The following is a 54,922-nucleotide window of genomic DNA, read 5'->3' as shown; positions in this document are numbered from 1 at the left end:
TCGGCCTGGCCGTGCCGGGCGTCCCCGGCATCGCCCACTTCGGGCACGCCGGTGGCGTCGCCTGGGCGATCACCAACGCGATGGCCGACTACCAGGACCTGTACGCCGAGCGGCTGCGCCGCACCGGCGCGGGCGTCGAGGCGTACGGGCCGGAGGGGTGGCGGCCCGCGCGGACGCACGTCGAGACGATCACCGTGGCCGGTGGCGAGCCGGTCGAGGTGGAGGTGGTGGAGACGGACCGGGGGCCGGTCGTGGCCGGCGGCCCGGACGGGCCCGAGGCGATAAGCCTCCGCTACCCGCCCCGGGTCACCGGTGAGCTGGGGTTCGCCGCCCTGCCGGCACTGCTGCGGGCACGAACCGTCGCCGACGTCGACGCGGCCGTCGACCACTGGGTCGAGCCGGTCAACGTCGTGCTCGCCGCCGACACCACCGGTGGGCTGCTGCACCGCGTCGCCGGGACGGTACCGGTCCGCCATCCGGACAACGGCCTACGGGTGGTGCCGGCGTGGGAGGCCGGGTACGCCTGGCAGGGCTGGCACCCGATGCCCCGGGCCGCCGTCGGGGAGGTCGCCGTCATGGCCAACGAGCGCGGTCTGTCCGCGCCGCTCGGGGTCGAGTTCGCGCCCCCGCACCGGGCGCGCCGCATCCGGCAGCTGCTCGACGCCGACTCGGCCGGCGGCTGGACGGCCGGGCGGATGGGCGAGGTGCACACCGACACGTACTCGGCCGCCGCCGAGCCGCTGCTCGATCTCCTGTCCGGGCTGGACGGGCTGCCCGCGGAGGGCGCCGCGCTTCGGGACCGGCTGCTGCGCTGGGACCGGCGGATGACCGCCGCAAGCGGAGACGCGGGTGCCTTCGCCGCCGTCCGGGCCGCCCTGGTCCGGCGGGTCGCCGCGCACCCGGCCCTGGCCGCGCTCGCCGAGCCGCCGGCGTACCCGGAGGTGTTCGCGCCCTGGCTGGCGCTGACGCCCCGGGTGGGTACGGCACTCGCCGCGTTGCTGGCCCCCGGCGTGCTGCCCGGCCTGGACGCGGCGGCGCTGGCCCGGGAGGCGCTGCTGGAGGTGGCCGGCGGCACGTCGGACCCGGCGGTGGGCGGCGTGCACGCCCGCTGGGGCGCCCGGCACCGGCTCGCGCCCTGGCGCGCCGCGCCGGTCGGCCGTGCCGCCGATCCGACGACGGAGGCCCAGCCGGAGGCGGGTACCCGACCGGGCACGACAGCCCGGCCCGGCATTGAAGCGGAGCCGAGCGGGGAGGTCGGCCCGGAGCCGCCGGTCGGGCCGGCCTACGCGGCGAGTGGCGGGCCGGAACTCGACGGGGACCACGACTGCGTGCTCGCCACGTCCAGCGTCCCCGGCGTCACCGACCTGTGCCTGCGCGGGCCGGCGGCGCGCTACGCGTGGGACCTGGCCCGGCGCGAGGACAGCCGCTGGGTGGTGCCGCTCGGCGCCGACGGCGTGCCCGGCACCGGACACCACGACGACCAGCTCGCGTCCTGGCGGCGCGGCGAACTGCTGCCGGTGGTCACCGACTGGGCCGAGCTGACCGAGGAACAGGACTGAGGTGCGCGGCATGGGCGCGGGAGGCGGCACGGCAGGACAGGACACGGGTGCGGGAAGCGACAGGGCAGGCCACGGCACGGGTGTCGAGCGCGGGCCGGAGGACCGGCGCACCGTCTTCGCGCGGGACCTCCCGGGGTTCGGCCGGATCGAGTTGCGGCCGCTGGACCCGGACCGGGACGTCGACCTCGTCCACGGGTGGGTGAGCCAGGAACGGGCGCGGTTCTGGGGCATGCGCGAGGCCGGGCGGGAACGGGTCGCCGAGATCTACCGGTACCTCGACTCGCTGCCCACCCACCACGCCTGGCTGGCGCTGCGCGACGGAGCACCGGCGGCGCTGTTCCAGACGTACGAGCCGGCGGCCGATCCGGTCGGCGAGGTGTACGAGGTGCGGCCCGGCGACCACGGCGTGCACCTGCTCATCGGCCCGCCGGCCCGGCCCGTTCCCGGGTACACCGGGCGCCTGCTCGGGGCGCTCGTCGCGTTCGTGTTCGCCGAACCGGCGCGCCGGCGGATCGTCGCCGAGCCGGACGCGCGCAACGAGAAGGCGCTGGCCCGGCTACGGCGGACCGGTTTCGTCGACGGCCCACTTGTCGACCTGCCGGGCAAGCGGGCCCGGCTGATGTTCCTCGACCGCCCCACCCACTGAGCCGCCCCCGCAGCGGGGCCGGCCGGTGGCGGGGCCGGCCATGATCGGATGATGGGCTGCCGGGCCAAATCGACGCCTCGGGCCCAGCAGACCATCATCCGTTGCGCGTCGCCACCAACCCACGCCGATCGCCGGCCGCGCCCACCGCTGCCGAGGGTTCAGTCGGGGCAGCGGTCCGACAGCGCGTAGCGGACCAGTGCCACGTCACCGATCTGGCGGACCTCGCACACCCGCGCTCGGCGGCCGGAGTGCCACGGGAAGCGACCGTCACCCACGAAGCGCGGCGCCCGGCTGTCCCCCACGAAGAACGGCGCGACCACCAGGTGCAGCTCGTCGGCGAGCCCGGCGGCGAGGAACTGGGCGTGCACGCTCGCGCCGCCCTCCACCATCAGCCGGCCGATCCCCCGGGCGGCCAGGTCGGTGAGCGCCCACCCCGGGTCGACCGGGTCCCCGGCGTCGACCACGGTGGCCCGGTCGCCGAGCAACTCCCGGGTCTTCTCCACCGCCGCCGTGGCGCAGTAGACGTAGCGGTCGGTGTCGCCGACGGTGAAGAACCGGGCCTGCGGGTCGAGATCGCCGGAGCCGGTGAGGGTGACCCGGGCCGGCGAGGCGGGCAGGCCGCGGGCGGCCCGTTCGGCGCGCCGCGCCGCCGAGCGGACCAGCAGCCGGGGATCGTCCCGGCGGACCGTGCCGGCGCCGACCAGGATCGCGTCGCAGCCGGCCCGCACCTCGTCGATCCGGTCCAGGTCGGCGTCGTTGGAGAGCACCAACCGCTGGCCGGTGGCGTCGTCGATGTAGCCGTCGATCGACGCCGCACAGCTCAGCAGGACGTACGGCCGGTCAGTCATGGACGAAGGACAGGTCGAGGGCGTGGTCGCCGCGGGTCACCTTGGTCGCCAGGTAGCCGGCGTTGGCCGGGGACAGGAACACCCCAGTGGTCACCCGCTCGGTGACCGTGATCCCGAGCCGGTGCAGTTGCGCCGCCTTGTCCGGGTTGTTGCTCAGCAGCGCGACCCGGTCCACGCCGAGCGCGGTGAGCATCTGCGCGGCGACCGTGTAGTCCCGCTCATCCTCGCGGTGCCCCAGCGCCAGGTTCGCCTCGTAGGTGTCCAGCCCGGCGTCCTGCAGCGCGTACGCCTCCAGCTTCGCGTACAGGCCGATGCCCCGGCCCTCCTGGCGCAGGTAGAGCAGGTAGCCGCCGCTGTCGGCGATCCGTTCCACCGACTCGCGCAGCTGCGGGCCGCAGTCGCAGCGCTGGCTGCCGAACACGTCCCCGGTGAGGCACTCGCTGTGCGGGCGGACCAGCGGAACCGGCCGGCGCGCGGCCGGCTCGGTGGGTCGTGCCCGGTCACCGAGCCCGAACGCCAGGTGCTCCCGCCCGTCGGCCAGGCCCTCGAAGGAGTAGACCCGGGCCTCGGTGGCGTACCCGTCCGGGAAGTGCAGCGGGACGGTGACCTGGGTGCGGATGGTGGCGGGATGCATCGGACTCCTCGTCAGACTGTGCCGGCCGGCACGCGGACACGACGGGCCACCAGGACGGCGGCGCCGGGAAGGCTCGCGACGAGCACCAGGGCTCCGTACACCATGGCCGTGGAGACCCCCTCGGCGGCGGACAGGCCGGCGGCGCCGAACGCCCACGCGGCCACGCCCTCGCGCGGGCCGAAGCCGGCGACGTTCGCCGGGACGACCATGGCGAGCAGGGCCAGCAGGGTGAGCGGGACCAGCAGCGACAGCGGCGCGGTCGAGCCCGCGGTGCGGGCGGCGAGCACGAAGGTCGCCAGGTGCCCGGCCACCGCCAGGGCGGACGCGAGCAGCACGCCGAGCCAGGTGCGGCGGGCCAGCAGGCCGGCGCGGACGTCGGCGACGGCGGCGCGGACCGCGCGGGCGAGGCGGGACGGGCCGGCCACGGGCAGCACCCGGGCCACCAGGACGGCGCCGAGGCCGACCGCGGTCAGGGTCACCGCGACCGCCGGCAGGTACGGCCGGACCGGCGACGGGAACGCGGCCAACACGACCACCGCCACCGCGGCGAGGACCACCTGGCCCGCTGTACGTTCCCACACGACCGCACGGATACCCCGCCCCACGTCGCCGGAATCCCGCCCGTGCCGGACCGCCCGGTGCACGTCGCCGAGGATCCCGCCGGGCAGGGTCGCGTTGAGGAACACCGCCCGGTAGCAGTGCGCCACGGCGGTGCGCAGCGGCAGCCGCACCCCGAGGCCGCCGGCGACCAGGCTCCACCGCCACGCGCAGCACACGGTGGTGAGCACCCCGATGGCGAGGGCACCCGCCAGGGCCGGAGCGTCGATCAGGCGCAGCCCGTCGAGGAACGGGCCGGTGCCCACCAGGGCCAGGAGCAGGACGAGCACACCGAGACCGCCCAGCGTCCGGGCCCACGCCCAGGCCCTTCCGCGGGCCGCCGGTGCGGGTGTCGCCGTCGACTCCATCCGGACCTCCCTCACGATCATCCCGTGGGTAGGCACGTAGCGCAGCGGTCACCGGTTCACCGTAGGCACGGCGAGCAGGTCCAGGTGACCGATCGACACGGACATCCGGCCGGCGGCGAGGTCACCGCGACGGCGGCGGGCGTACGCGGTGACCGGGCCGGTCAGCTCGGGCCGCTGCTCGCCGGCGGCGTCGAGCCAACCGGTGAGCCACTCGCCGGCCAGCGCGGCGTCGGCCGGCCCGAGCCGCCACGGGCTGGGTCGCAGCGTGACGTCGGCGCCGTGCCGGGCGAACGCGGCGGCGGCAACCCCGGCGGCGTCCGGCCCGAGCAGGGTGCGCCCGCCGACCGTGCGCCGCTGGTGGTCGTTGAACGCCCCGGCGAGCTCCGCGTCGAGGGGGTCGGCGGGGTCGAACCGGACCTGGCCGTCCACGGACAGGGCGAACAGGGTGGGCCGGGCGGCGCAGGCCGCGGCCACCCGGTCGACCTCCTCGGCGGTGAGCATGTCCAGCAGCGCCGAGGCGGTGACCAGGGACGCGCCGGCAAGGTCGGCGGTGGTGAGGCGGGTCAGGTCGCCCCGGCGGGTCTCGACGGTGACCGGGCTGCCGTCGGCGGCGGCCGGAGGCAGGTCGGCGGCGGCGCGGGCGAGCAGGCCGGCGTTCCCGTCGTGCAGCACCCAGTGCTGCGGGCCGGGCAGGCGGGGGGCGAGCCAGCGGCCCATCGAGCCGGTGCCGCTGCCGAGGTCGTGCACGACCAGCGGGCGGGCGCCGGTGAGCTGGGCGCGGGCCCGGTCGGCGAGGTCGGCGTCGCGGGCCGCGGCGTCGGCCGGCTCGCGCAGGGTGAGCCAGTCCGCGAAGTCCGCGGGCAGGTCCGGGGCCCGGTCGTCGACGGTCATGCCGCTCCTTCCAGCGCCGTCGCCAGCGCGGTGGTGGTGGTCGTCCAGTCGTGGAGGGTGTCCCGGCGCTCGCGCGCGGCCCGGCGCAACCGGGTCCGCAGCTCGGGGTCGGTGAGCCAGCGACGCAGCGCGCCGGCGAGGGCGGCCGGGTCGTCCGGGGACACGAGCAGCCCCGGCGGGGTGCCGTTCGGGGCGCGACCGAGGGTGTCGGGCAGCCCGCCGGTGGCGGTGGCCAGCACCGGTACGCCCCGGGCGAGGGCCTCGGTGACCACCATCCCGTACGTCTCGACGCGGGAGGCGAGCACCAGCAGGTCGGCGGCGGCGTACGCGACGTCCAGGGCGGGACCGGTGCACGGCCCGGTAAGCCGTACCCGCCCGGCGAGGCCAGTGTCGGTGATCCGCCGCCGCAGCCGCTCGACGAATTCCGGGTCCCGGGTGAGCGACCCGACGCAGTCGCAGCGCCACGGCCGGTCGGCGACCGCCGCGAGCGCGTCGACAAGCACGTCGTGGCCCTTGAGCGGGGTGACCGCCGCGACGCTGAGCAGCCGCCCGCCGCTCGCCGAGCCGACCGCCGGGGGTGCCGGGTCGACGCCGGGTGCGGCGACGTGCACCCGGCCGGCGGGCAACGCGTACCGGTCGAGCAGCCACCGGCGGGTCCAGGCGCTGGTGGTGACCACTGCCGCCGCCGCGTGCAGGGCGGCGCGCTCGGCGTCGTGGTCGAGCGGCAGGTGGACGAGCACCGCCAGGCGCAACCGGTCGGCGTGCGGGGCGAGGACCTCCGGCACGACGCAGCCGACGAGGCCGTCGAGCAGGACGACCGCTCGGTCGGGCACCGCGCCCAGCACCCGGGCGAGGGTCGCGCGGTCGGCGGGCGCGGGTAGCGGCCAGCCGCCGGGCACCGGGTGCTCGTGGACCGACCAGCCGGCGGCGGCCAGACCGGCGAGGACCCGCCGGTCGTAGTGGTTGCCGCCGCTCGGCGTGGCCGGGTCGTCGACGTCGCCGGGGAGCACCGCGTGGAGGGTGCGGCTCACAGCGCCCGGTCGTAGCTGGCCCACGCGATGTGCGACTCGTGCAGCGTGACGGTGATGCCGGTCAGGCCCCGGGCACCCACGCCCAGGTCGCCGGCCTCGATCCGCTGCACGAGGCGGTCGGCCACGGTGCGGGCCAGCACCTCGGTGGTGGTGTTCAACCCGGCGAACGCCGGCTCGTCGTCGAGGTTGCGGTAGGTCAGCTCGCCGAGGACCGCCCGCAGCTGCTCGGTGGCCCGGCCGATGTCGACGACGATCCCGTCGTCGTCCAGGTCCGGCCGGCGGAAGGTGGCGTCGACGACGAAGGTGGCCCCGTGCAGGCGCTGCGCCGGGCCGAACACCTCCCCCTGGAAGCTGTGGGCGATCATCATGTGGTCACGGACGGTCACGCTGAACACGGTGTCACTCCCCGTCGTAGGTGATGAGGTGGCAGAGGGCGGGCAGCCTCCCGTCGGCGAGCCGGGGCAGCACGTCGGGCAGGTCCGCGAAGCGGGATTCCCCGGTCAGCAGGGCGTCGAACACCGGGTCGGCGAGCAGGTCGAGCGCCAGGGCGAGCCGGTCGGCGTAGCCGCGGCGGTCCCGCCGGGCCGGGGCGACCCGCCCGACCTGGCTGCTGCGCAGGGTGAGCCGGCCGGAGTGGAACTCCGCGCCCAGCGGCAGCGTCACCTCGCGGTCGCCGTACCAGCTCAGCTCCAGGATCGTGCCCTCCGGCGCGACCAGTTCCAGGCAGCGGCGCAGGCCGGCGGAGGTGGCGCTGGCGTGCACCACGAGGTCCCGCCCGGCGGTCGCGTCGCCCGGCGCGGCGAACTCGGCCCCCAGGGCCGCGGCCAGCGCCGCCCGTGCCGGGTCGACGTCGACGAGCTGCACCCGGACCCCGGGGAAGCGGGCCAGCAGGGCCGCGACGGCGGCGCCGACCATTCCCGCGCCGACCACGGTGACCCGGTCGCCGACCAGGGGCGGCGCGTCCCAGAGCGCGTTCACCGCGGTCTCCACGGTGCCGGCGAGCACCGCGCGGGCCGCCGGGACCTCCTCGGGAACGACCACCACGGCGTCGGCCGGGACGACGTACGCGGTCTGGTGCGGGTGCAGGCAGAACACGGTCCGGCCGCGCAGATGCTGCGGACCCTCCTCGACCACGCCGACGCTGAGGTAGCCGTACTTGACCGGGGCCGGGAAGTCGCCCTCCTGGAACGGGGCGCGCATCGCCGCGTACTGGCCGGTGGGGACGCCGCCGGTGAACACCAGCGTCTCGGTGCCCCGGCTCACCCCGGAGAAGCGGGCGCGGACGAGCACCTCGTCGCGGCCGGGGACGGGCAGCGGCGCCGGACGGATCTCGCCGTGGCCGGGCGTACGCAGCCAGAAGGCGCGTGCGGTGCGCGTCACCGGCTACTCCTTTCCGCGTCCCGGCGAACCGGACCGGCGTTTTTTCCGTAGTCCCTGTCAGGAGTTGTCGATCATAGACACGGAGGCACGGTGGCCACGGTTCGAAACGGTCCCCTGATCGGGCTCGTCGTCCAGATTGTCCTGCTGGCCGGGCTCACCGGGACGGTCGGTCTCGGCCCTGCCGGCTGGCTCGCCGGCCTCGCGTACGGGCTGGTGGTGTGCCTGGCGCTCAGCCGGGGCCTGGACCGGGCGGGGGCCCGCGCGCTCGGGCCGGCCGACCGGGTGACCCTCGCCCGGGCGGTGCTTGTGGGCGCGGTCGCCGCGCTGGTGGCCGACGGGTTCGCCGGCGGTTCGGTGCCGGTCGGGGCGCTGACCGTCCTCGCCGCCGTGGCCCTGTCGCTGGACGCGGTGGACGGTTACGTGGCCCGGCGCACCGGCACGGCCAGCGCGCTCGGCGCCCGGTTCGACATGGAGATCGACAGCGTCCTCGTCGCCGTGCTCAGCCTGCACGTGGCACCGGCGGTCGGGATCTGGGTGCTGGCCCTCGGCGCCATGCGGTACGCGTTCCTCGTCGCCGGCTGGGCGCTGCCGTGGATGGGCCGGTCGCTGCCGCCGCGCTACTGGCGTAAGGTCGTCGCGGCCGCCCTCGGCGTCGTGCTGCTGGTGGTGGCGACGCGGCTGCTGCCGCCGGCGGTCGCGGTGGCGCTGCCGCTGCTGGCGCTGGTGCTGCTTGTCGAGTCGTTCGGCCGCGACGTGGCCTGGCTGTGGCGGCGCCGGTCCGCACCGGCGACCGGTGTGCCGGCGAACGGTGTGCCGGCGACCGGTGCCGCGGCGATCGACGTGCCGGTCGCCGGCGCGCCGGTGACCGGGGTGGGCGTCGTGGCCCGGCCGGCGCTGGCCGGCCTGCCGGGGCATCCCCGCCCGGCCGTCCGCGAACTCGTCGCCGTCCACGACTGACCGAGGAGCACCGCGTGCAGCAGAGCGAGACCGTCGGGCAGCCGGCCAGGACCACCGGTCCGCCGGAGGAGCCGGGATCGGGGCGTACCCCGCCGGGCAGGGACCGGCCGCGGTGGCGCCGAGTCGGGTGGTGGGTGACCACCGCGGTGGCCGTGCTGCTGGTGCTGGTCGCCCTGGGCGCACCGGCGGGCGTCGGCAACCTCACGCCCGCCGCGCTGCTCCGGATCCCGCTGGAGGGACTGGTACTCGCGGCGGTCCTGCTCGCGCTGCCCGCGCGGGCACGGCGGCCGGTCGCCGCCGCAACGGGCGCGCTGCTCGGGCTGCTGGTGATCCTCAAGGCGGCCGACCTGGGCTTCGGCACGACGCTGGGCCGCCCGTTCGACCTCGTCCTGGACTGGGCGCTGCTCGACGAGACGTTCAACTTCGTCAGCGGCTCGGTCGGGCGGGCCGGGGCGGTCGCCGTGGCCGTCGGCGCGGCGCTCCTGGTCGTCGGCCTGCCCGCGGCGCTGACCTGGGCGGTCCTGCGGTTGGGCCGGCTGCTGGCCGGCCACCCCGACCGGTCCCGGCGGACGCTCGCCGCGCTCGTGGTGCTGTGGCTGGTCGCCGCCGCGACCGGCGTGCGGATCGCTCCCGGCGTGCCGGTGGCCGCCACCGCCGCCACCACCCTGGTGTCGGCGCACGCCGCGCAGGTGCAGGCCCGCCTGCGGGACCGGACGGTGTTCGCCGGCGAGGTCGACACCGACCCGTACCGGTCGGCACCCACGGACCGGTTGCTGACCGCGTTGCAGGGCAAGGACGTCCTGGTCGCGTTCGTGGAGAGCTACGGGCGCGACGTCGTGCAGGAGCCGGAGTTCGCAAACGTCGGGTTGGTGCTCGACGAGGGGAACCGGCGGCTGACCGCCGCCGGGTTCGGCAGCCGGAGCGCCTTCCTCACCTCGCCCACCATCGGCGGGGGGAGCTGGCTGGCCCACGCCACGCTGCTCTCCGGCCTGTGGATCGACAACGACCAGCGGCACCGCGCGCTGCTCGCCAGCGACCGGACGACGCTCGGTGACGCCTTCCGGCAGGCCGGCTGGCGGACCGTCGGCGTGATGCCGGCGGCCAACCAGCCGTGGCCGGAGGGGTCGTTCTACGGCTACGAGACGTTCTACGACGAGCACAGCCTCGGCTACCGGGGCCCCCGGTTCAGCTTCGCGCCGATGCCCGACCAGTACACGCTCTCCGTCTTCCACCAGAAGGAGCTGGCCGGCGCCGACCGCCGGCCGGTGATGGCCGAGCTGGCGCTTATCTCCAGCCACTCCCCCTGGACGCACATCCCCAGGCTTGTCGACTGGGACGACCTGGGTGACGGCCGGATGTTCCACGAAGCGGTCGAGCGGTACCCGTCGAAGCAGCCCCGGACCGGGTACCGGCGGTCCATCGAGTACACGCTCGGCGCGCTCATCTCGTACGTCCAGCGCCACGGCGACGACGACCTGGTGCTGGTCGTGGTCGGCGACCACCAGCCGGCGCCGGTCGTGACCGGCCCGGACGCCAGCCGCGACGTGCCGATCAGCATCGTGGCGCGGGACCCGGCCGTGCTCGACCGGGTCGCCGGGTGGGGCTGGGCCACCGGGCTGCGGCCGGCGCCGGACGCCCCGGTGTGGCGGATGGACACCTTCCGGGACCGGTTCCTGGCCACCTTCTCCCCCACCCTCGACCCGCCGCCCCCGGTCGCCGGCCCGCCGCGCTGACCCGCGGTCACCGGCCGCGACCGGGCGCGCGGCGGTCAGGCACGCGCCAGGACGCCGAACCGACGGCCGTCCCCGGCGAGCAGGTCGTGCACCGCGAGGCCGGCCGCGATCGCGGCGGCCGGCAGCGCGCGCTCGTCGAGGCGGGCCCACCGGAACGACGGTCCCCGCCGGAGCACGCCGTCGGTGCTCCGGTACGCGAGATGGCCACCGCCGCGCCACAGGCCGGGGCCGGTCGCCTCCACCTCGACGAGCACGGTCCCCCCGGGACCGAGAAGCTCCCGGCAACGGCGCAGCAGGCCGACCGGGTCGCCACCGATGCCGATGTTGCCGTCGATCAGCAGCACGTGCGACCACCGGCCCTCGGCGGGCAGCGGGGCGAACACGTCACCGCGCAGGGCGACCGCGCCCCGGGCCCGGGTGAGCCGGACCGCCTCGGCGCTGACGTCCACGCCGACGGCCGTGACACCGGCCTCCACCAGAGCCCGGGTGACCCGGCCCGGCCCGCAGCCGACGTCCAGCGTCGGCCCGCCGCACCGGCGCAGGACCGCCGCCAGGGCCGGCTCGGCCCCGCCGTGCCACCGGTCGACCGGGAGACGGGTGCGCCGGCCGTCGGCCTCGACCAGCCAGTGGACGCCGGCCCCCGCGGCGAGGGCCGCCGCGAACCCACCGGTGGCGACGATCGTCACCGGAGGCCGCCGGGCAGCAGTGCCGGCCGGGCCCCGGCCATCCGGACGGCGAACCGGCTGCCGGGCACCGCCTCGGCCACCGCCAGCGCGTCGGCCCAGCCGTCGACGTCGCGCAGCAGCGGCAGCCGTCCCACCGGCAGGCCCAGCGCGGCAAGCGCCGCGGCGGTGCGCCGCCCGGTCTCCGGGGTGGACATCGGCACCTCGCGCAGGGCGGCGGCGTGCCGGGGATCCCGCAGTCCCAGCGCCCACCAGCCGCCGTCCACCGCGGGACCGAGCACCGCGTCCGCGCCGGCCAGCCGGCGCGCCGCCGCAGCGAGCAGGGCCGGCGTCACCTGCGGCGTGTCCATGCCGATCTGGAGCACCGGGCGTCCCGGACACGCCTGCGCGACGTCGGCGTACGCGGCGGCGAGCCGGTCGCCCAGGCCGGTGCCGCGCTGCGGCAGCACGGTCCACCCGGCGACGGCCGCCCGCAGCTCGTCGGCGTCCACGCCGTCCGCGAGCCGCCCGTGCAGGGCGAGCACCGGGAGCGCGCCCGGCGTGGCCGCGACCGCGTCGAGGGTGTCCCGCAGCGCCGCGGCGGCGAGCCGGGCCGCCTGCACCGGAGTGGCGGGCGGGCACAGGCGGGTCTTCACCGCACCGGGTACCGGTGACTTCGCCACCACGAGCAGGACGGTCACCGGGGGCCGCCCAGGCTGCGCAGCACGCCGGCGAAGTCCCGGGTCGCCCGCAGGGTGCCGCGTACCGAGCCGGACACCTTCGAGCGGGTGCCGGCGGCGCGCGGCGCGTAGGTGACGTCCAGCTCGCGGATGCGCCAGCCGGCGCCGGCGGCCCGGATCAGCAGTTCCAGCGGGTAGCCGAAGGCCCGGTCGGTGACGCCGAGGGCGAGCAGCGGCTCACGCCGGGCCACCCGGATCGGGCTCAGGTCGCGCAGCGGCACGCCGCGCTGCCGCAACAGCGCCGCCACCAGCGCGGTCCCGGCCCGGGCGTGCCACGGCCAGGCGCCCGCCGAGACGGGCCGGCGACGCCCGACCGCGAGGTCGGCCGAGCCGTCCGCCACCGGGGCGACAAGCGCCGGCAGCTCCGCCGGGTCGAAGGAGCCGTCCGCGTCCAGGACGCAGACCAGCTCGGTCTCGGCGGCGACCAGCCCCGTGTGGACGGCCGCCCCGTAGCCGCGGCGGGGCTCGTGCACCACCCGGGCGCCGTGCCGCGCGGCCACCTCCGGCGACCCGTCCCGCGAGCCGTTGTCCACCACGAGCGCCCGGTACCCGGGCGGCAGCGCGGCGAGGACCGCGGGCAGCGCCGCGGCCTCGTCCAGGCACGGCAGTACCACGTCGATGCGTGTGGGCATGCCTTGGACGCTAGGGCGGGGCCGGCCCCGTCGCGGCCCGAATGTGCTTACGGATCGCTTAACGGGCGAGGGACTTCTTACCGTCCGGTGACGGAACGCGGCTTCGCCTGCGCGACGGCGTCCGGGGCCGTACCGTCCGGTCGTCATGACGTCCACCCCGACGCGGGCCGCGGCCCGCCACGAGACGCCCGCGCGCGGTCGGGCCGACCTGGTGGTGCTCGCCGTCGAGGGTGCCCTGGTGGCGGCCGCCGCGGTGGTCGGCGTGCTGCTCAACGCCCGGGACGCCGGCCTGTACGCCGACGCCGCCCCGCTCTACGCGACGTGGCGGCCGCACGTCGGCTGGGGCACACCCGCGGCGGTGCTGGTCGCGGCGGTGGTGCTGGGCTGGGGTGTGACCTGGGCGCGGACCGCCCCCTGGGGCCGGCTGCTCGCGGCGGCCTGGCTGGCGGCGGTCGCGTGGACGCTGTCGCTCGCTCTCGTCGACGGCTGGTCGGCGGGGCTGGCGCAGCGGTTGACCCCACAGGCGGAGTACCTGCACGAGGTGCCCCGGGTCGACGACGTCCCGGCCATGCTCGCCGGCTTCACCGGGCGGATCCTCGACTTCCAGCCCGATTCGTGGTCGACGCACACGGCGGGTCATCCGCCCGGCGCGCTGCTGGTCTTCGTCTGGCTGGACCGGGTCGGGCTGGGCGGGGGCGCGGCGGCCGGGCTGGCCTGCGTCCTGGCCGGCGCCACGGTGGCGGTGTCGGTGCCGCTGACACTGCGCGCGCTGGGCGCCACCGGGGCCGCTCGCGCCGTACTGCCGTTCCTGGTGCTGCTGCCGGGCGCGGTGTGGGTGGGCGCCTCGGCGGACGGCCTGTTCGCCGGTGTGGTCGCCGCCGGGCTCGCGCTGCTCGCCGTCGGTGGCCGCTGGGCCGCGGCCGCCGGCGGGCTCGTGCTGGGCTTCGCCCTGCACCTGTCGTACGGGTTCGTGCTTGTCGGGCTTCTCGCGGTGGCGGTGCTGGCGCTGCGGGCACGGGACCGGTGGGGAGCCTTCTTCGCCGCCGCCGGCACCGCCACCGCCGTGGCGGCCTTCGTCGCGGCCGGTTTCTGGTGGTGGGACGGGTACCGCCTGGTGGTGGAGCGTTACTACCAGGGCTGGGCGGCGGATCGTCCGTACGCCTACTGGGTGTGGGCGAACCTGGCCGCGCTGCTCCTGTGCGCGGGACCGGCGGTCGGGCCGGCGCTGCGGCGGGCGCTGGCGGACGCCGCGCGGCGGGTCGGTGCCCCCGGCGCTTCCGTTCCCGCCGGGCGGGCCGCCGGCACCGCGCGCGCCGGGTCCGCGCGGTGGCGCTCTGCGGTGGCTCGGCTACGCGGCACCGGACCGACGGTGGTGCTGCCGCTGGCCGGGGCGCTGGTGATCGTCGCCGCCGACCTGTCCGGGCTGAGCAAGGCCGAGGTGGAGCGGATCTGGCTGCCGTTCGCGGTGTGGCTGCTGGTGGCCGTCGCGCACCTGCCGGCCGGTGCCCGCCGCTGGTGGCTGGCCGGGCAGGCGCTCACCGCCCTCGCGGTGAACCACCTGCTGTGGACGGTCAGCTGAGCATCGTCGGCGCGGCGCGGACGTACCGCCCGGCCGGCGCGCGCCCCCGTGCCGCGCGCCGGCCGGAACCGCCGAGCGTCAGGCCGGCAGCGCGGAGGGCTCGGCCGACACGACGGGTTCGGCCGGCGCCGCCGGCGGCGGACCCGCGCCACGCAGGGCGGCCGGTTCGCGCAGCGGGTCGTGGGCGAACGCGGCCACGCCCCCGGCGAACCCGATCCGCGCGGTGTAGCCGAGCCGTTCGGCGGCCTTCCGGGGATCGGCGACGACGTGCCGGACGTCGGCCGCACGGCCGCCGCCGACCACGACCGGCGCCGGTCCGCCCACCGCCTCGGCCAGCGCGGTGGCCAGTTCGCCAACGGTGTGCGGCTCACCCGAGCACACGTTCAGCGGCTCCAGGCCGTCCGGGGCGGGGGCCGCCAGCGCCAGCAGGTTCGCCCGGGCCACGTCGGTGACGTGCACGAAGTCCCGGCGCTGCCGGCCGTCCTCGAGCACCCGGGGCGGCCGGCCGGCGGCCAGCTCGGATCGGAAGACCGACGCGACCCCCGCGTACGGGGTGTCGCGGGGCATCCGGGGCCCGTAGACGTTGTGGTACCGCAGGGCCCAGACACCGCCGCCGGTCTGCCGGGCCCAGGCGGCGGCCAGGTGCTCCTGGGCCAGCTTGCTGGCGGCGTACGTGCTGCGGGGCTCCAGCGGCGCGTCCTCGGGCACCAGGCCCGGGGTGAGCGGCCGGTGGCAGGTGGGGCAGGTCGGCTCGTACCGGCCGGCGGCCAGGTCGGCGGGACGGCGCGGGCCCGGCCGGACGGTGCCGTGCGCGCCGCACCGGTACGTCCCCTCCCCGTAGACGACCATCGAGCTGGCCAGCACCAACCGGGTCACCCCGGCCCGGTGCATGGCGGCCAGCAGCACCGCCGTGCCGTAGTCGTTGTGGCTGGCGTACGCCGGGGCGTCGGACGGGTCGAGGCCGTGACCGACCATGGCGGCCTGGTGGCACACCGCGTCCACGCCGGACAGCAGCTCATCCAGCAGGGCGGCGTCCCGGACGTCGCCGAGCACCGGCGGATGCGCCCGCGACCACGCGGGCAGCTCGCCCGCGTGCGCCTGCGGGAGAAGCGCGTCCAGGCCGACCACCTCGTGCCCCTCGGCGACGGCCAGGTCCACGACGTGCGACCCGACGAAACCGGCAGCGCCGGTGACGAGTATCCGCATTCCGGTCACGCTAGGCCCGTCCGGCGGCTGCCCGCGCCGGTTCGGGCGGACCGTCACGAGTCCGTAAGAGTCGCCGCCGGACCGTCACGCGACGGCGGTACGCGGGTCGGACGTAAGCGGCCCGTAATGGCGCAACCGGGACCGGGCCGTCCGCACCCCGTCTAGCGTCGCGGATGGGGCACCAGCCAACGGCGACAGGGGGAGCGCCCATGCCCGGAAAGGACGACGGCGGTCCGGCCGGCGAACGGGAGTACGGCTTCCCGGCGCCGCTCTGGCGTGCCCTCGCCCGGCACCGGCCGCCCGGAGCCGGGCGGGTCACCCGGAGCTGGCGCAGCCCGCTGCGTGGGCCGTGGCTGACCTCCGTCTACGGTGCGGTCCTGCTCGCCACGCTGCCCCTGGTGATCCTCACCGGGCTGCTGGACTACCTGGCGTACGGACCGCAGTTCGACCAGGCCTTCCCCCGGGGGGTGGGCTGGCTGCGGCTGCCGCAGGTCGACTGGCCGACCCGGCCGTCCTGGCTGTTCCGGGTCACCCAGGGGCTGCACGTGACCCTCGGGATCATGCTGATCCCGGTGGTGCTGGCGAAGCTGTGGTCGGTGATCCCGAAGCTGTTCGACTGGCCGCCGGCCCGCTCGCCGGCGCAGGTGCTCGAACGGCTCTCCCTGCTCCTGCTGGTCGGCGGCGTTCTCTTCGAGATCGCCACCGGCCTGCTGAACATCCAGTACGCGTACGTGTTCAACTTCGACTTCTACACCGCGCACTATTTCGGCGCCTGGGTCTTCACGGCGGCGCTTGTGGCCCACGTGTCGCTGAAGCTGCCTCGGATGCTCAGCGCGCTGCGGACCCGGCCGGCGGCCGGGGCGCGGGCCGACACGGCGACCACCCGGCCGGAGCCGCCCGACCCGGACGGCCTGGTGGCCCCGCAGCCCGGACCGGCCACGGTGAGCCGGCGCGGCGCGGTCGCCCTGGTCGGCGGAGGTGCCCTGCTGCTCGGGGCGCTGACCGTCGGCCAGAGCCTGGACGGCCCGCTGCGGCGCACCGCGCTGCTGCTGCCCCGGGGACAGGATCCGGGAGACGGCCCGAACGGGTTCCCGGTGAACCGCAGCGCCGCCGCGGCCGGCGTCACCGCGGCCGACACCGGTCCCGGCTGGCGGCTGGCCCTGCGCGGCGGCGGACGCGAGGTCACCGTCGACCGGCCCGACCTGCTCGCCATGGCTCAGCACACCGCACGCCTGCCGATCGCCTGCGTGGAGGGCTGGTCGACCCTGCAGACCTGGACCGGTGTCCGCCTGCGCGACCTCGCCGCACTGCTCGGGGTGACCGACCCGACCTCCGCGCAGGTGCGCTCACTGGAGCGGGGTGGGCTGTTCAACCAGGCCGTCCTCCAGGCGAACCAGGTCCTCGACGGCGACTCGCTGCTGGCGCTGCGGGTCAACGGCGCCGACCTGTCCGCCGACCACGGGTACCCGGCCCGGATCATCGTGCCGGCCCTGCCCGGCGTGCACTGCACCAAGTGGGTCGCCGCGATCGACTTCCGGACCGATGGCTGACCGGGTCGGCCGGCTGCGGGCGGCGTACGGCGCCGGGGCTCGTCACCTGCTGGTGCTGCTCGCCTGCTTCGCCGTCGCCAGCTGGGTGGCGCTGCGGCTGGCCGGCGAGGCGGACCGGCTGCGGATGCTGGCGTGGTTCGTCGGCGCGGTGGTCGTGCACGACCTGGTTCTCTTCCCTGTGTACGCGACTGCCGACCGGGTGCTGCGCCGGCTCACCGTCCGGCGTGCACCGCTCAACCACGTCCGGGTTCCCGCGCTCGCCTCGGCGCTGCTGTTCGTGGTCTACCTGCCCGGGATCCTCGGCCTCGGCGGTTCGGCCTACGAGTCGGCGACCGGCCGGCAGCCGGCGCCGCTGCTGGGCCGCTGGCTGGCCCTGAGCGCATCGTTCTTCCTGGTCAGCACCGTCGTGTACATCTTCAGGCGGTGGCGGCGTGACCGGTCCTAGGACCGGCGTGGAATCATCCACGACGTGCGCATTGCCAGCGGGGACCGCGGTCGCACGGGCCGGGCTGAACCACGACGGGACGGGGCGCGGTGCGGGTGCTGAGGCGGCGACCGGCCTGGCAGCGGCGTACCTCCGACCAGTTCCGCCACCCCGCCCAGGTGATCGCCACCGGCTTCGGTCTCGCGGTGGCGGTCGGCACCGCCCTGCTGTCGCTGCCGGTGGCGACGCGTTCCGGCGAGCCGGCCGGACCGGTCGACGCCCTGTTCACGGCGACCTCGGCGGTGTGCGTGACCGGCCTGGTGACGGTCGACACCGGCAGCTACTGGTCCGGCTTCGGGCAGGCGGTGATCCTGCTGCTCATCCAGGCCGGCGGGCTGGGCATCATGACGCTCGCCACGCTGTTCACCGTGCTGCTGTCCCGGCGGCTGGGGCTGCGGGCGCGGTTCCTCGCGCAGGCCGAGACGAAGAGCCTGGACCTCACCGACGTGCGGGGCGTGGTGCGCCGGATCGTGCTGTTCAGCCTCGCCAGCGAGGCGGTGGTCGCGGTCGTGCTCACCACCCGCTTCGCGACCGCCTACGAGGAGCCGTTCGGGCGGGCGCTCTACGACGGGGTGTTCCACGCCGTGTCCGCGTTCAACAACGCCGGGTTCTCCACCCGCGCCGACAGCCTGATGGGCTACGTCACCGACCCGTGGATCTGTCTGACGGTGACCGCCGCCGTCGTGCTGGGCGGGCTGGGGTTCCCGGTCGTGTTCGAGCTGGCCCGGACCTGGCGACGACCGGCCGTGTGGTCGGTGATGACCCGGCTGACCGTGGTGCTGACCGCGGGTCTGCTGGTGATCGGCACGCTCGTGCTGCTGCTGACCGAGTACTCCAACCCGCGGACGCTCGGCCCGCTGGACGCCCCGGAGAAGTGGCAGGCGGCGCTGTTCGCCTCGGCGATGACCCGTACGGCCGGCTTCAACAGCCTGGACATCGGCGCGCTGCGGCCGGAGAGCCTCCTCGCCAGCGACGTGCTCATGTTCATCGGCGGGGGCAGCGCCGGCACGGCGGGTGGCATCAAGGTGACCACCTTCGGGCTGCTGGCCTATGTGCTGTGGTCGGAGATGCGCGGCGAGCGCCACGTCCACGTCGGCAACCGGCAGATCCCGGCCAGCAACCAGCGGCAGGCACTCGCCATCGCGCTGCTCGGCGTCGGCGCCGTGGTGACCGCCACGTTCCTGTTGCTGGCGATCACGCCGTACCGGCTGGACGTGGTGCTCTTCGAGGTGGTGTCCGCGTTCGGCACCGTCGGCCTCTCGACCGGGATCACCGGTAGCCTGCCACCGGAGGCGGACCTGCTGCTCGTCGTCCTGATGTTCGCCGGGCGTATCGGCCCGTTGACGCTGGCGTCGGCCCTGGCGCTGCGGGACCGCACCCGGCGCTACGAACTGCCCGAGGAGAGGACGATCGTTGGCTGAGCGAGACACCGAACCGGTCGTGGTCATCGGGCTCGGTCGCTTCGGCAGCGCGCTGGCGCTGGAGCTGCTGCGGCGGGGCACCGAGGTGCTCGGCGTCGACAACCGGCCCAAGGTGGTCCAGTCGCTGGTCGGGCAGCTCCCGCACGTCATCACCGCGGACTCCACTGACATCGAGGCCCTGCGGCAGCTCGGCGTCACCGAGTTCCACCGGGCCGTGGTGGCGATCGGCACGGACATCCAGGCCAGCATCCTCACCACCTCCCTGCTGTCCGAGCTGGGGATCCCGGACATCTGGGCAAAGGCGATCAGCGCCCAGCACGGCAACATCCTGAACCGGGTGGGTGCCCACCACGTCGTCGCACCCGAGCACGACATGGGCGAGCGGGTCGCTCACCTGCTCTCCGGGCGGATCCTCGACTACGTCGAGGTGGACGCCGACTTCGCGGTGATCAAGACAAAACCGCCCCGGGACGTGGTCGGCGTTCCGCTGCGTGAGTCTCAGCTGCGCAGCAAGTGGGGAGTCACGGTGGTCGCGGTCAAACCGCAGGTCGCGCTCGGCGGCCGCCAGCCCGCCTTCACGTACGCCACCCCGGACACGGTGCTCAGCTACGGGGACCTGATCCTCGTCGTCGGTGCGATCGACAACGTGGAGCGGTTCGCCTCCGCCGGGTGAGCCACGGCGCCCGCCGGCCGAAGGCGACCCGGCAGCGGTCACCGGCCGGCGGCGGCGCGCCGGACGAGCTGGCGTGCCTCGTCCCGCCGCACACCCGTGGCCCGCAACAGGTCGTTGGCGACGGTTCGCAGCTGGGACACCACGATCGTGCCGGAGAAGCCGATCTCCTGCCGGCACGCCTCGCCGGCGTGGCGTACCGCCAGCAGCACCCGATCCCGCGCCTGGACCGGCTCCTGCCCGGCCAGGAACTCCCGGTGCAGCAGCCGCACCGCCGCCCCGTACTCCTCGATGGCGGCGGGCAGGTCCGGCGGCACCGGTTCGGTGTCCCGCAGGGCGGTGCTCGCGCGGCGGACCAGGGTCCGGCTGTTCCGGTACGCCCGCTCCATGTGCTTGACCCCGTCGCAGTAGGCGCGCACGACCCGGCGGCGGCGCCACCGCAGCGGAGAGAAGCGGACCACCTCGCCGGCGGCGTTCGCCGCCTCCTTGAGCTGGGTCAGCCTCGACTCCGAGTTGCGCATCTCGTCGAGCAGGGCCTCCGCCCGGCGGGCGTCGCCGCCGGCGAGGGCCTCGGCGCAGACGGTCATCTGGCGGGCGAACAGGTCCAGGGCGGAGCCGGCGACCCGACGGATGGTGCGCAGCGGGTTCAGTGGCGCCAGGATCAGCATCACGAACAGCCCCACCAGGCCGCCGATCAGGGCGTTGATCGCCCGGGGAAGCTCCAGGTCGGGATTGGCCGGGGTGAGCGTCGCCACCAGCACCGCCGTGGCGCCGGCCTGGGTCATCAGCAGGCCGGTACCCCGGGCGGCGGCCGCGCCCGTGACCGCCAGGAAGACGATCAACCCGGTCTGCCACGCCCCGGTGCCGATCAGGGCGATCAGCGCGTCGCCGGCCGCGATCCCGACGCCGATGCCCAGCAGCAGCTCGACCGTCCGCACGGCCCGCCGGGCCAGCGACGCGCCGATCACCGCCACCGCGGCGCCGGGGGCGAACGTCGGCTCCTCGATGCGCAGCAGCTGGTGGGCGATCACCCAGGCGAGCGCCGCGGCGAGCCCGGCCTGCACGCCGATGATCAGGTAGGTCCGGAAGCGCCGCAGGCTGGCCCGGCCGGTGCGCCGGAGCCGGGCCCGCAGCCGGCGCACCGGGGCGGCCCGGCCGTCACCCGCGACGTCGGACGGCATGGCGGCGGTTACCCGGACCGGCACCCGTCACACGCGGTCACGCGGGGTACGCGAGCGTGGCGGTCACCGCCACCGCCACCACCCCCGGCAGCCGGGTGTCCTGGCGGAGGAACTGCACGACCACCGGCACCGGCGAGCGCAGCACGCACCCGTACGGCCGGTCGAGGCGGACCGCCTCCGGATCGATCAGGTCGTTGACGCGGACGTGCCGGATCCGCCGGGCGCCGACCCGGATCCGGTACGGGCCGACCGGATCGGCGTCCTCGTAGTAGAAGTCAAGCGTCAGCTCCGCGTCCCGGTCGGCGGCGTTCAGCACGCAGAGCTGGTCGAACCCGGTGAACTCCGGCTCCCGGCCGTGGCTGGGGAACGGTGCCGGTGACCAGGCGGACGCCGGTGACCTGGGTACTCAGGTTGCCGAAGCCGAGCCCGGTGCCGTGGGTGCCGGTGGCGGTGGCACCGGCGACCGACTGGTAGTCGACGTCGCCGAGGTTGTCCATCGCCAGGCCGGCGTCGTACAGCCCCTCCCCCAGCACCTTCAGTCTGGTGCCGGCCCAGGCGGTGGCCCGCGCGCCGTCGTCGTGGAGCACGCCGGACATCCGGTCGAGGCTGAGCAGGATCCCGTCGGTGCGCACCAACGGGCTCGACGAGTGGCCCGAACCGACCGGCCGGACCGTGGTGCCGCTGTCCCGTGCGCGCAGGACCAGGTCGCGGACCTCCGCCTCGCTGCCGGGTTCGACCCGCTCGGCCGGGGTGAACGCCAGGCTGCCGGACCAGTTGACGAAGTCCACCGCACCTCCCGAGGCGGCGCATACCCGGCGTACCCGGGCGGAAACCGACCGGAGCATCTCAGCGACGGATTGAACGACCGCGGGGCGCCATTCGTACGTCCGGGTGGAGGAGATGCCATGAAGCGGATGACCCCGATCCTCACGCTGGCGAGCGGGACGGCGCTCGCGGCCGTGCTGTTCACCATGAGCGCCCAGGCGGCCCCGCCGGCGCCGGCGGGGGCGGGCGCGGGAGCCGCCGCGCCGGCACCGGCCGGCCCGGAGGCGACCCCGGAGGAGACCCCGGAGGCGGCGGCGTCGCCGACCGGCGACGCCCCGACGCCGGGTGCCCAGCCGGGTGCCCCGGCACCGCCGCCCTCCGCGCCGGCCGCGTCACCCGCCCCGGGAGCCGCCGCGGTGGACGGCACGTGGACCGGCCGGCTGGACGGGGGCGCCACGATCGCGCTGACCGTCCGCCAGGGCCGGGCCGTGGCGTACGTGTGCGACGGCCGGAGCCTGGAGATCTGGCTGCGGGGCCGGGTCACCGGCACGAAGCTGGAGCTGAGCGGCGCCGACGGTGCCCAGCTGACCGGCACCATCGACGGCGACCGGGTCAGCGGCGAGGTCCGCGTCGACGACAAGCGGCGGGCGTTCACCGCCACCGCGACCGGCGGCACCTCCCCGGCGCTCTACCGGGCCACCGCCGCCGACAAGCGCGTCGACGGCGGTTGGATCGTGCTGGCTGACGGGACGCAGGTCGGGGTGGTGACGTGGAACGGGAAGCCGGTCGCGGCGCCGCCGCTGGACCCGGCCTTCTGGACCACGATCGTCAAGGGCGTCACGGTCACCGCCGTGCCGGTCGTGCCCGGGCCGGAGGCCGGTGCGTGATGGCGGAGCACCGCCAGGGCGGTACGCACGCCCTGCCCGACCTGGACGACGAGCCGGACGTCCAGGTGCTGCCGGACCCGTTCGCCGACCCGCCCGCCGCCGGCCCGCGTGCGTCGATCGTCCTGCCGCTGCTGGTGGGGGCGGCGGTCGCGGTGGCGCTCGGCGCCTACGGGCGCACGCACACGCCGACCGGCATCGCGGTCAACGTGGCGGGGTTCTCCGGGCCGCAGACGGTGAAGGTGTGGCTCGGCAGCGGTGCGGCGTTCTTCGCGGTGGTGCAGCTGCTGTCGGCGCTGGCCATGTGGGGGCGGCTCGGCCCGGTCCCGCCCGCCCTGGCCGGTTTCGCGCACCGCTGGTCGGGGCGGGTCGCGTTCCTGCTGGCCGTGCCGGTCGCCGTGCACTGCCTGTACGCGCTCGGCTTCGCCGACCACGACCTGCGGACGCTCACCCACTCGGCGGCCGGCTGCTTCTTCTTCGGGGCGTTCACCACCAAGATGCTGGCGCTGCCGCGCCGGGGCCTGGCCGGCTGGGTGCTGCCGGTGGTCGGCGGGGTGGTCTTCACCGTGCTGATGCTGGTCTGGCTGACCTCGTCGGTCTGGTACTTCACCACGTTCGGGTTCCAGCGGTGACGCGGACCCCATCCGGAAGGGACATCGGGATGACCGACGAAGCGGGCGCGGCGTCGCGCCGGGCGGTGCTGGCCGGCACGGGGGCGGCCGGCATCACCGTCCTGGCCGGCTGCCAGACGTACGGGGCGACCGCGGAGCCGGCGCCGGTCGCCCCACCGGCGGCCGCACCGAGCGGGTCGGCCGGCGCACCGGGGGCTTCCGCCGGTGCGGAGGCGGCCGGGCCGGCCCTGGCCCGGCTGGCGGACATCCCGGTCGGCGGAGGGCGGATCTTCCCGGATCAGGGGGTGGTGCTCACCCAGCCCGCGGCGGGCACCGTCAAGGCGTTCTCCGCGACGTGCACACATCAGGGCTGCACGGTCACCTCGGTCGACGACGGCGTCATCGTGTGCGCCTGCCACAACAGCCGTTTCGACATCGCCGACGGCTCGGTCCGCGGCGGCCCGGCCCCCCAACCACTCCCACCCACCGCGATAACGATCGACAACGACGAGATCCGCCTCCCCTGACCCTCCCCCTTCCGGCGCTCGGTCTGCCTCGGTCGCCCCTTTCGCCGGGGCAGAAAAGCGCAGGATCGGCGAGGTGAGAAGGCCGGGGGTGGGGTGGGTCAGGCCGGGTCGGCGCGGCCCAGGCGCCAGTAGCCCATGAACGCGACCGCCCGCCGGTCCAGGCCGCACTCGCCGACGAGGTGGCGGCGCACCGTGCGGATGACGCCGGCCTCGCCGGCCAGCCACGCGTAGAGCGGCACCGGGGCCGCCGGCGTCGGTACCTCCCACAGGATCTCGGCGTCGACGTCGACCTCGGCGACCGGCTCCGCGCTGCCGTCGGCCGGGCCGGTCGTGCCCGCGAGCAGCTCCGCCGCCGCGGCCGAGACAGCCGGCACCAGCCGGGCGCCGTACGCCTGCCCGTCCCGGGCCAGCCAGGTCACCGCCATTCCGGGCGGCGCCGCCACCGGCAGCACGTCGTCGGTCTCCGGCACCTCCAGCAGCACCCGCCCTCGGGCGGTCAGCGGGAGCCGGTCCAGGATGGCGCAGATCGCCGGCACCGCCGTCTCGTCGCCGGCCAGCAGGAGGTCACCGGCGGCCGGCGGGCGGAACTCGACCCCGCCGTGGTCGCCCGTGTAGCCGGCGTCCGGGCCGAGGATCGCGATCGCGTCGCCGGGCCGGACCCGGCGGGCCCAGCGGGTCGCCGGGCCGCCGTCGCCGTGCAGGACCAGGTCGACGTCCACCTCGGACAGCTCGGGGCGGACGGCCCGCACGGTGTACGTCCGGATCGGGTTCCGCTCGTGCTCGGGCAGTGCCCGCCAGCGGGCGTACCAGTCGGGCCCCTCGGGCAGCCGCGCACCGCGCTCGCCGGGCAGCGGGAAGGCCAGCTTGACGCGCTGGTCGTACCCGTTGTCGGCGAACCGGTCCAGGTCCGGGCCGGTGAACGTGACCCGCACGAACGACGGGCTGAGCCGGCGTACGCTCCGGACCTCGACGGTGAACAGCCGCCACGGTGCGACGGGCAGGGTCTGGGTCATGGTGCCTCCTGGATCGGGCGCTACCGGGCGGGGGTCGCGGTGGCGCGGGAACGCCACAGCAGCCAGACGAAGTACGGGGTGCCGATGATGGCCGTGACCAGCCCCGCCGGGACCTGGGCGGGCGCGATGACCGTCCGGCCGAGGGTGTCGGCGACGCTGACCAGGACGGCCCCGAGCAGCGCGGCGACGGGGAGCACCCGGGCGTGCCGGCCGCCCACGAGGGCGCGGGCGGCGTGCGGGGCGACCAGGCCGACGAAACCGATCACGCCGACGGCGGAGACCGCCGTGGAGGTGAGCAGCGCCGCCGCGCCGAGCGCCACCAGCCGGGTGCGTTCCAGCCGCACGCCTAGGACCCGGGGCGTGTCGTCGTCGAGGGCGAGCAGGTCCAGCTCCCGGCGGGCGGCCACGACGGCCGGGGTGAGCACCAGCAGGGCGATGGCCACCGGCAGCACCTGGGTGGCGGTGCGGCCGTAGGTGGAGCCGGAGAGCCAGGTGAGTGCCTTGCCGGTGTTCCACGGGTCGAACGCGACGATCAGGAACGTGATCACCGCCATGCCGCCGTGCCAGGCGCCGAAGCCGATGAGGACCAGCCGGTCGGAGCTGAGCCCGCCGCGCCAGGCCGCGCCGTAGACCAGCGCGAAGGCGAGGATCGCGCCGACGCCGGCCACCCCGGAGACGGCCCAGACCCCGGCCAGCGGCACGAAGGTGAGCAGCCCGACCGCGCCCAGTCCCGCGCCGGCGGTGATGCCGAGGATGCCCGGCTCGGCGAGCGGGTTGCGGCAGACCGCCTGCACGGTGGTGCCGGCGACCGCGAGGGCCGCGCCGGCGAGCGCCGCGGCGGCGACCCGCGGCCACCGCTGGTCCAGCACGAAGGTGTACGCCGGCCCGGTCCGCCCCTGCAGCCAGTTCACGACGTCGCCGAGCAGCAGCCACGTGTCCCCGGCGAGCATGCCGGCGGTCACCGCGGCGACGGCGGCGACCGCTGCCACCACGACGACGGTCCGGTGGAAGGCACCGGAGCGGACGGCGGCGTGGCCGCCGGGCGGGCGGCGGGTGGGGCCGGCGTCGCGGTGCCGGCGGGCGAGCCAGATGAGGATCGCCGCGCCGAACAGCGTGGTCACCACACCGGTGGGGATGTCGACGCCGGCCTGGGCGCCCATGACGGCGCGCAGCAGCACGTCGGAGCCGAGGACGATGACCATGCCGGCGATGCCCGACAGCGGCAGCAGCACGCGGTGCCGGTGCACGCCGGGCACAAGCCGCCCGAGCAGCCGGACGATGACCGGCGCGCACAGGCCGACGAAGCCGACCGGGCCGGTCAGGGTCACCGCCGCGGCGGACAGCAGCACGGCGAGCACCACCACGATCAGCCGGGTACGCCGCACGTCGAGCCCGAGGACGGTCGCCGTGTCGTCGCCGAGGGCGAGGATGTCCAGGCGGTGGCCGAGCAGCAGCAGCGCGCCGACGGCGACGGCGATGACCGGGGCGAGCTGGGTCAGCGCGACCAGGTCGCTCTGCACGAGCGAGCCGTTGCCCCACGCGAACAGCCCGATCGTGCCCTGTTCGAAGAGGAGCATCAGCAGCGTCGTCAGCGAGTTGAGGGCGAGCGCGGTGGCCGAGCCGGCGAGGATGAGCCGGGTGGTGCCGGCCTGCCCGCCCGCGGACATCGCCAGCACGAGCGCGGCGGCGGCCAGGCCGCCGCCGAAGGCGAGCGCGCCGGCCGGCAGGGCGGGCAGCGCGATGCCGAACGCGGCGACGCTGACGATCGCCAGGTGGGCGCCCGCGTTGACGGCGAGGGTGTCCGGCGAGGCGAGCGGGTTGCGGGCGACCGACTGCAGCGCGGCGCCGGCGAAGCCCAGCGCCAGGCCGATGGCGAGCCCGGCGAGCAGCCGGGGCACCCGGGAGGCGACCAGCACCCTGGCCGCCTCGTCGTCGCCGCCGGTGACCAGGCGCAGCAGGTCGAGGGCGCCGACGGTGGAGGTGCCCTGGGTGAGGTGCACCGCGGTGATCGCGAGCAGCAGCAGCGTCGCGGCGGCGAAGGCTCCGGTGACCCGCGGAGCCGAGATCCGCGCGGCCGGAGCCGGCCGGACGGCCGACTCCGGGCGCGGGGGCGCGGTCAGCTGGGTCACACCGTGTAGGTCTTCACGAGCTGGTCGATGTACTGCTTGCCGGAGAGCGGGCCGCCGAAGGTCCAGATCCCGTCCGGCATCCGGTGCAGGTTGCCCTTCTGCACGAACGGCAGGGACTTCCAGATGGCGTTGCCGGCCAGGCCGTCGGCGAAGACGTCGGTGCCGTCCGAGGCGTTGTAGAAGAAGTGCAGGTTCGGGTCCTTGAGGACGGTCAGCCCCTCGACGTCCGTCTGGCCCAGGCCCCACACCTCGTCGGTCTTGCCGGTCCAGGCGTTGGTGAGGCCGAGCTGGATGCCGATCTGGGAGACCAGCGCGCCCTGGCCGAACATGCGGATGCTGACCGTGCTGCCCTCCTTCCAGCCGTCGGCGATGGCGAACGGCCGGCCGGCCGCACCGGCGTCGGCGATCTTCTTCCTGCCGTCGGCGAGGGCGGCGTCGAAGTCGGCGAGCAGCTTCTCCGCCTCGGCGGTCTTGCCGACCGCGGTGGCGATCATGTTCAGGTCCGACCGCATCCGGCCCAGGTTGTCCGCCGCGTCGCTGCCCTTGGTCACGAGGACCGGGACGTACTTCTCCAGTTGGGCGACGAGGGCGCCGCCCCGGTCGTCCTCCATGACGACCAGGTCGGGCTGGAGGGCGACGATGGAGTCGACGCTCGGTTCGGCCCGGGTGCCGACGTCCTTCACCGACGGGTCAAGCTTGGCGGCGGTGACCCAGGTGCCGTAGCCCTTGGTGTCGGCGACGCCGACCGGCATGACGCCGAGACCGACGAGCATCTCGACCTCGCCCCACTCCAGGCCGACGACCTTGGTCGCCGGGGTCGTGAAGGTGACGGCCTTGCCGCGGCTGTCGGTGACGGTGACCGGCCCGCCGGTGGCGGAGGCGGAGGCCGCCGGGGCGCCGGTGTCCTCGGTGGTGCCGCAGGCGCTGAGCAGTAGGGCGGCCGCGGCGGCGACCGCCGCGGTGACACGGATTCGGATCATGGGGATCTTTCTCGGGTAGTGACGGATTCAGCCGGGCACCCGGCTGGTGTGCCGGCCGACCGGTCGGGTGGAGAGGAGGCCGGTCACCGGGTCCGGGACGACCTCGACCCGGATGCCGTACGCGGCGGTGAGCGCCTCCTCGGTGAGCACGTCGCGGGGGGCGCCGGTGGCGCGGACCCGCCCGGCGTGCAGCAGGACCACCTCGTCGGCCACGGCGGCGGCCTGGTTGAGGTCGTGCAGGACCACGCCGACCGCGACACCGTGCTCGTCGGCGAGGTCCCGGACCAGGTCGAGGATCTCCACCTGGTACCGCAGGTCGAGGAACGTGGTGGGTTCGTCGAGCAGCAGCACCGGGGTGTCCTGGGCCAGGCAGGTGGCGAGCCACACCCGCTGCAGTTCGCCGCCGGAGAGTTCGTCCACCGGCCGGTCGGCCATCGCGGCGACGCCGGTGACGGCCATGGCCCGGGCGATCGCGGCGGGGCCCTCCGGGTCGTCGGCCCGCCAGCGGCCCCGGTAGGGGTGGCGCCCGTAGCCCACCACGTCGCGGACGGTGACGCCGCTGGGCACCGGCCGGCTCTGGGCGAGCAGGGTGACGCGGCGGGCGAACTCCCGGGCGGGCAGGCCGGCGGCGTCGCCGCCGTCGGCGAGCAGCACCTGGCCGTCGCCGACCGGGTGCAGCCGGGCCAGGGCCCGCAGCAGGGTGGACTTGCCGCTGCCGTTGGGCCCGACGAGGGCCGTCACGGTGCCCGCCCGCAGCGCGATCGACGCCCCGTGCACGACGGTCGCGCCGTGGTAACCCAGGCTGAGTCCCACCCCGCGAAGGGGCGGACCGGCGGCACTCGGCGGCACTGCACTCGACATGACGGTTAGGTTAGCCTTACCTGATCGGGTGTCAAGACGCGGGGGGCCGCACGGTCCGAACGTCCGACGCCGGCCGTCCACTCCGCCACCTCTGCGCTCCCGGGGGCGGGGCAGGGCTTCAACCCGCACCGCCGCGGCGGTAGCGTGGCGCCACATCGTCGCCCGTGGGGCGTGTTCTCCCCGGCGTGGCGCTCGCGATCGTACGGAGGCTGCAGCATGTCCCACGGCGACGAGCCGTTCGCGGACCGCGACGAGAACGTGTCGCGGCCGAACTTCGACCTCGCCTTGCGCGGCTACGACCGGCGGCAGGTCGACCGGCACCTCGACGAGCTCGACGGCGAGCTGGCACGGGCGGTGGCCGAGCGCGACGAGGCGCACGCCCGGGTCGGCACGCTCACCGCCCGGGCCGAGCATCTGGAGGCGGAGCTCGCCGAGCTGCGCGAACGGCCGGCGCGCGTCGACCGGGCCGCGTTCCGTGACCTGGGCCCGATGGTCGAGCAGATCCTGGCGCTCGCCGAGCGGCAGGCCGAGATGATCGGTGAGGCCGCCGGCCAGCGCGCGGCCGAGCTGGAGGCGGAGGCGGAGCGGGCGCTCGCCGACGCCCGGGAGCACGCGACGCGGACGGTGCGCGAGTTCGAGGAGGAGCTGGCCGCCCGGCGCGCCGAGCAGGAGAAGGTTGACGAGGAGCGGCGCGACGCCGCCCAGGCCGAGCTGGCTGAGATCCGCACCGCCGCCGAGCAGCTACGGGAGGCCGGCGAGGCCGCCCACGAGCGGGCCCGGCAGGAGGCCAGCCGGATCGAGGAGCAGAGCACCCAGCGGGTCGAGCAGGCCCGGGCGGAGGCCGAGGCGTTCCTGACCTCCGCCCGGACCCAGATCCAGCAGGAGGTTCAGGCGGCCCGCACCCGGACGCAGGAGGAACTGGGGCGCTGGCAGTCCACCGTGGAGCGGGAACTCAACGACAAGCGCACCGCCGCCGAGCAGGAGCTGACCGAGCAGCGCGCGACGGTCGAGCGGGAGCTGACCGCCCAGCGCACCGCCGCCGAGCAGGAGATCGCGGCGCTCATCGCCGAGGCCCAGGAGTACGCCACGAAGGTGCGGCAGCGCGCCGACGAGCAGGCGACCACCCACCAGCAGCAGCTCACCACGGTGCAGCAGGAGATCCGGGAACGGCGGGAGACGCTCACTCGGCTGCAGTCCGAGCTGGACACCGTCCAGCAGCAGCTCACCCAGGTGCGCCAGGACGGCGAGTCGACCGAGCAGGAACTGCTCAAGCTGCGCCAGCGGCTCGCCACGACCCGCCGGGAGCTGACCGACGAGCTGCACCGGCTGGAGGAGGCACGGCGCGCGGCGGACTCCGCCGAGAAGCACGCGAAGGAGGTACGCGCGCGGGTCAAGCGCGAGGCGAAGCGGGTGGCCGACCTGGCCGCGGCGGCGGTGCTGGCGGCCGCCACCGGTGGCGCCGAGACGGCGGAGTACCCGCAGGTGACGCCGCGTGCCTCGGCCGATCCCGCGCCCGCCGGCACCGGGAACGTGACGGAACTCGACGCGTCCGCCCACTCCGGCGCGCACCGGGCACCCGAGCTCTCCGACGGCGGCCCCGCCGCGCCGACCGAGCAGGCGTCCACCCCCGACCCCTCGACCGCCGAGTCCCCCGACCCGAAGGAGCCCGCTACCGCCGTCGGCTGACCCCCGGCAACCCGGCCGGCCCTGCGTCGCCGGGTCAGCCGGGGCGGGTCAGCTCGTCGTAGTCGGCGGCGGTGAGTGGCGCCTGCGACAGCGACCCGTCGGCGCGGGGCACCTCCAGGGGCTGGCCGTCGCGCAGGAACGACACCGAGTCGACCTCGGCGCGGGCGGTGAGCGTGCACACGATCTGGCCGAAGGCGAGCACCTCGTCGCTGCGGCCGGTCTCCTCGCGGGCCTCGGGCACATCCACCTCGGCCCGCGTACCGGCGAGGCGCACGCCCGCGACGGTGACCGCGCCCGGCAGCGCGCTGGTCAGGCCGTCGTCCCGCTCGGACTGGCTCGGACCGGCGAGCAGGTGCTCCAGGTGCTCGTCCACCGGCGGCGAGGTGTCGAGGCGGCGGACCACCGGTACGAGGCGGTCGTTCCGGACGAAGCAGAGGACCTCGTCGAACCGCCCGGACGGGGCGGAGGTGGCGGTGCCCGGCGTGGGGAACGGGCCGGGCGGCACCTCCACCGCACGTGGCGCGTCGTCGGTGGGGACACCGCAACCGGCCAGCAGCACGGCGAGCAGGGCGGCCACCGCCGCGCGGCCGTTCACTCCACGCTCCCGGGCAGCTCGACCCGGAAGCGGGCCCCGCCACCGGGCCGGTCGCCGGCCGTGGCCCGGCCGCCGTGTGCGGTGGCGTGCTGCGCGACCAGGGCCAGCCCGAGGCCGGTGCCGTCGGTACCCGCGCGGGCATGGGCGGCGCGACCGCGGACGAACCGGTCGAAGATGATCTCGCGGTCGTCCACCGGGACGCCGGGCCCCTCGTCGTCCACCTCGACGATCGCGGTGGCGCCGGCGGCCGACAGGCGCACCGCGACGGGTCCGCCGCCGTAGCGGGTGGCGTTCTCCAGCAGGTTGACCAGCACCTGCTCGATACGCCGCCGGTCCACCCGCCAGTCCGCCGGCGTGCCGGGCTCGACCCGGACCAGGTCCTCCGACAGCCCGTGGGCGCGGCACACCTCGCGGGCGAGGGACCCCACGTCCACCGACTCGCGCTGGGCCGGCTGGTCGGTGCGGGCCAGTTCGATGAGGTCGTTGACCAACTGCTGGAAGCGGTCGATCTCGGCGGCCACCAGTCCCGCCGCGGTGGCGGTCCGCTCGTCGTGGTGGTCGCGCCGGCGGGCCAGGACGCTGGTCGCGGCGGAGAGCGTCTGCAGCGGCGAACGCAGCTCGTGGCTCACGTCGGCGGCGAAGCGGCGGTCCCGTTCGATGCGCCGGGCCAACTGGTCGACCATGTCGTTGAAGGAGGTCGACAGGCGGGTCAGGTCGGGGTCCGTGGCCGGGGTCAGGCGGGTGGTGAAGTCGCCGGCCGCGATCCGCTCGGCGGCGTCCGCGACGGCGGTCAGCGGGCGCAGGCTGTGCCGGGTGGCGTACCAGCCGAAGGCCGCGCCGGCGCCGGCCACCATGATCGCCACCGCGGTCAGCGCCAGCGCGAGGACCTGGAAGGTCTCCTCCAGCTCGCGCAGCGAGGTCAGCTCGTAGTAGCTCGCGCCGTCGGGCAGGGGCACCCCGACCAGCAGGGTGGGCTGCCCGGCCAGCCGGACCCGCTGCACCGCCGGCTGACCGGCGCGGACGCGTTGCTGCAGCGCGTTCGGCACGCGGGTCGACGTGGTCTCGGCGGTCCGCGCGTACCAGTGGCCGTCGAGGTAGAGCAGGGGTCGGCGGGCGGTGCCGGTGTCCAGCGACCGCAGCACCTCCCGCACATCGGGCTGGTCGGTGTCCAGCCCCGTGCTGACCACCGCCGCGTCGAAGTACGCCGCCCGCACCGCGGTGCGCTCCCGCTCGTCGAGCAGGGTGCGCCGGGTCAGGTCGTAGGAGATCAGCGCCATCGACGACGCCAGCAGCGCCGCGCCGACGGCGAACCCGGCGGTCACCCGCGCGCGGAGCCCGAGCCGCCTGATCATCGCTGGAGCTTGTAGCCGAGGCCGCGCAGCGTGACCAGGTGCCGCGGGTTGCCCGGTTCCGCCTCGATCTTCTGCCGCAGCCGGCCGACGTGCACGTCGACCAGGCGTTCGTCGCCGCTGTCGTATCCCCAGACCCGCTGGAGCAGCTGCTGCCGGGACAGCACCCGGCCGGCGTGTTCGGCCAGCTCGCAGAGCAGCCGGAACTCGGTCCGGGTCAGCGCCACCGGCTGTCCGCCGCGGCGCACCTCCCCCGCGTCCGGGCTGATCTCCAGGTCGCCGATGACCTGTACGGCCACCGGGGCGGCGATGCTGCGGGCGCGGCGGCGCAGCGCCCGCAGCCGCGCGGACAGTTCCTTGATCGCGACCGGCTTGACCACGTAGTCGTCGGCCCCGGCCTCGAGCGCGGCGACGATGTCGTGGGTGTCGTCGCGGGCGCTGACCACCACGATGGGGACGTCGTCGTCGCGGCGCAACTGGCGGATTCCCTCGAAACCGTCGATACCCGGCAACATCAGATCGAACAGGACGTAGTCGGCCGGATCCGACCGCTGCATCCGCAGCCCCTCCTCCGCGGTGGCCGCGCCCCGTGCGGTGTACCCCTCCTCCTCCAGGGCGAGCAGCAGTGCCAGCCGGATGCGGTCGTCATCCTCGATCACCAGTACGGCCGTCATAACGGCATCATCCCCGGCGGCGCCGCCACCGCCCAGTTCCGGGGTCTCGCCGACGGATTTGTCATGTGACTGTCATACAACCGCACCGGCCGCTACAAGACCCACTTGGAAGGTGAGAGGCGTGCTGGGACGACCGTGGTGGGAGGGAGGGCAGGAATGACCGGAGCACAGCCCGTGCCGCCCGAGTGCCCGGTGCGGCGGGTGGAGATCGGCATCACCGACGACCTGCACCTGGCGGGCGTGTCGGAGGTCGGGCTCCTGTTCGACCGCGTCCTGGCGCTGGAACCGGACGAGGTGGTCGTCGACCTGTCCGCCTGCCGGCACATCGACGCCGCCGCCATCGGCCTGCTGCTCGACGTGCACCGGCGCCTGACCCGACGCCGGGCCGTGCTCACGTTGCGGGACCCGAGTCCCCGGATCCGGAGCATCCTGCAGACCGCGCGGGTGGACGGCGTGCTGCCGATCGTCACAAGCGATACGACCGGGACGACGTCGACACCCCGACGCCCCATGTCCGCCGTCGTCTCCGCCGTCCACGGCCGTGCGCGCGTCGTGGCACCGCCGCTGGCCTGAGAGGAGGCGGATTGACCGGCAACGCCCTCGTCCACGCCCTCGCCGTCGGCGTCGTCGTCGGCGTGCTCGGGCGGCTCGTCCTGCCCGGACGCGCCGCCGCACCGGTGTGGCTCACCGTGGCCGTGGGCCTCGGCGCCGCCCTGCTCGGCACCATCACCGCCCGGCTCGTCGGCGTCGACGTCGCCGCGCCCAGCGTGCTGCGGCTGGTCGTACAGGTCAGCTTCGCCGCCACTGCCGTCGTGCTCGCGGTGGCCACGGCGGCCCGCGCGCCGCACCCGTCGGAGCGCGGCGGCACCCGGTGGCGGCCCGCGGCCGACCCGACCTCCGTGCCGGCGGACCAGGAAGGGAACCCACGATGACCGTCGTGCCGGACGACAACATGATGACCCTGATCTGCGACGGTTGCGGCGAGACGGCCGTGAGCACGGCCGTCGTGCTGCCCGACGCCGAGGTGGTCTGGACGCTCGTGTCCGAGCATGGCTGGAGCGGTTCGCCGTTCGCCACCGGCCCGCACCGGTGCCCCCGGTGCACGCCCCTGCCCGTCACCGGCCGGACGGCCGGCGCGAGCCCCCTCGTCGTCGACGACCTCGACGACGTCGGCGAACCCGTCCCGCACGGCGGCGACCCCGACGCCGACCCGCTGCGCATCGCGCTGGCGCAGGCGACGGAGCAGGACGGTCGCGTTGTCGTCGACCTCTCCGCCGTCGAGCACATCGACTCCGCCGGTCTCGGGCTGCTGGTCCGCGCCCGCCAGGAGGCGCGCCAGCGCGGCGCGGAGCTGTGTCTGTACGCCCCCTCCCGGTTCGTGCTGACCGTGCTGCACACGATGCGCCTCGACGCCGCGTTCCCCGTCGTCGCCGCCGCCCGGCACGACGCGCCCGCCCAGCCCGAGGTGCTCGTGTAAGGGGCGGCCACCACGCCGTCGCCGGCGCCCACCCGCGTTCCCCCGCCGCCCCCTCCGGAGATGAGGACACCCGAATGGTCATGCCCTGGCCCCTGCCCGAGAACGACCCCTTCCACCCGGCCTGGGAGCCGCCCGCACCGGACGACGAGGACACCCGGCTCGCCGCGATGACCGCGCAGCGGCTCAGCACCGACTGGACGACGCGCCGCCAGCAGATCACGGTGACCGTGCAGAACCGGGTGGTCATCCTCGCCGGCACGGTGAGCGACTCCGACGCCCGCCAGGTCGCGGGTGAGCTGGCATGGGACATCCCGGGCGTCACCGACGTGTGCAACACGCTGCGCGTGGCACAGCGCGGGCGTCACCACCGCTGACGCAGCGGCTGCCCGGCGACCGGGGTCGCCGGGCGGCCGCTGCCCGCGGTGCGCGGTCAGGACGCCGAGCAGGCCAGGTCCGTCGGCGCGGTGCTCGGGCCGCTGGCGGTGAACCCGAACGTGGTGCTCGCGCCGGCGGCGAGGGCACCGTTGTACGGCTCGTTGGTCACCGTGTTGCGACCGCCCGAGGTGGTCAGCCGGCCGTTCCACAGCGAGGCGACGGACGAGCCGCTCGGGTTGGTCCAGGTGACCCGCCAGGAGGTGGTCGGGCTGGTGCCGGTGTTCGTCACCGTCACCTGTCCCTGGTAACCGCCCTGCCACGAGTTGGCCACCGACCACGTCGCCGTGCAGCCGCCGCCCCCACCGTCGCCCGGCGGGGTGGTGACGGTCCGACCGGCCGAGGGTGGTGACACGTTGCCGGCGGCGTCCCGCGCCCGGACGGTGAAGGTGTACGTGCTCTCAGCGGTCAGACCCGTCGCCCGGTACGTGGTGCCGGCGACGGTGGCGACGACCGTGGCCGGGCCACTGCCGGTCGCACGCAGCACCTCGTACCCGGTGACGCCCACGTTGTCGGTGGCGGCGGCCCAGGTCAGGGTGGCCGCCGTGGCGGTCACGTCGCTGGCGGCCGGCTGCCCCGGGGCGGTCGGCGCGACGGTGTCGCCGCCGTCTCCGCCGCTGTAACGCTCGGCGAGGCTGAGGCCGGTGGTGGAGCCGGCGCCCCCGAGCCGGACCTGGTGGTCGAGGCCGACGAACTTCCCGTTGTGCTGCCAGAGCGCCGGCTTGAGGATCTGGTTGTACTTCGTCTCGTCCCAGCTGGTCCAGTCGTCGCGCAGCAGGCCCCCGGTGTCGCCGGAGTTCGGGTTCAAGCACCAGAACGTGTGGTGGATCCCGTACTCCTTCATCATGTCGCGCAGCGCGCCCATCCACTTGTCCTGCCGGGCGTCCTGGCCGAGACGCCCGCCCCACTCGCCCACCAGCAGCGGCGCGGTGCCGTTCTCGTGGATGTAGAGCCAGTTCGGCCGCCACACGTCGTTGATCAGGGACTCCTTGTCGAAGTCCTTCTGGAACCAGGGCTGCTCGTAGACGAGCGGCCCGTAGTCGTGCGGCGAGTAGACCAGCTGGTCCTGGTGGGCGCCAAGGTTGACCGGGTGGTCGGCGACGCCGCGCAGGTTGCCGCCCCACCAGTTGTAGAAGTAGTTGGGGCTCAGGTCCGGGTCGGTGTTCGGCGAGTTCCACGTCTCGCCGGGACGCGGGTAGACCTCGATCCCCTCGCACAGGATCAGCAGGTTCGGGTTGATGGCGAGCATCCGCCGGCCGGCGGTCTCGCAGGCGTGCTTGAAGTTGTCCTGGTCGGTGCTGGCGTCCCACTTGGCGCGCGGCGGCTGGTTCGGCGTGCCGTGCGGCTCGTTCTTGACGTCCATCGCGACGATCGTGTCGTTGTTGCGGTAGCGGGTGGTGACCCACTCCCAGCCCTGGTAGAACAGCTCCGGCGTGATGGTGCCCTTCCACCAGACCGGGTAGACGTGGCCGGAGTTGTCGGCCTCGGCGCTGTGCACGTCGAGCATGACCTTCAGGCCGTACTGCTCGCAGAGCTGCAACCAGTGGTCGAAGACCTGCAGGTTGTTCATTCCGGTCAGCTCGGGGTTGACGTAGGTGTTGACGTTCGGCACCACCGTCTGGCCGGCCTTCCACTCCAGCAGCAGCTGGGTGGAGATCGGCACCCGGACGATGTTGATGCCACGCTCGGCCATCTGCCGGGTGACGGTCTTCAGGTTGGCCGACCACAGGCCGTGGAACACCCGTTCGGAGGCGTTGAAGCCGAACCAGTTGACGCCGGTCAACCAGACCTGGTTGCCGGCCTCGTCGACGATCTTGTTGCCGTCGGTGTGCAGCCAGTCGGTGGCGGGCGCGGCTGCGGCGGCTGGGGCGGGAGCGTCGGGCGCGGCGGCCGCCACCGCCGCCGGAGCCGTCAGTGCGACGGCGGCGCAGGCCGCCACGACGACTCCTCGCATACGTGGGCGTACAGGCATGTGCTGTCCTTCGGATGGTGGGGATGTGGCTCGGACCACCGTCCCGGCCCGGCGGCCCGCACCCGTGGGAGCGCTTCCATCGAAGGTTAAGGGTTCGATACCCGCAAGGGAAGGACGCACCACAGCGCGGTTCATCGATATTGATGGACGCCTGCACATGATCCAGACTGTCCGTGACTGCCCTGTGCTCTTGAACGGCGACGGGCAGTATCGGTAAGAATCTTAACTGTCCGCCCCCGCGGGCCCGCCCGCCGGAAATCACCACGAGACCCGCGAGGACGAATGGACGTGCAGATCCTGGGACCGCTCGAGGTCCTCGTCGAGGGCACGGCCGTGCCGCTCGGGGGCCGCCGGAACCAGATGATCCTCGCCGTGCTCGCGGCCGAGGCGAACCGCGTGGTGCCGGTCGACCGCCTGGTCGACGCGGTGTGGGACGAGGCGCCACCGCCGACCGCCCGCAGTCAGGTGCAGATCTGCGTCTCCGCGCTCCGGCGGGCGCTGTCCCGGGCGGGCGCACCGGACGTCATCGCCACCCGCCCGCCCGGGTACCTGGTCCGGATCGGCACCGGCCACCTCGACGCCGACGTCTTCGACGACCTGGTGACGTACGCGCGGGTACTTGTCGAGAACGGCCGCGACGCGGACGCGGCCGTGGAACTGCGGCGGGCCCTCGCGCTCTGGCGCGGGCCGGCGCTGGGCGCCCTGCCCAGCCGGGTGCTGGCGGCCGCCGCCGGGCGGCTGGACGAGCGCCGGCTCACCGCCACCGAGGAGCTGATCCGCGTCGAACTGGCCCTGGGCCGGCACGACGACCTCATCGACGAGCTGACCGCCCTCGTCGCGGAGCACCCCCTGCGGGAACGGCTGCACGGCCACCTGATGCTGGCGCTCTACCGGGCGGGCCGGCAGGCCGAGGCGCTGCGGGCGTACCGGCACGCGCGGACCCTGCTGGTCGAGGAGCTGGGCATCGAGCCGGGGGCCGAGCTGCGCCGGCTGGAGAAGGCGATCCTGGTCGGCGCGCCCGAGCTGGACCCGCCCGCCCGCTCCCCGAATCCGGCGGCGCCGGCCCGCGCCGCGCCGCGGCCGGCCGCGCCGTGCCTGCTCCCGGCCGCCATCGCCGACTTCACCGGGCGGCGGGACGAGACCCGCCGGCTCGTCGCCCGCCTCGCCGAGGTCACCACCACCGCCGCTCCCGTGGTGGTCGTGACCGGCGCGCCGGGGACCGGCAAGACGGCCACCGCCGTGCACGTCGCACACCGCGTCCGCGGCGCCTTCCCCGACGGGCAGCTCTACGCCCACCTGGCCGGCTCCGGCCCCGCCCCCACGGCTCCCGGCGAGATCCTCGTACGGTTCCTGCGCGCGCTGGGGATGAGCGGGAACGCGATACCGGACGGCGTCGAGGAGCGCGCCGAGCTGTTCCGCAGCCACCTCGCCGACCGGCGGGTCCTGGTGGTGCTCGACGACGTCGGCGACGAGTCCCAGGTGCCGCCGCTGCTGCCGGGCAGCGTCAGCTGCCGGGTCCTGGTCACCAGCCGGTCCCGGCTGCCCGGGCTGCCCGGCGCCGACCGGGTCGAGGTCGGCGCGCTGGACCGGGAGTCCGCGGTGGAACTGCTCGGCCGCATCGCCGGCCCGGAACGGGTACGGGAGGAGACCGGCCCGGCGCTGACGATCGCCGAACTCTGCGGCGGCCTGGCCCTGGCGCTGCGCATCGCCGGGGCACGGTTGGCCGCCCGCCCGCACTGGCGCCTCGCCCGGCTGGCGGACCGGCTCGCTGACGAGACCCAGCGCCTCGACGAGCTGGAGCACGGCGAGCTGGGCATCCGGGCCAGCCTGTCGTTCAGTTACGACGCCCTGCGGGAACGGGACCGGCAGATGCTGCTGCGGCTCGTCCTGCTCGACGTGCCCGAGGTGACCGCGTGGATGGGCGGGGCCCTGGCCGACACCGACCCGGCCGCGGCCGAGGAGTCGCTGGAGCGGCTGGTGGACGCGCAGTTGCTGGAGGGCATCGTGGACGACGGCGGGCCCAGCCGGTACCGGGTGCCCGAGCTGGTGCGGGTCTTCGCCCGGCAGCGCTCCGCCGTCGCCGACGCCCCGGCCGAGGTCGACGCCGCCCGGCGGCGGTTCCTCGGCATGCTGCTGCACCTGACCGACGAGGCGCACCGCCGCGAGTACGGCGGCGACTTCACCGTCCTGCACGGTCCCGCCGAGCGCCGGCCGCTCCCGCCGGAGCAGGTCGACCGGCTGCTGGCCCGGCCCGTCGACTGGCTGGACACGGAGCGGATGACGCTTGTCGCGGCCGTCCGGCAGAGCGCCGCGCTCGGCTGGTCGGCGTACTGCTGGGACCTGGCCCTCGGCGCGGTGACCCTCTTCGAGGCCCGCGCGCACTTCGACCTCTGGCAGGAGACCGCCGGGCTGGCGCTGGCCTGCGCCACGGCGGCCGGCGACGCCCGGGGCGAGGCCGCCATGCACTACTCGGCCGGCACCCTCCTGCTGTTCCAGCGCCGAATGGACTGCGCGGCCGACCGGCTGGAGGCCGCCCGGGCCGGCTTCGAACGCTGCGCTGACGGACACGGGCTGGCGCTCGTGCTGCGCAACCTCGCGCACGTCGACCGGCTCGCCGACCGCCCCGAACGGGCCCGCCGCCGGTACGCCGCGGCCCTCGACGGGTTGCGCGCGGCCGGTGACCTCGTCGGTCAGGCGCACGTCCTGCAGAACCTCGCCAGCCTCGCCCTGGAGGCCGGGCAGCCCGACCGGGCACGGGCCCTGCTGGACGAGTCGCTCGCGCACTGCCGCCGCGCCGGAGCGCACCGGGTCGAGGCGCAGGTCCTGCACCGGCTCGGGGACGTGGCACTGCACGAGGACGACGCCGCCCGCGCGGTGGAGGCGTACGCGGCGGTGCTGCGGTCGGTGCGGCACGTCGGCGACCGCATCGGCGAGATGTACGCGCTGCTCGGCCTGGGCCGGGCCGCCGCCCGGCTGGACCAGCACGACACCGCGTCGGCACGACTGTCCGAGGCGCTGCACCTCGCGCGGGAGGTCGGCGAACGGTTCGTCGAGGGGAAGGCGCTGCACGCGCTGGCCGACCTGGATGTCGCCCGGGGACGCACCGACCTCGCGGTGGGTCGGCTGGCCGAGGCCGCCACCATCTTCGAGGCCATCTCCGCCACGCGGTGGCGGGCGCGGGTCCTCGCCGCGCTCGCCACCGCCCGGCAGGCCGCGACCGCCCCCGGCGGCCGCGCGCCGGTTCACCGGAGCGACACCCACACCTCCTGGAGCCGGTGGTCGGAGAGCCGCTCGGCCGAGCGCAGGTCGTAACGGTGCACCTCGACCGGACCCCGGGTGAGGGTCCAGTCGACCCGCCAGAAGGGCAGCGGCCGGTCCAGCACACTGTCCCAGTCGAAGCCGGTGGGGCTGTCGAACTTCCAGGTCAGCGGGAGCAGGTCGCGGCTGGCCCGGGTGGCGTCGTCGGTCAGGTCCCGCAACCGGTCCATGTTTCCCATCGCCGAGGTGGAGTTGAAGTCACCGGAGATCAGCGCCGGGTGCGGGTTGGCCGCCACATCCGCCTCGAGGCCACGGATCTCCTCCTGCCGCCAGTCGAACTTGCGCCGGTAGTACCGGTCGAAGTCGAAGTCGGAGAAGAAACTGAGGTCGACCGCCGTCTGCACGGTGATGTGCACGTTGTACGCGCTGAGCACCCGGTCGCCCACCCGCAGGTCGGTCCGCAGCACCTTGGCCCGGTCGAAAACCCGCTTGAACGGGGTGCCCGGATCGGCGGCGAGTGCCACGTCCGGCCCGACCGGCGGCTGGGCCACGATCGGATACCGGGACAGCGTGAGCAGCTCCCCCCGGCGGGCGATGTGGTGATCCGGGAACTCCCGGCGGAGCCGGTCGTCGTCGGCCAGCGGGTGGTAGCCGGCCTCCCCGGTGCCCGGGATCCAGATCACGTGCTCCTGCAGCAGGTAGACGTCGGCGTTCTGGCGCTTGAGGTACGCGTAGAGCGCCTCGGTGTCGTCCCACTGGTCCCAGTACTGGGTGTTCCAGGACACCACGTGCAGCGCCCCCGCCGGCACCGGCCGGTCCCCCGGACGCAGGGCGTGCCAGTTCAGGCCGCTCTGGTCGACGCCGAGCGCCACCCCGGCCAGGGCCAGCAGCGCCGCCCACCGCCGGACCCGGCCCGCGGCGCCCGCCGCCGCGAGCAGCACGAGCCCGGGCAGCCCGAGCAGCGCGACCGGCGGCACCGCGTCGAGCAGCAGCGACCAGTGCCAGTGTCCGCTGACCGCGCGGCGCAGCAGCGCGTACGCGAGCCAGAGCGCGGCCCCGGCGAGCACCAGGACGCCGTACACCTGCCGGGCCCGGGCGGCGCCGCGCCGCCACCAGGGTCGCGGCGCCGCCGCCACGACGGCGGCCGCCGGCTCCTCGGGCCGGATGGGCGCGAGCGTCGTCATCGGCCCGCCTCCCCCGCCGCCGCGGCCGGGACCGGCGACGGCCCGCCCGGTGGCGTGGTCACGGCGACCGCCGCGGGCGGCCCCGCCGCCCGGCCCGCCGGCACCCGGTACAGCCGGCGGAACCGGGGGCTCGCCGCCCACTGGAGCAGACCGACCGCCAGGCCGGCGGTGACCGCGGTGTGCACCGCCAGGTGCGCCAGCGTGAAGAAGGCCAGGAACGCCCAGCCGCGCTCCCGGCGGACGAACCGGTACTGCCCGGCGTCGGCCGCGACGCTGCCGGCCAGCGCGGCCAGCGGCAACGCCGCCGCCGCGGGGTGGACGGCCGCCAGTGGCAGGGCCGCGACGGCGGCCGCGCCGAGCAGGGCCGCGACCGCCCGCCCACCGGTCTCCATGCCCTGCATGGCCCGGCCCCGGTCCAGGTAGAACGGCACCCGCAGCCGGCTGCGCACGAACGCCTTGCGCAGCAGCGGACGCAGCCGGCTCTCGTCGCTGAGCCGCCCCCGGATGCGGGACGTGAGCAGCATCGGGTGCCGGCGGGACAACCGCTCGGCATGGTCGATCTCCTCGGTCTGGCGCAGCGCCGGGTTGAACCAGCCGGCCTCCTCGAAGGCGCTGCGCCGGACCGCCCCCAGGGCGTAGAACCCACCGCTGACCAGGCCCTCGGCGCTCCTGCGCCAGTAGTGGTACTGGAGGATGCGGTACTGGCCGACGAGGGTCTCCGGGAACAGCGGCTCGGCGTCCGGCACGCCGAAGACCGCGCCGTAGCCGGCCGGCTCGGCGAGCAGCGCCACCGCCTCGGCGACCGCGTCGGGATGCAGGGTCAGGTCGGCGTCCAGGAAGAAGATCACTTCGCCCCGGGCGTGCGCCACCCCCAGGTTGCGGGCGGCGCCGGGGCCACCGTTACGGGCCGCGCGGACCAGGGTGCAGGGGTGCCGGGCGGCCCGCGCCGCGCTGTCGTCGGTGCTGGCGTCGTCGACGACGACCACCTCGACCGGCCGGTACCGCTGGGCGGCCACCGACCGCAGGCAGAGATCGATCGTACGGCTGTCGTTGTACATCGGGACGACCACCGACACGAGTGGTACGAACGTCATCGGGCAACTTCCCTCTCGGTGACTCGGTAGGCGGGACTTCATTCAGGCGGGCAGTCGACCCAGCACGGCCACGCCGACCAGGAGCAGGCCCCAGACGGCGACGTTGGCGACGGTCGCCCGGTCCCGCAGCAGGACGCGGACCGGGTCGCCGCCGCCGCGCTCCACGAGCACGACCTGCAGGTAACGGAAGACGGCGAACAGGGCGCACGGGGCGGTGAGCAGCGCGGCCGGTCCGAACCGCGCCTCGGCGTGCAGGTACATCAGGTAGGTGACCACGGTCAGCGTCGCGGACAGCACCACAAGCTGGTCGAGGAACTGCACCGGGTAGCTGCGCAGCGCCGGCCGGTGCCCGGCGCCGGCCGCCTGCGCCTCGTGCCGCCGCTTGCCGAGGATCAGCACCAGGCACAGCGACAGCACGCAGACCATCAGCCAGCCGGCGACCGGGTGCCCGGTGGCCAGGTAGCCCTGGACCAGCCGCAGCACGAAGCCCGCCGCCACGACCAGGACGTCGACCAGCGGCACGTGCTTGAGCCCGCCGCTGTAGACGGCGTTGAGCAGCAGGTAGCCCAGGACCGGCCACCAGGACAGCGCCGAGGATGTGGCGACCAGGGCGGCCAGCGCCGCCGCGAGGGCGACCGCGCAGAGCACGGCCGCCGGCACCGGCACCGACCCGGCCGCGATCGGCCGGTGGCGCTTTGCCGGGTGCAGCCGGTCGCGGTGCCGGTCGGTGATGTCGTTGACGACGTAGACAAGCGAGGCGGCGACGGTGAAGGCGAGCACCGCGACGGCCACCCGGCCCAGCGTGCCCGCGTTCCACGACGGCGCGTCCAGCAGCGGCAGCGGGACGACGAGCAGGTTCTTCGGCCACTGGCCCGGGCGGAGCACGGCGATCAGGTGCCGCAGCGGCGGGACCGCCCGGACGCCGCGACCCGGCGGGGGCGGGGCGACCGGCTCGACCGGCGCGGGGGTGTCCAGGAGTGACATCTCGCCTCCGCCCTCAGAAGAAGATCTTCGCCACGGCCAGCGCGCCCTGCCGCCACGGCTCGCGGCTGGTCCGGCCGGTCGCGCCCGGGGCCGCCGTCGTGCGCTCGGCGCGCCACCACTGGTACGTGCGCAGGATCGCGTCCCGGTTGGACAGCCGCGGCGCGAAGCCCAGGCGGTCCCGGGCCTTGTCGATGCTCACGTACGAGTCGGCCATCAGCTTGTGCAGCAGCCGGCCGTACACCGGGGAGAGCCCGATCCGCTGCAGCCCGGCCAGCACGGCCAGGGCCGGGCGGGCCGGCAGCCCGACCACCCGCTTGCCGTGCCCGGCGGCGTCCAGCACCGCCTGGAAGTCCTCCCGCCAGGTGCCGAACTCGGCGGCGGCCAGGTTGTACGTGTCGTCGGCGACCGCCCGCGGCGCGCCCAGGACGGCCACCACCGCGTCCACCAGGTCCTCGAGCGCGAGCATCTGCACCCGCACGTCGCCGCGCCCGAGCACCGGGAAGTTCCGGCCCTCCTCGGCCCACTCGAAGAGCATGGCGAACAGCCCCATCCGGCCCGGGCCGAGGAAGGTCTTCGGCCGCAGGATCGTCACGCAGTGCCCGTCGGCCCGGTACTTCTCGGCGACCTCCTCCGCCTCCGCCTTCGCCGCGCTGTACGCGTCGACCGGCTCCCGCGGATGCTCCTCCGTGGTGGGTACCACGGTCGGCAGCCCGTAGACCGCGGTCGAGGAGATGTGCACCAGGCGGGGCACCCGCGCGGCGGCGGCCGCGCCGAGGACGCTCCGGGCGCCGTCGACGATGATCGAGCGGATCTGCTCGGCCGGGTAGCTGGGCAGCGCCGAGGCACAGTTGACCACCGCGGCGGCGCCGGCCAGGGCGGCGCCCATCGCGCGCTCGTCCCGGACGTCCGCGACGATCCAGTCCAGGCCGGCGGCCGGGGCGTCCGCCGGGCGCAGGTCGACGCCCCGGACGGGGTGCCCGTCGGCGAGCAGCCGCCGGACCAGGTGCGAGCCGAGCATCCCGCCGGCGCCGGTGACGACGATCGGTCCTACCACAGCGAGCTCACCTTCTCCTTCACGAAGCGGGCCACCAGCCGGGTGAGCCCCACCTCGAGGGTCTTGTCCAGGCAGGTCACCGCGTACTCGACGTCGGTGAGGTCGGTGACCAGCGGCGGCGCCAGCACCAGCGGGTTCTCCCCGTTGAGGGTGTAGTAGGTGTAGACGCCGTGGTCGCGGTAGAGCGCGTCCACCACGGCGCAGGTGATCAGCTTGAACCGGAACCGCGGGTCGCGGGCCAACCCGACCGGGGCCAGCTTCCCGACGAGGTCGAGCACCTTCGGCCCGCCGTCGAGGAAGACGCCCCACAGCGCGCCGCAGCCGTCCACCCGGGCCACCGCGTCGGGGTGCCGCTCGGCCAGCCGGGCCAGGCCGTCGCCGAGCACCCGGCCGATCTCCCGGGCGCGGGCCGGGTAGTCGTCGTCGAGGACGATGTTGACCGCCTCCAGCGCGGTCGCGGTCTCCTCGCCGAAGCCGTAGTACGTGGTGCTCGTGCTCTGCAGCAGGGCGTCGGTGAGGTTGTCGTAGGCCCGGCGGAACACCGGCTCGCGGGCGACGAAGGCAGAGATGGACGACTTGCCGCCACCGAAGGACTTGGAGGTGGTGAGCACGTCCGGCAGCAGGCCGGGGTAGCGCATGAAGTGGAACAGGCTGCCGGTCTTGCCCCAGCCGGTGTAGATCTCGTCGAAGATCAGGACGATGTCCTCGGCGTCGCACAGGTCACGCACCCCGCGCAGGAACTCCTCGGAGCAGGCCTGAATGGTGGAGGCGCTGAACGGCTCGATCAGCAGGGCGTAGACGTCGCCCCGGTGGCGCAGCACCGCCTCGCGGACCGACGCCAGGTCGCCGTAGCGGAACGTGTCGATGCCGGGGATGGTGGGGAAGGCGAAGCTGCGCGGCGCGCCGGTCAGGCCGCCGGAGCCGAGGAGCTTGCCGTGGAAGGCGATGTCGGCGCGCAGCACCGTACGCCGCTTCCCGCCGTGGTACTTGTACGCGAGCTTCACCGCGCCCTCGACGGCCTCGGCGCCGGAGTTCGGCAGGAACGACATGTTCAGATCCCCGGGCAGCACCGCGGCGAGGTTGTGGCTGAGCGCCGCCAGGTACGGCGAGAAGTAGGTCTTGTGCACCTCCATCCGCCGCTGCCGGGCGAAGCGCTCCCGGGCCGCCAGGATCCGCGGGTGGTTGTGGCCGTGGCCGAGCACCCCGACGCCGCCGGTGAGGTCGAGGATCCGGCGTCCGTCGCGCAGGGTGAGGTGGGCGCCCTCGGCCCGGGCGACCAGTTCCCGGCCGAAGCCGAAGGATGTCATCAGCTTCACCTGGCTACGGTTGACGTACCGCCGGTACAGGTCGTGGACCTCGCCGACGTCGAGACGTTCGGCGTCGTCAAGGGTGAGCAGGTTCGGGGGCATTCGGTTCTCCCGTCGGTTCGGTGGAGGGGACGGACGTGCGGATCCGGGCCCAGGCGAGCACCACAAGCGACGTGGTGATCTCGACGAGGACGCAGACGACCCGGCTGGCGACGGCGGCGGCGCCGGCCGGTCCGAGGGGCAGGACGGCGGCCAGGGCGGCGAGGATGGTCACCTCGCGCACCCCCCAGCCGTCGGGCACCAGCAGCGCGAGGCTGCCGGCGACGGTGGCGAGGGCGAACGCGCCGACGGCCGGCGCCGCGGCGGCCAGCGGCGGGGCGCCCAGCGCCACCACAAGCGCCCACAGGTGCAGGCCGGACACCAGCCAGGAGAGGGTCGCCAGGCCCAGCGCGTACCGGACCAGCCGGGGCGCGGGCGGCCGCACCGGACGGCGTAGCCGCCGGCTCGCCGCCGCGACCGGTGCGGTCACCAGCGCCGGCACGGCGGTGCACGCGAGCAGGAGCAGCAGCGGGGCCGCCAGCCACCACGCGGGACGGCCGCCGAGGGCGGCCGGCGCGGCGAGCAGGCCGACCCCGGCACCGGTGAGCAGCGTCAGGGCGAGGCTCACCAGGTACGCCGACGCCATCCGGGCACCCGGCACACCGGCGGCGCGGCCCAGCTCGATGTGGGTGAGCACGCCCCACACCCGTCCGGGAAGGTACTTGCCGAGCTGACCGAGGAAGAACACCCGGGCGGCCGTCGGCCCGGTCATCCGGCCGGCGAGCAGCACCTGCCAGGCGTAGCGGCCGAGCAGCAGGCCGGCGAGGTTTGCCGACACGGCGGCCGCCAGCAGCGGGGCGGTCTCGGCGCGAAGCAGGGTCCGGGCGGCCTCGGCGCCGTCGCGGCGCAGCACCAGCGCCAGACCGACCAGCGCCGCGACGACCACGAGCGGACCGAGCAGCCGGCGCAGCCGATCCCGGGTCACCGCGGGCTCCCATACCGCCCGGCGGGCCACGGCCGGCGGGCGGTTGCGGCCGGCGCCGTGGCACGGGCCGGCGCCGCTGGCGACGTGGCCGCACGGGCCGGTGCCGCTGGTGCCGTGGCGGCACGGGCCGGTGCCGCTGGCTGCGCGGCCGGTCGGCGGCGGGCCAGCCAGCGCACCCCGCCGAGTGCCGCCCCGGCCAGCAGCGCCAGGTGCACCAGCAGGTGAACCGTCAGGAAGTAGGCGAGGAAGCGGACACCCCGGCGCCGGGCGACGAACCGGCACAGGCCGGGGTCGGCGGCGGCGAACAGGGCGAGGAACGTCAACGGCACGACGGCGAGCGCCGGCGCGGCGACGGCCATCGGCAGGGTGGCCACGGCGGCCGCGACGGCGGCCACGCCCGCCGGCCGGTTCGCGGTCAGGCTCGCGGCGCCCGGCCGGCGGGCCGCCAGCACGGTCGGTACGAGCAGCTGCGAGCGGCGGAACTGCTCGGTCAACAACGGTCCCAGCCGGTCCACCTCGTCGTGGCGGGCGACGACCCGGTCGGTCAGCAGGATCCGGTAGCGGGGAGCGAGGCGGTCGCTGTACTCCAGGTCCTCGGAGTCCCGCAGCCGCTCGTCGAACGGGCCGACGTCGTCGAGCACCCGACGGGGAACGGCGGCCTGGGCGAAGAACGCCGTACGGCCCTCCCCCACCGCACGCCGCCGCCACCAGTACGCGTGCAGCACCCGGTACCACTCCACCGGGCCGTCGTCGATCAGCGGTTCCGGGGCGATCAGACCGTGCACGCAGCCGAGCGGCGGGTCCGCGTCCGGTGGGTCGGCGGCGAGCAGATCGAGCGCGTTGGCGATCGCGTCCGGCTCCAGCGCCTCGTCCGAGTCGAGGAAGAAGACGACGTCACCGCTGCTGGCGGCGATCCCGGCGTTGCGGGCCGCGGAGACACCGCGGTTGCCCGGCAGCTCGACAAGCGTGCAGGGCAGGCTCCGGGCGATCTCCCGGGACGAGTCGGTGCTGCCGTCGTCGACGACGATCACCTCGTCCGGCCGGCGGGTCTGCTCCAGCACCGACCGGACGCAGCGGGCGAGGGTCTTCTCGTAGTTGTGGTTCGGTATCACGACCGAGACGGTCACGCTCATGGCGGGCAGTCAAGGCGGCACCGCTATCGATGCGTTATCACCGGGGCAACCAGGTCCCGGCGCCGCTCTCGACCGCCACCCGGTACACCTCGCCGGCCAGGGCGGTGGTCGCGGTCGCCACCTCCGCCCGGGTCACCCGGTGCCGGACTCCCGGCCACGGCAGCGCGGCGGTCCCGGCAAGGCCACCGGCGTTCGGCGTGACACCCGTGACGTCCAGCAGCGCGGCGCCCGCCGCCGGCCACCGCGGGTCGAGGCGGACCGGCGGCGGGGCCGTCACGATCACCAGGTCGGCGCCGCGCAGCGCCTCGGCCGCCGCCCGGGTGACCGTGACGGCGACACCGCCCCGCCGGCGCGTCACGGCGGGGCCGCCGGGGACGGACGTCGCCGGTGCCGGACCGGGCCGGCACACGGCCAGTTGACTGCCCGGCGGCAGCGCGGCCACCAGCGGTCGCAGGTAGGTGGCCTCGCAGTGGGCGTCGCCGAGCAGCCCGACCAGCGGGACCGGCCGGCGCAGCAGGGCCCGCGCGAGGGCCGCCACCACGCAGCCGAGCGGCAGCCGTCGCAGGTCTGCCGAGGAGATCAGGCAGGCCACCCGTCCCGTCGGGGCGGTCGCGACGACGGTCACGTCGGCGGCGCGGCGGGCGCACAGCGGCCCGGGCGCCGGCGCGGCGAGCGCCCGGGCGACCGTCCGGACCGGATCGAACCGGTCGAGGAGCAGACCGGTGGTCCGGTCGTCGAGATACAGGATCGCGTCCGCCGCGTTCATCGCCGCTCCCGTCTCGGGAAAGAGGCGCACCGTCGCAGGGCGGGCCATTGTCCGGCTTTCGGCCCGCCATCGCCGGCGCCCGCGCCGCCCGGCGGCGAAAGTCGGACGATAGCGCGGCGATGGCGCCGGACCGTCTGCTCGGGTCAGTCGTAGCGACCGAAGACAAGGAGAGACCGTGATGGCGCTGGCTCACCCCGACACCCACTGGGGCCGTACCCGAACCGCCGCGGCGACCCGTCCCGGCGCATCCGCCCGCCCGGGCTCCCCGACCGCGTGACACCGCCGAACCGTGGGCCGGTCAGCGTACCGACCGGCCCGCGGGCGTGCCCTCTTCCCTTCCGTGGCGAAATCCGTCAGTCTTAGATCTTAGATCGAAGGTTTTCAACATAGGAGGTGTTGGATGGGCAAACGGTGGATCGGCGTGCTCGCGACCGCTCTGTTCACCCTCGGCGTGCTGCTGCCGGCCGCCCCGGCGGCTGCCGCGCCGACGTTCAAGGTCCCCTTCAAGTGCGGCCAGTCCTGGTCCGGGCAGACCCGCAGCAACCACAGCCCGGCGTACGCCATCGACTTCAACCGCACCGACGACCTCGGCGACCCGGTGGTGGCCAGCGCGCCCGGCACCGTCGACCGGGTGACCGACCTCGGCGGCACCAGCTACGGCAAGTACGTCCGGATCAACCACGGCAACGGCTACACGACCTACTACGCGCACCTCAACGGCTTCAACGTCTCCGTCGGGCAGTCCGTCGGCTACGGCAAGGTCATCGGCTGGGTCGGCAGCACCGGCGGCTCCACCGGCCCGCACCTGCACTACGAGCAGCGGCTCAACGGCAACGACATCCAGGTCCGGTTCAACGGGGCGCTGGCCCTGTACTGGGGCACCAAGACGTACACCAGCGACAACGGCTGTGGCGGCGGCACCGCGACCGGCACCGTCAACACCAGCGGCACCCCGCTGACGGTGCGCTCCGGCCCCGGCACCGGGTACGCGGCCGTGGGCACCGTCGCCGACGGCACCACCGTCACCATCCAGTGCCAGACCAGCGGCACCACGGTCACCGGCACGTACGGCACCAGCTCGATCTGGGACCGGATCGGCGCCGGCCGGTTCATCGCCGACGCCTACGTCTACACCGGGCACGACGGGTACATCCCGAACGTCCCCCGGTGCTGAGGTGATTGGAGGGGCCCCTTGTACAACGCCAGGCGTTAACAAGGGGCCCTTCCTTTCACGCGTACAGGCGGCTGACCGTCTCGGCGACGCACACCGGCTTGTCGCCGGTGTCGCTGTCGACGGTGACCGCCGCGACCAGTTGCACCGCGCCGTCGCCCACCGGGGTGATCCCGGCCAGGACGGCGGTGGCGCGCACCGAGGCGCCGACCCGCAGCGGCGCGGGGAACCGCACCCGGTTGAGCCCGTAGTTCACCCCCATCCGCACGCCCGCCACCCGGTAGAGGCGCGACACCAGCGCCGGCAGCAGCGACAGGGTGAGGTAGCCGTGGGCGATCGTGCCGCCGAACGGTCCGGCGGCGGCGCGCTCCGGGTCGAGGTGGATCCACTGGTGGTCGTCGGTGGCGTCGGCGAACAGGTCGACCCGGCGCTGGTCGACCGGGTACCAGGGGCCGGGGCCGAGGGTCTCGCCGGCCGCGGCGGCCAGCTCGTCGAGGGTACGGAAGGTCCTCATGCGAGGTGTGCCCCCACCTTCGTGTAGCCGCGCAGCAGGTCGCGGGCGATGATGAGCCGCTGCATCTCGTCGGTGCCCTCGAAGATGCGGTAGAGGCGCACCTGCCGGTACCAGCGTTCGATCGGCAGTTCCCGGGTGTAGCCCATGCCGCCGTGGATCTGGAGCACCCGGTCCACGACCCGGTTCACCATGCCCGCGCCGTAGAGCTTCGCCATCGAGGAGGCGTGCCGGGGATCGTGGCCGGCGTCGACCGTCCACGCCGCGCGCAGCACCAGCCAGCGGGCGGCCTCCAGCTCGGTCTCGGAGTCGGCGATCATCCACTGGATCGCCTGGTTGGTACCGATCTTCGCGCCGAAGGTCTCCCGGGTGTTGGCGTACTCGATCGCCATCTGCAGGGCCCGCTCGGCGATGCCGATCGCGTGGGACGGGATGGTGTAACGGCCCTTGCCGATCCACTCCATGCCGAGGTTGAAGCCCTGACCGACCTCGCCGAGGATGTTGCGGTGCGGCACCCGTACGCCGTCGAAGATCAGCGACGCCGGCCCGCCCTCGCCCATCGTCTGGATGAACTCGGACCGCCAGCCCATGGCCCGGTCCACGAGGAAGGCAGTGGCCCCGCCGTTCCGGGCGCCCTTGTCGGGGTCGGTCACCGCGACGACGATCGTGAAGTCGGCGTCGTGGCCGTTGGTGATGAAGGTCTTCTCGCCGTCGAGGATCCAGTCGTCGCCGTCGCGCCGGGCGCGCAGCTTGATGTTCGCCGCGTCCGAGCCGGCGCCCGGCTCGGTGATGGCGAAGCAGGAGACCCGCTCGCCCTCGATCGTCGGGATCAGGAACTCCTTCTTCTGCTCCTCGGTGGCGTGGAAGAGGATGTTGTCCGCCTCCCCACCGAAACGGAACGGCACGAACGACCGGCCGATCTCGGTCCAGATCAGCGACTGGGTGACCGCAGGCAGGTCCATCCCGCCGTACTCCTGCGGCGTGGCCAGCCCCCAGAAGCCGAACCGCCGCGCCTTGAGTTGGAGTTCCCGCAGCTCGCTGCGTTCCAGGCCGGGCCGGTGGGCCCGTTCGCGGCGCAGCAGTTCCGGCTCCAGCGGCATCACCTCCCGGCGGATGAAGTCGCGGGTCGTGTCCCGGATGGCCCGCTGCTCCTCGGAGAGCGCGAAGTCCATGTCCCCTCCCGGTGCTCGTGGTGCGGTGGCGTCAGCGGGCCCCGCCGTTGACGTACAAGGTCTGTCCGGTGACGTACGAGGCGTCGTCGCTGGCCAGGAAGGCGATCACCGAGGCGATCTCGGACGGCTGGGCGACCCGGCGCAGCGGCGTGTGCTCGGCGGCCCACTTCTGGTGCGCCTCCGGCGTGGCGCCGACCCGCTCGGCGGTGGCGGCCGTCATGGCGGTCGCCACGTAGCCGGGGGCGACCGCGTTCACGGTGACGCCGAACGGGCCCAACTCGATCGCCAGGGTGGCGGTGAGGCCCTGCACGCCCGCCTTGGCGGCGGCGTAGTTGACCTGGCCGCGGTTGCCGAGGGCGGACCGGCTGCTCAGGTTGACGATCCGGCCGTACCGGGCGGCGACCATGTGCTCCTGCGCCGCCCGGCAGCAGAGGAACATGCTGGTGAGGTTCGTCGTGAGCACCGCCTCCCACTCCGGCAGCGGCATCTTGAACAGCAGGTTGTCACGGGTGATGCCGGCGTTGTTCACAAGCACGTGCAGCCCACCGTACGCCTCGACGACGCGGGTGGTCATCGCGGTGACCGCGTCGGGGTCGGTCACGTCGCAGCCGATCCCGACCGCCCGGCCGCCGGTGGCGACGATCTCGTCGGCGACGGCCCGGGCGCGGTCCTCGGCGAGGTCGACCACGGCGACGGCGGCGCCCTCCGCGGCGAGCCGGTGCGCGGTGGCCGCCCCGATGCCCTGCGCCGCGCCGGTGACGACGGCGGTCCGGTCGGCGAGTCTGGTCACGGTTCTCCCCTGTCTAGAAGGCGTTGACGCCGGTGAGCGCCCGGCCGATGAGCAGTTGCTGGATCTGGCTGGTGCCCTCGTAGAGGGTGGCGACGCGGGCGTCGCGCAGGTACTTGCCGACCGGGTACTCGTCGATGTAGCCGTACCCGCCGAAGACCTGGATCGCGTCGTTGGCCGCGCGGACGGCGGCCTCGCTGGCGAAGAGCTTCGCCATCGACGCCTCGGTGGCGAACGGCTCGCCCCGGTCGATCAGGTCGGCCACCCGCCACACCAGCAGGCGGGCGGCGGCGGTGTCGACCGCGATGGCGGCGAGCAGTTGCTGCACCAGTTGGTGCCCGGCGATCGGCTTGCCGAACTGGGTGCGCTGGCCGGCGTACCCGACGGCGGCGTCCAGGCAGCCCTGGGCGATGCCGACGCAGCCGGCGGCGACGGACATCCGTCCCTTGGCGAGGGTGGCGAGCGCGAGCCGGAAGCCGCCGCCCTCGTCGCCGAGCCGGGCGGAGTCCGGCACGCGGACCCCGTCGAGGACCAGCTCCGCGGTGGCCTGGGCGCGCAGGCCGAGCTTGCCGTGGATCTCCCGGCGGCCGAACCCGGGCGCGCCGGTCGGCACCAGGAACGCGGTGATGCCGCGGTGCCCGGGACCGCCGGTGCGGGCGAGGACGAGGGCGACGTCGGCGGTGGTGCCGTTGGTGATGAAGGTCTTCCGGCCGGTGATCAGCCAGTCGTCGCCGTCGCGGACCGCCCGGGTGGCCAGCGCGGCGGCGTCCGAGCCGCTGTCCGGCTCGGTGAGGGCGAAGCAGCCGAGGGCGGCGCCGGAGCAGAGCGCGGGCAGCCAGCGCTCCCGCTGCTCGGCGGTGCCGTGCGCGGCGATCGACTTGGCGACCAGACCGAGGGAGACCGAGACGATGCCGCGCACGGCCGAGTCGCCCCGGCCCAACTCCTCCAGGACCAGGCAGTACGAGAGGTGGTCCCCACCGGAGCCGCCGTGTTCCACCGGGACGGTCAGGCCCAGGAAACCGACCTCGCCGAGCTTTCCGACGATGCCCGGATCGATCGACTCGCGGCGGTCCCACTCCGCTGCGTGCGGCAGCACCTCGCGGTCGACGAAGTCCGCCGCGAGCCGGCGGACCGCCGCCTGTTCGGCGGAGAGCTGGAGGTCCATGGACGGTAAACTAGCGCTGCAAGTTTTATTCTGTCCAGACCCGGCTGTGGCAGAGTTCGCGACAGACGCCCGAGCAGAGGAGGACGAGATGCCCCGGCCACGACAGGCGCTGCTGAGCCGGCAGCGGATCGTCGAGGCCGCCGCCGCGCTGATCGACGCCGAAGGGCTGGCCGGGTTCTCCACCCGCCGGCTCGCGGCCGAGCTGGGGGTACGCGGACCGTCGCTGTACAACCACTTCGCGACCAAGGACGAGATCCTCGACGCGGTCGCCGACAGCATCACGTCCCAGGTGGACGTGTCGTTCTTCGGCCGGGTCGACTGGCGGGTGGCGCTGCGCCGGTGGGGTCGCTCCTACCGGGCGGCGCTCGCCGCGCACCCGCACATCGTGCCGTACCTGGCCCAGGGCCCGGGGCGGCGACCGGCGGCTCTCGCGATGGCCGACGCCGTCTACGGCGGGCTGGTCGAGGCGGGCTGGCCGCCGGCACGGGCCACCCACATCGGCGCGCTGATGCGGTACTTCGTGGCCGGTTCGGCGCTGGGGTCGTTCGCGCGCGGGTTCGTCGGCGACCCGTCGCTCTACGCCGACCAGTACCCGCACCTGACCCAGGCCCACCGGCTCGCCGAGCACCAGGACCAGGTGGACGAGGGAGCGTTCATGCTCGGGTTGGACGCGCTTGTCGACGGGCTGTCGCGCACGTACGAGGCGACCGTGGGGCCGCTGCCACCCCTCCCGCCCGGCGACGCGGCGTACTAGAGTCGAAACTTGCACCGCTAGTTTTGGCGACGTGAGGGGCGGCATGGATCTCGCACGGACCGACATCTACCTCGACGGGCGCTGGGTCCCCGGCTCCTCCGGCCAGACCCTCGAGGTGCAGAACCCGACCACCGAGGCCGTGCTCGCGACGGTCCCGGCGGGCTCGGCGGACGACGTGGACCGCGCCGTCGCCGCCGCCCGGGCCGCCTTCACCGGCTGGGCCGACACCCCGCCCGCCGACCGGGCCGCCGCCCTCGACCGGCTGCACGCCGCGCTGACCACCCGGGCCGACGAGATCGCCCGGACCGTCGCGCTGGAGCTGGGCACGCCGCTCAAGGTGGCCACCCGCGTCCAGGCCGGCCTGCCGCTGACCGTGCTGCGCAGCTACGTCGACCTGGCCGCCCACCCGCCGGCGCCGGAACGGGTCGGCAACTCCCTCGTCGTCCGGGAGCCGGTCGGCGTGGTCGGCGCCATCACCCCGTGGAACTACCCGCTGCACCAGGTGATGGCCAAACTCGCCCCCGCGCTCGCCGCCGGCTGTCCGGTGGTACTCAAGCCCAGCGAACTGACGCCACTGACCGCGTACCTGCTCTTCGACGCCGTCGACGAGGCCGGCTTCCCGCCCGGTGTGGTGAACCTGGTTCCCGGCACCGGGCCGGTTGTCGGCGAGGCGCTCGCCGCCCACCCGGACGTCGACCTGGTCTCCTTCACCGGCTCCACCGCCACCGGCCGCCGCATCTCGCACCTGGCCGCCGACCGGATCGCCCGGGTCGCCCTGGAGCTGGGCGGCAAGTCGGCGAACGTCATCCTCGACGACGCCGATCTGGCCACCGC

Annotated in this window: 53 protein-coding genes and 2 pseudogenes (2 of these 55 cut by a window edge); 21 read left to right on the top strand and 34 right to left on the bottom strand. The window is 75.2% G+C overall.

The genetic code is table 11. The features are described from left to right. Both ABTW87_RS07385 and ABTW87_RS07380 read left to right on the top strand, forming a co-directional pair. A protein-coding gene (locus ABTW87_RS07385) for a penicillin acylase family protein (protein WP_350649471.1) crosses the window boundary here: on the top strand, positions 1 to 1,559 show its 3' portion. The gene continues 634 nt to the left of window position 1, outside the view; the window shows 1,559 of its 2,193 coding nt (coding positions 635–2,193); the start codon falls outside the window, past its left edge; the stop codon is at positions 1,557 to 1,559. 10 nt (positions 1,560 to 1,569) lie between these two features. Beyond that, positions 1,570 to 2,205 carry a GNAT family N-acetyltransferase gene (locus tag ABTW87_RS07380; protein ID WP_350649441.1) on the top strand — a complete coding sequence of 212 codons (636 nt, stop codon included), beginning with the start codon at positions 1,570 to 1,572 and terminating at the stop codon, positions 2,203 to 2,205. A 158-nt stretch (positions 2,206 to 2,363) separates the two neighbouring features. On the opposite strand, the gene ABTW87_RS07375 is transcribed toward ABTW87_RS07380, so the two are convergent. From ABTW87_RS07375 to ABTW87_RS07345, 7 genes are read right to left on the bottom strand one after another with little or no spacing between them, the layout of a single operon-like run. Beyond that, positions 2,364 to 3,053 (bottom strand): RibD family protein, encoded by a 690-nt coding sequence (locus tag ABTW87_RS07375; protein WP_350649439.1) that lies wholly within the window; start codon positions 3,051 to 3,053, stop codon positions 2,364 to 2,366. Next, positions 3,046 to 3,687 carry a GTP cyclohydrolase II gene (locus ABTW87_RS07370; protein WP_350649437.1) on the bottom strand — a complete coding sequence of 214 codons (642 nt, stop codon included), beginning with the start codon at positions 3,685 to 3,687 and terminating at the stop codon, positions 3,046 to 3,048. Before ABTW87_RS07370 ends, ABTW87_RS07375 begins: the two co-directional genes overlap by 8 nt. 11 nt (positions 3,688 to 3,698) lie before the next feature. Next, positions 3,699 to 4,652, bottom strand: coding sequence for a lysylphosphatidylglycerol synthase transmembrane domain-containing protein (locus ABTW87_RS07365; RefSeq protein WP_350649435.1), 954 nt, complete (start codon positions 4,650 to 4,652; stop codon positions 3,699 to 3,701). Positions 4,653 to 4,700: 48 nt separating this feature from the next. Next, positions 4,701 to 5,543, bottom strand: coding sequence for an SAM-dependent methyltransferase (locus ABTW87_RS07360; protein WP_350649433.1), 843 nt, complete (start codon positions 5,541 to 5,543; stop codon positions 4,701 to 4,703). Beyond that, positions 5,540 to 6,574, bottom strand: a complete 1,035-nt coding sequence (locus tag ABTW87_RS07355) for a glycosyltransferase family 4 protein (RefSeq protein WP_350649431.1) — start codon at positions 6,572 to 6,574, stop codon at positions 5,540 to 5,542. The genes ABTW87_RS07360 and ABTW87_RS07355 overlap by 4 nt, the downstream gene beginning before the upstream one ends. Beyond that, positions 6,571 to 6,969: a 6-pyruvoyl trahydropterin synthase family protein gene (locus ABTW87_RS07350; RefSeq protein ID WP_350649429.1), complete on the bottom strand. Its 399-nt coding sequence runs from the start codon at positions 6,967 to 6,969 to the stop codon at positions 6,571 to 6,573. Before ABTW87_RS07350 ends, ABTW87_RS07355 begins: the two co-directional genes overlap by 4 nt. Before the next feature lie 4 nt (positions 6,970 to 6,973). Continuing rightward, entirely contained in the window at positions 6,974 to 7,954 is a 981-nt protein-coding gene (locus ABTW87_RS07345) for a zinc-dependent alcohol dehydrogenase (protein WP_350649427.1), read from the bottom strand. Between the two features lie 90 nt (positions 7,955 to 8,044). Here ABTW87_RS07345 and ABTW87_RS07340 point away from each other — a divergent pair. Then, a pseudogene (locus tag ABTW87_RS07340) lies at positions 8,045 to 8,763 on the top strand (CDP-alcohol phosphatidyltransferase family protein); the annotation flags it as partial. Between the two features lie 207 nt (positions 8,764 to 8,970). Then, positions 8,971 to 10,644: pseudogene (locus tag ABTW87_RS07335) on the top strand (sulfatase-like hydrolase/transferase); the annotation flags it as partial. Between the two features lie 35 nt (positions 10,645 to 10,679). Here the strand turns inward: ABTW87_RS07335 and ABTW87_RS07330 are convergent. Genes ABTW87_RS07330 through ABTW87_RS07320 form a run of 3 tightly spaced genes read right to left on the bottom strand, consistent with a single transcriptional unit; the run spans position 10,680 to position 12,678 of the window. Further along, positions 10,680 to 11,330, bottom strand: coding sequence for a class I SAM-dependent methyltransferase (locus ABTW87_RS07330; RefSeq protein ID WP_350649424.1), 651 nt, complete (start codon positions 11,328 to 11,330; stop codon positions 10,680 to 10,682). Then, a complete protein-coding gene (locus ABTW87_RS07325) occupies positions 11,327 to 12,007 on the bottom strand; it encodes a TIGR04282 family arsenosugar biosynthesis glycosyltransferase (protein ID WP_350649422.1) in 681 nt (226 codons plus the stop codon). The genes ABTW87_RS07330 and ABTW87_RS07325 overlap by 4 nt, the downstream gene beginning before the upstream one ends. Then, on the bottom strand, positions 12,004 to 12,678 hold the full coding sequence (locus ABTW87_RS07320; protein WP_350649420.1) for a glycosyltransferase family 2 protein: 675 nt from the start codon (positions 12,676 to 12,678) through the stop codon (positions 12,004 to 12,006). The genes ABTW87_RS07325 and ABTW87_RS07320 overlap by 4 nt, the downstream gene beginning before the upstream one ends. A gap of 145 nt (positions 12,679 to 12,823) precedes the next feature. Between ABTW87_RS07320 and ABTW87_RS07315 the strand changes: the two genes are divergently transcribed. Beyond that, a complete protein-coding gene (locus ABTW87_RS07315; RefSeq protein WP_350649418.1) occupies positions 12,824 to 14,257 on the top strand; it encodes a hypothetical protein in 1,434 nt (477 codons plus the stop codon). Positions 14,258 to 14,335: 78 nt separating this feature from the next. Here the strand turns inward: ABTW87_RS07315 and ABTW87_RS07310 are convergent, their stop codons facing one another. After that, on the bottom strand, positions 14,336 to 15,463 hold the full coding sequence (locus ABTW87_RS07310) for an NAD-dependent epimerase/dehydratase family protein (protein WP_350649416.1): 1,128 nt from the start codon (positions 15,461 to 15,463) through the stop codon (positions 14,336 to 14,338). Positions 15,464 to 15,672: 209 nt separating this feature from the next. On the opposite strand from ABTW87_RS07310, the gene ABTW87_RS07305 reads away from it, so the two are divergent. The 4 genes from ABTW87_RS07305 (at position 15,673) to ABTW87_RS07290 (ending at position 19,591) form a co-directional block, all read left to right on the top strand. Next, positions 15,673 to 17,013, top strand: a complete 1,341-nt coding sequence (locus ABTW87_RS07305; RefSeq protein ID WP_350649415.1) for a molybdopterin-dependent oxidoreductase — start codon at positions 15,673 to 15,675, stop codon at positions 17,011 to 17,013. After that, positions 17,006 to 17,458, top strand: coding sequence for a hypothetical protein (locus ABTW87_RS07300; RefSeq protein ID WP_350649413.1), 453 nt, complete (start codon positions 17,006 to 17,008; stop codon positions 17,456 to 17,458). Before ABTW87_RS07305 ends, ABTW87_RS07300 begins: the two co-directional genes overlap by 8 nt. 89 nt (positions 17,459 to 17,547) lie before the next feature. After that, positions 17,548 to 18,918 (top strand): TrkH family potassium uptake protein, encoded by a 1,371-nt coding sequence (locus ABTW87_RS07295; RefSeq protein WP_350649412.1) that lies wholly within the window; start codon positions 17,548 to 17,550, stop codon positions 18,916 to 18,918. Further along, a complete protein-coding gene (locus ABTW87_RS07290) occupies positions 18,911 to 19,591 on the top strand; it encodes a potassium channel family protein (protein WP_350649411.1) in 681 nt (226 codons plus the stop codon). The genes ABTW87_RS07295 and ABTW87_RS07290 overlap by 8 nt, the downstream gene beginning before the upstream one ends. A gap of 38 nt (positions 19,592 to 19,629) precedes the next feature. On the opposite strand, the gene ABTW87_RS07285 is transcribed toward ABTW87_RS07290, so the two are convergent. Genes ABTW87_RS07285 through ABTW87_RS07275 form a run of 3 tightly spaced genes read right to left on the bottom strand, consistent with a single transcriptional unit; the run spans position 19,630 to position 21,557 of the window. After that, on the bottom strand, positions 19,630 to 20,793 hold the full coding sequence (locus ABTW87_RS07285) for an FUSC family protein (RefSeq protein WP_350649410.1): 1,164 nt from the start codon (positions 20,791 to 20,793) through the stop codon (positions 19,630 to 19,632). 13 nt (positions 20,794 to 20,806) lie between these two features. Next, positions 20,807 to 21,085, bottom strand: a complete 279-nt coding sequence (locus tag ABTW87_RS07280) for a sensory rhodopsin transducer (protein WP_350649409.1) — start codon at positions 21,083 to 21,085, stop codon at positions 20,807 to 20,809. After that, positions 21,045 to 21,557 (bottom strand): FAD-binding protein, encoded by a 513-nt coding sequence (locus tag ABTW87_RS07275; RefSeq protein ID WP_350649408.1) that lies wholly within the window; start codon positions 21,555 to 21,557, stop codon positions 21,045 to 21,047. The genes ABTW87_RS07280 and ABTW87_RS07275 overlap by 41 nt, the downstream gene beginning before the upstream one ends. A gap of 117 nt (positions 21,558 to 21,674) precedes the next feature. On the opposite strand from ABTW87_RS07275, the gene ABTW87_RS07270 reads away from it, so the two are divergent. From ABTW87_RS07270 to ABTW87_RS07260, 3 genes are read left to right on the top strand one after another with little or no spacing between them, the layout of a single operon-like run. Next, complete coding sequence (locus tag ABTW87_RS07270; RefSeq protein ID WP_350649406.1) at positions 21,675 to 22,421, top strand: hypothetical protein; 747 nt, start codon at positions 21,675 to 21,677, stop codon at positions 22,419 to 22,421. Then, complete coding sequence (locus ABTW87_RS07265; RefSeq protein ID WP_350649405.1) at positions 22,421 to 23,050, top strand: DUF6529 family protein; 630 nt, start codon at positions 22,421 to 22,423, stop codon at positions 23,048 to 23,050. Before ABTW87_RS07270 ends, ABTW87_RS07265 begins: the two co-directional genes overlap by 1 nt. 29 nt (positions 23,051 to 23,079) lie before the next feature. Further along, positions 23,080 to 23,556, top strand: a complete 477-nt coding sequence (locus ABTW87_RS07260; protein ID WP_350649404.1) for a Rieske (2Fe-2S) protein — start codon at positions 23,080 to 23,082, stop codon at positions 23,554 to 23,556. Positions 23,557 to 23,654: 98 nt separating this feature from the next. Here the strand turns inward: ABTW87_RS07260 and ABTW87_RS07255 are convergent, their stop codons facing one another. From ABTW87_RS07255 to ABTW87_RS07240, 4 genes are read right to left on the bottom strand one after another with little or no spacing between them, the layout of a single operon-like run. Beyond that, on the bottom strand, positions 23,655 to 24,569 hold the full coding sequence (locus tag ABTW87_RS07255) for a siderophore-interacting protein (protein ID WP_350649403.1): 915 nt from the start codon (positions 24,567 to 24,569) through the stop codon (positions 23,655 to 23,657). 20 nt (positions 24,570 to 24,589) lie between these two features. After that, positions 24,590 to 26,689: an iron ABC transporter permease gene (locus ABTW87_RS07250; protein WP_502891540.1), complete on the bottom strand. Its 2,100-nt coding sequence runs from the start codon at positions 26,687 to 26,689 to the stop codon at positions 24,590 to 24,592. Positions 26,690 to 26,694: 5 nt separating this feature from the next. Continuing rightward, positions 26,695 to 27,678 carry an ABC transporter substrate-binding protein gene (locus tag ABTW87_RS07245; RefSeq protein ID WP_350649400.1) on the bottom strand — a complete coding sequence of 328 codons (984 nt, stop codon included), beginning with the start codon at positions 27,676 to 27,678 and terminating at the stop codon, positions 26,695 to 26,697. Positions 27,679 to 27,705: 27 nt separating this feature from the next. Beyond that, positions 27,706 to 28,539: an ABC transporter ATP-binding protein gene (locus tag ABTW87_RS07240; RefSeq protein WP_350649399.1), complete on the bottom strand. Its 834-nt coding sequence runs from the start codon at positions 28,537 to 28,539 to the stop codon at positions 27,706 to 27,708. 216 nt (positions 28,540 to 28,755) lie between these two features. Here ABTW87_RS07240 and ABTW87_RS07235 point away from each other — a divergent pair, with 216 nt between their 5' ends. Further along, positions 28,756 to 30,225, top strand: coding sequence for a coiled-coil domain-containing protein (locus ABTW87_RS07235; RefSeq protein ID WP_350649397.1), 1,470 nt, complete (start codon positions 28,756 to 28,758; stop codon positions 30,223 to 30,225). A 34-nt stretch (positions 30,226 to 30,259) separates the two neighbouring features. Here the strand turns inward: ABTW87_RS07235 and ABTW87_RS07230 are convergent, their stop codons facing one another. From ABTW87_RS07230 to ABTW87_RS07220, 3 genes are read right to left on the bottom strand one after another with little or no spacing between them, the layout of a single operon-like run. After that, positions 30,260 to 30,820 (bottom strand): GerMN domain-containing protein, encoded by a 561-nt coding sequence (locus ABTW87_RS07230; protein ID WP_350649395.1) that lies wholly within the window; start codon positions 30,818 to 30,820, stop codon positions 30,260 to 30,262. After that, entirely contained in the window at positions 30,817 to 32,169 is a 1,353-nt protein-coding gene (locus tag ABTW87_RS07225; RefSeq protein WP_350649469.1) for a sensor histidine kinase, read from the bottom strand. Before ABTW87_RS07225 ends, ABTW87_RS07230 begins: the two co-directional genes overlap by 4 nt. Then, positions 32,169 to 32,843, bottom strand: coding sequence for a response regulator transcription factor (locus tag ABTW87_RS07220; protein ID WP_350649393.1), 675 nt, complete (start codon positions 32,841 to 32,843; stop codon positions 32,169 to 32,171). The genes ABTW87_RS07225 and ABTW87_RS07220 overlap by 1 nt, the downstream gene beginning before the upstream one ends. Positions 32,844 to 32,999: 156 nt before the next feature. Between ABTW87_RS07220 and ABTW87_RS07215 the strand changes: the two genes are divergently transcribed. The 4 genes from ABTW87_RS07215 to ABTW87_RS07200 all read left to right on the top strand — a co-directional run bounded on the left by ABTW87_RS07215 (position 33,000) and on the right by ABTW87_RS07200 (position 34,694). Further along, on the top strand, positions 33,000 to 33,416 hold the full coding sequence (locus ABTW87_RS07215; protein WP_350649392.1) for an STAS domain-containing protein: 417 nt from the start codon (positions 33,000 to 33,002) through the stop codon (positions 33,414 to 33,416). Positions 33,417 to 33,427: 11 nt separating this feature from the next. After that, the gene (locus ABTW87_RS07210) at positions 33,428 to 33,775 is read left to right on the top strand and encodes a hypothetical protein (protein WP_350649390.1); all 348 of its coding nucleotides are present in this window, start codon (positions 33,428 to 33,430) and stop codon (positions 33,773 to 33,775) included. Then, positions 33,772 to 34,320: an STAS domain-containing protein gene (locus ABTW87_RS07205; protein WP_350649388.1), complete on the top strand. Its 549-nt coding sequence runs from the start codon at positions 33,772 to 33,774 to the stop codon at positions 34,318 to 34,320. Before ABTW87_RS07210 ends, ABTW87_RS07205 begins: the two co-directional genes overlap by 4 nt. Before the next feature lie 74 nt (positions 34,321 to 34,394). Further along, positions 34,395 to 34,694 carry a BON domain-containing protein gene (locus tag ABTW87_RS07200; protein WP_350649386.1) on the top strand — a complete coding sequence of 100 codons (300 nt, stop codon included), beginning with the start codon at positions 34,395 to 34,397 and terminating at the stop codon, positions 34,692 to 34,694. A 56-nt stretch (positions 34,695 to 34,750) separates the two neighbouring features. On the opposite strand, the gene ABTW87_RS07195 is transcribed toward ABTW87_RS07200, so the two are convergent. Further along, positions 34,751 to 36,724: a cellulase family glycosylhydrolase gene (locus ABTW87_RS07195; protein WP_350649384.1), complete on the bottom strand. Its 1,974-nt coding sequence runs from the start codon at positions 36,722 to 36,724 to the stop codon at positions 34,751 to 34,753. A 288-nt stretch (positions 36,725 to 37,012) separates the two neighbouring features. Between ABTW87_RS07195 and ABTW87_RS07190 the strand changes: the two genes are divergently transcribed. Further along, positions 37,013 to 40,036, top strand: a complete 3,024-nt coding sequence (locus ABTW87_RS07190) for an AfsR/SARP family transcriptional regulator (protein ID WP_350649382.1) — start codon at positions 37,013 to 37,015, stop codon at positions 40,034 to 40,036. Here the strand turns inward: ABTW87_RS07190 and ABTW87_RS07185 are convergent. The 8 genes from ABTW87_RS07185 to ABTW87_RS07150 all read right to left on the bottom strand — a co-directional run bounded on the left by ABTW87_RS07185 (position 39,967) and on the right by ABTW87_RS07150 (position 48,528). Further along, complete coding sequence (locus ABTW87_RS07185; protein ID WP_350649380.1) at positions 39,967 to 41,166, bottom strand: endonuclease/exonuclease/phosphatase family protein; 1,200 nt, start codon at positions 41,164 to 41,166, stop codon at positions 39,967 to 39,969. The genes ABTW87_RS07190 and ABTW87_RS07185 overlap by 70 nt on opposite strands. After that, entirely contained in the window at positions 41,163 to 42,260 is a 1,098-nt protein-coding gene (locus ABTW87_RS07180) for a glycosyltransferase family 2 protein (RefSeq protein WP_350649378.1), read from the bottom strand. The genes ABTW87_RS07185 and ABTW87_RS07180 overlap by 4 nt, the downstream gene beginning before the upstream one ends. Positions 42,261 to 42,302: 42 nt before the next feature. After that, positions 42,303 to 43,244: a UbiA prenyltransferase family protein gene (locus ABTW87_RS07175; protein ID WP_350649377.1), complete on the bottom strand. Its 942-nt coding sequence runs from the start codon at positions 43,242 to 43,244 to the stop codon at positions 42,303 to 42,305. Positions 43,245 to 43,257: 13 nt separating this feature from the next. Then, positions 43,258 to 44,298: an NAD-dependent epimerase/dehydratase family protein gene (locus ABTW87_RS07170; RefSeq protein WP_350649375.1), complete on the bottom strand. Its 1,041-nt coding sequence runs from the start codon at positions 44,296 to 44,298 to the stop codon at positions 43,258 to 43,260. Then, positions 44,292 to 45,605, bottom strand: a complete 1,314-nt coding sequence (locus ABTW87_RS07165) for an aspartate aminotransferase family protein (protein ID WP_350649467.1) — start codon at positions 45,603 to 45,605, stop codon at positions 44,292 to 44,294. The genes ABTW87_RS07170 and ABTW87_RS07165 overlap by 7 nt, the downstream gene beginning before the upstream one ends. Positions 45,606 to 45,681: 76 nt before the next feature. Then, complete coding sequence (locus ABTW87_RS07160) at positions 45,682 to 46,629, bottom strand: lysylphosphatidylglycerol synthase domain-containing protein (protein WP_350649374.1); 948 nt, start codon at positions 46,627 to 46,629, stop codon at positions 45,682 to 45,684. Beyond that, complete coding sequence (locus tag ABTW87_RS07155) at positions 46,626 to 47,762, bottom strand: glycosyltransferase family 2 protein (RefSeq protein ID WP_350649372.1); 1,137 nt, start codon at positions 47,760 to 47,762, stop codon at positions 46,626 to 46,628. Before ABTW87_RS07155 ends, ABTW87_RS07160 begins: the two co-directional genes overlap by 4 nt. 37 nt (positions 47,763 to 47,799) lie before the next feature. After that, positions 47,800 to 48,528, bottom strand: coding sequence for a hypothetical protein (locus ABTW87_RS07150; protein WP_350649370.1), 729 nt, complete (start codon positions 48,526 to 48,528; stop codon positions 47,800 to 47,802). Positions 48,529 to 48,928: 400 nt separating this feature from the next. Between ABTW87_RS07150 and ABTW87_RS07145 the strand changes: the two genes are divergently transcribed. After that, positions 48,929 to 49,702 (top strand): peptidoglycan DD-metalloendopeptidase family protein, encoded by a 774-nt coding sequence (locus tag ABTW87_RS07145; protein WP_350649369.1) that lies wholly within the window; start codon positions 48,929 to 48,931, stop codon positions 49,700 to 49,702. Between the two features lie 55 nt (positions 49,703 to 49,757). Here the strand turns inward: ABTW87_RS07145 and ABTW87_RS07140 are convergent, their stop codons facing one another. The 4 genes from ABTW87_RS07140 to ABTW87_RS07125 are packed head-to-tail and all read right to left on the bottom strand — an operon-like array spanning position 49,758 to position 53,334. Then, on the bottom strand, positions 49,758 to 50,213 hold the full coding sequence (locus ABTW87_RS07140; protein ID WP_350649367.1) for a MaoC family dehydratase: 456 nt from the start codon (positions 50,211 to 50,213) through the stop codon (positions 49,758 to 49,760). Then, the gene (locus ABTW87_RS07135; RefSeq protein WP_350649366.1) at positions 50,210 to 51,382 is read right to left on the bottom strand and encodes an acyl-CoA dehydrogenase family protein; all 1,173 of its coding nucleotides are present in this window, start codon (positions 51,380 to 51,382) and stop codon (positions 50,210 to 50,212) included. The genes ABTW87_RS07140 and ABTW87_RS07135 overlap by 4 nt, the downstream gene beginning before the upstream one ends. 31 nt (positions 51,383 to 51,413) lie before the next feature. Further along, on the bottom strand, positions 51,414 to 52,172 hold the full coding sequence (gene fabG, locus ABTW87_RS07130; RefSeq protein WP_350649365.1) for a 3-oxoacyl-ACP reductase FabG: 759 nt from the start codon (positions 52,170 to 52,172) through the stop codon (positions 51,414 to 51,416). Positions 52,173 to 52,185: 13 nt separating this feature from the next. Further along, positions 52,186 to 53,334, bottom strand: coding sequence for an acyl-CoA dehydrogenase family protein (locus tag ABTW87_RS07125; protein ID WP_350649364.1), 1,149 nt, complete (start codon positions 53,332 to 53,334; stop codon positions 52,186 to 52,188). An 88-nt stretch (positions 53,335 to 53,422) separates the two neighbouring features. Here ABTW87_RS07125 and ABTW87_RS07120 point away from each other — a divergent pair, with 88 nt between their 5' ends. Both ABTW87_RS07120 and ABTW87_RS07115 read left to right on the top strand, forming a co-directional pair. Continuing rightward, a complete protein-coding gene (locus ABTW87_RS07120; protein ID WP_350649362.1) occupies positions 53,423 to 54,088 on the top strand; it encodes a TetR/AcrR family transcriptional regulator in 666 nt (221 codons plus the stop codon). Between the two features lie 43 nt (positions 54,089 to 54,131). Beyond that, positions 54,132 to 54,922 carry the 5' portion of an aldehyde dehydrogenase family protein gene (locus tag ABTW87_RS07115; protein ID WP_350649360.1) on the top strand. Its footprint extends 628 nt past the window's final position, so 791 of the gene's 1,419 nt are visible here — the first part of the coding sequence; the start codon lies at positions 54,132 to 54,134; its stop codon lies beyond the right edge, outside the window.

The organism is Micromonospora sp. NPDC126480, assembly GCF_040302465.1.
GTDB lineage: Bacteria > Actinomycetota > Actinomycetes > Mycobacteriales > Micromonosporaceae > Micromonospora.
The sequence above is the reverse complement of the archived record's forward strand: the minus strand, read 5'-3'. Positions and strand labels throughout refer to the sequence as shown.

What these genes read in the sequence shown, in the direction of transcription:
- ABTW87_RS07185 (WP_350649380.1), bottom strand. Translation starts at nt 41,166, where the DNA reads ATGACGACGCTCGCGCCCATCCGGCCCGAGGAGCCGGCGGCCGCCGTC.
- ABTW87_RS07235 (WP_350649397.1), top strand. Translation starts at nt 28,756, where the DNA reads ATGTCCCACGGCGACGAGCCGTTCGCGGACCGCGACGAGAACGTGTCG.
- ABTW87_RS07200 (WP_350649386.1), top strand. Translation starts at nt 34,395, where the DNA reads ATGGTCATGCCCTGGCCCCTGCCCGAGAACGACCCCTTCCACCCGGCC.
- ABTW87_RS07195 (WP_350649384.1), bottom strand. Translation starts at nt 36,724, where the DNA reads ATGCCTGTACGCCCACGTATGCGAGGAGTCGTCGTGGCGGCCTGCGCC.
- ABTW87_RS07175 (WP_350649377.1), bottom strand. Translation starts at nt 43,244, where the DNA reads ATGTCACTCCTGGACACCCCCGCGCCGGTCGAGCCGGTCGCCCCGCCC.
- ABTW87_RS07300 (WP_350649413.1), top strand. Translation starts at nt 17,006, where the DNA reads ATGGCTGACCGGGTCGGCCGGCTGCGGGCGGCGTACGGCGCCGGGGCT.
- ABTW87_RS07220 (WP_350649393.1), bottom strand. Translation starts at nt 32,843, where the DNA reads ATGACGGCCGTACTGGTGATCGAGGATGACGACCGCATCCGGCTGGCA.
- ABTW87_RS07150 (WP_350649370.1), bottom strand. Translation starts at nt 48,528, where the DNA reads ATGAACGCGGCGGACGCGATCCTGTATCTCGACGACCGGACCACCGGT.
- ABTW87_RS07125 (WP_350649364.1), bottom strand. Translation starts at nt 53,334, where the DNA reads ATGGACCTCCAGCTCTCCGCCGAACAGGCGGCGGTCCGCCGGCTCGCG.
- ABTW87_RS07240 (WP_350649399.1), bottom strand. Translation starts at nt 28,539, where the DNA reads ATGTCGAGTGCAGTGCCGCCGAGTGCCGCCGGTCCGCCCCTTCGCGGG.
- ABTW87_RS07120 (WP_350649362.1), top strand. Translation starts at nt 53,423, where the DNA reads ATGCCCCGGCCACGACAGGCGCTGCTGAGCCGGCAGCGGATCGTCGAG.
- ABTW87_RS07215 (WP_350649392.1), top strand. Translation starts at nt 33,000, where the DNA reads ATGACCGGAGCACAGCCCGTGCCGCCCGAGTGCCCGGTGCGGCGGGTG.
- ABTW87_RS07155 (WP_350649372.1), bottom strand. Translation starts at nt 47,762, where the DNA reads ATGAGCGTGACCGTCTCGGTCGTGATACCGAACCACAACTACGAGAAG.
- ABTW87_RS07265 (WP_350649405.1), top strand. Translation starts at nt 22,421, where the DNA reads ATGGCGGAGCACCGCCAGGGCGGTACGCACGCCCTGCCCGACCTGGAC.
- ABTW87_RS07270 (WP_350649406.1), top strand. Translation starts at nt 21,675, where the DNA reads ATGAAGCGGATGACCCCGATCCTCACGCTGGCGAGCGGGACGGCGCTC.
- ABTW87_RS07145 (WP_350649369.1), top strand. Translation starts at nt 48,929, where the DNA reads ATGGGCAAACGGTGGATCGGCGTGCTCGCGACCGCTCTGTTCACCCTC.
- ABTW87_RS07315 (WP_350649418.1), top strand. Translation starts at nt 12,824, where the DNA reads ATGACGTCCACCCCGACGCGGGCCGCGGCCCGCCACGAGACGCCCGCG.
- ABTW87_RS07380 (WP_350649441.1), top strand. Translation starts at nt 1,570, where the DNA reads ATGGGCGCGGGAGGCGGCACGGCAGGACAGGACACGGGTGCGGGAAGC.
- ABTW87_RS07260 (WP_350649404.1), top strand. Translation starts at nt 23,080, where the DNA reads ATGACCGACGAAGCGGGCGCGGCGTCGCGCCGGGCGGTGCTGGCCGGC.
- ABTW87_RS07320 (WP_350649420.1), bottom strand. Translation starts at nt 12,678, where the DNA reads ATGCCCACACGCATCGACGTGGTACTGCCGTGCCTGGACGAGGCCGCG.
- ABTW87_RS07180 (WP_350649378.1), bottom strand. Translation starts at nt 42,260, where the DNA reads ATGACGTTCGTACCACTCGTGTCGGTGGTCGTCCCGATGTACAACGAC.
- ABTW87_RS07140 (WP_350649367.1), bottom strand. Translation starts at nt 50,213, where the DNA reads ATGAGGACCTTCCGTACCCTCGACGAGCTGGCCGCCGCGGCCGGCGAG.
- ABTW87_RS07375 (WP_350649439.1), bottom strand. Translation starts at nt 3,053, where the DNA reads ATGACTGACCGGCCGTACGTCCTGCTGAGCTGTGCGGCGTCGATCGAC.
- ABTW87_RS07365 (WP_350649435.1), bottom strand. Translation starts at nt 4,652, where the DNA reads ATGGAGTCGACGGCGACACCCGCACCGGCGGCCCGCGGAAGGGCCTGG.
- ABTW87_RS07245 (WP_350649400.1), bottom strand. Translation starts at nt 27,678, where the DNA reads ATGATCCGAATCCGTGTCACCGCGGCGGTCGCCGCCGCGGCCGCCCTA.
- ABTW87_RS07255 (WP_350649403.1), bottom strand. Translation starts at nt 24,569, where the DNA reads ATGACCCAGACCCTGCCCGTCGCACCGTGGCGGCTGTTCACCGTCGAG.
- ABTW87_RS07310 (WP_350649416.1), bottom strand. Translation starts at nt 15,463, where the DNA reads ATGCGGATACTCGTCACCGGCGCTGCCGGTTTCGTCGGGTCGCACGTC.
- ABTW87_RS07360 (WP_350649433.1), bottom strand. Translation starts at nt 5,543, where the DNA reads ATGACCGTCGACGACCGGGCCCCGGACCTGCCCGCGGACTTCGCGGAC.
- ABTW87_RS07135 (WP_350649366.1), bottom strand. Translation starts at nt 51,382, where the DNA reads ATGGACTTCGCGCTCTCCGAGGAGCAGCGGGCCATCCGGGACACGACC.
- ABTW87_RS07305 (WP_350649415.1), top strand. Translation starts at nt 15,673, where the DNA reads ATGCCCGGAAAGGACGACGGCGGTCCGGCCGGCGAACGGGAGTACGGC.
- ABTW87_RS07205 (WP_350649388.1), top strand. Translation starts at nt 33,772, where the DNA reads ATGACCGTCGTGCCGGACGACAACATGATGACCCTGATCTGCGACGGT.
- ABTW87_RS07165 (WP_350649467.1), bottom strand. Translation starts at nt 45,605, where the DNA reads ATGACATCCTTCGGCTTCGGCCGGGAACTGGTCGCCCGGGCCGAGGGC.
- ABTW87_RS07370 (WP_350649437.1), bottom strand. Translation starts at nt 3,687, where the DNA reads ATGCATCCCGCCACCATCCGCACCCAGGTCACCGTCCCGCTGCACTTC.